At 63.4% G+C, this 51,424-nt stretch carries 46 protein-coding genes (1 of these 46 only partly in view); 31 read left to right on the forward strand and 15 right to left on the reverse strand.

What is annotated here, in order from left to right:
- Positions 1-310, forward strand: the end of a protein-coding gene (gene ssuD, locus NKI39_RS10490) for an FMNH2-dependent alkanesulfonate monooxygenase (RefSeq protein WP_352831693.1). The gene continues 839 nt to the left of window position 1, outside the view; only the last 310 of its 1,149 coding nucleotides appear in the window; the start codon falls outside the window, past its left edge; it ends in the stop codon at positions 308-310.
- 267 nt (positions 311-577) lie between these two features.
- Here ssuD and NKI39_RS10495 read toward each other — a convergent pair whose 3' ends face one another.
- The 3 genes from NKI39_RS10495 to NKI39_RS10505 all read right to left on the reverse strand — a co-directional run bounded on the left by NKI39_RS10495 (position 578) and on the right by NKI39_RS10505 (position 4,077).
- On the reverse strand, positions 578-1,183 hold the full coding sequence (locus NKI39_RS10495) for a hypothetical protein (protein WP_502898557.1): 606 nt from the start codon (positions 1,181-1,183) through the stop codon (positions 578-580).
- Between the two features lie 213 nt (positions 1,184-1,396).
- Positions 1,397-2,677: a GNAT family N-acetyltransferase gene (locus NKI39_RS10500; protein ID WP_352831697.1), complete on the reverse strand. Its 1,281-nt coding sequence runs from the start codon at positions 2,675-2,677 to the stop codon at positions 1,397-1,399.
- On the reverse strand, positions 2,677-4,077 hold the full coding sequence (locus tag NKI39_RS10505; RefSeq protein ID WP_352831738.1) for a lipopolysaccharide biosynthesis protein: 1,401 nt from the start codon (positions 4,075-4,077) through the stop codon (positions 2,677-2,679). The genes NKI39_RS10500 and NKI39_RS10505 overlap by 1 nt, the downstream gene beginning before the upstream one ends.
- 336 nt (positions 4,078-4,413) lie before the next feature.
- Here NKI39_RS10505 and NKI39_RS10510 point away from each other — a divergent pair, with 336 nt between their 5' ends.
- Genes NKI39_RS10510 through NKI39_RS10520 form a run of 3 tightly spaced genes read left to right on the forward strand, consistent with a single transcriptional unit; the run spans position 4,414 to position 8,375 of the window.
- A complete protein-coding gene (locus NKI39_RS10510; protein ID WP_352831699.1) occupies positions 4,414-5,676 on the forward strand; it encodes an ATP-binding protein in 1,263 nt (420 codons plus the stop codon).
- A 23-nt stretch (positions 5,677-5,699) separates the two neighbouring features.
- A complete protein-coding gene (locus NKI39_RS10515; RefSeq protein ID WP_352831701.1) occupies positions 5,700-7,517 on the forward strand; it encodes a hypothetical protein in 1,818 nt (605 codons plus the stop codon).
- Positions 7,518-7,565: 48 nt separating this feature from the next.
- Positions 7,566-8,375: a hypothetical protein gene (locus NKI39_RS10520; RefSeq protein WP_352831703.1), complete on the forward strand. Its 810-nt coding sequence runs from the start codon at positions 7,566-7,568 to the stop codon at positions 8,373-8,375.
- Positions 8,376-8,520: 145 nt separating this feature from the next.
- Here the strand turns inward: NKI39_RS10520 and NKI39_RS10525 are convergent, their stop codons facing one another.
- From NKI39_RS10525 to NKI39_RS10535, 3 genes are all read right to left on the reverse strand, one after another.
- Positions 8,521-9,021, reverse strand: a complete 501-nt coding sequence (locus NKI39_RS10525) for a hypothetical protein (protein ID WP_352831704.1) — start codon at positions 9,019-9,021, stop codon at positions 8,521-8,523.
- 162 nt (positions 9,022-9,183) lie between these two features.
- Positions 9,184-9,405: a hypothetical protein gene (locus tag NKI39_RS10530; RefSeq protein WP_352683007.1), complete on the reverse strand. Its 222-nt coding sequence runs from the start codon at positions 9,403-9,405 to the stop codon at positions 9,184-9,186.
- Positions 9,406-9,472: 67 nt separating this feature from the next.
- Positions 9,473-9,745, reverse strand: coding sequence for a DUF4242 domain-containing protein (locus tag NKI39_RS10535; RefSeq protein ID WP_023677971.1), 273 nt, complete (start codon positions 9,743-9,745; stop codon positions 9,473-9,475).
- Between the two features lie 142 nt (positions 9,746-9,887).
- On the opposite strand from NKI39_RS10535, the gene NKI39_RS10540 reads away from it, so the two are divergent.
- A complete protein-coding gene (locus NKI39_RS10540) occupies positions 9,888-12,542 on the forward strand; it encodes a helix-turn-helix transcriptional regulator (RefSeq protein WP_352831706.1) in 2,655 nt (884 codons plus the stop codon).
- Between the two features lie 162 nt (positions 12,543-12,704).
- Here NKI39_RS10540 and secA read toward each other — a convergent pair whose 3' ends face one another.
- On the reverse strand, positions 12,705-15,437 hold the full coding sequence (gene secA, locus NKI39_RS10545; RefSeq protein WP_352617241.1) for a preprotein translocase subunit SecA: 2,733 nt from the start codon (positions 15,435-15,437) through the stop codon (positions 12,705-12,707).
- A 252-nt stretch (positions 15,438-15,689) separates the two neighbouring features.
- Between secA and NKI39_RS10550 the strand changes: the two genes are divergently transcribed.
- Positions 15,690-16,607, forward strand: a complete 918-nt coding sequence (locus NKI39_RS10550) for a peptidylprolyl isomerase (RefSeq protein ID WP_352456658.1) — start codon at positions 15,690-15,692, stop codon at positions 16,605-16,607.
- Positions 16,608-16,656: 49 nt separating this feature from the next.
- Here the strand turns inward: NKI39_RS10550 and NKI39_RS10555 are convergent, their stop codons facing one another.
- Positions 16,657-17,313 carry a TetR/AcrR family transcriptional regulator gene (locus NKI39_RS10555; protein ID WP_352821662.1) on the reverse strand — a complete coding sequence of 219 codons (657 nt, stop codon included), beginning with the start codon at positions 17,311-17,313 and terminating at the stop codon, positions 16,657-16,659.
- Positions 17,314-17,422: 109 nt separating this feature from the next.
- Here NKI39_RS10555 and NKI39_RS10560 point away from each other — a divergent pair, with 109 nt between their 5' ends.
- Positions 17,423-17,659 carry a putative antibiotic biosynthesis monooxygenase gene (locus NKI39_RS10560; protein WP_352471336.1) on the forward strand — a complete coding sequence of 79 codons (237 nt, stop codon included), beginning with the start codon at positions 17,423-17,425 and terminating at the stop codon, positions 17,657-17,659.
- Between the two features lie 3 nt (positions 17,660-17,662).
- Here the strand turns inward: NKI39_RS10560 and NKI39_RS10565 are convergent, their stop codons facing one another.
- Entirely contained in the window at positions 17,663-18,889 is a 1,227-nt protein-coding gene (locus NKI39_RS10565) for a caspase family protein (protein WP_352831707.1), read from the reverse strand.
- A gap of 179 nt (positions 18,890-19,068) precedes the next feature.
- Between NKI39_RS10565 and argJ the strand changes: the two genes are divergently transcribed.
- The 5 genes from argJ to NKI39_RS10590 all read left to right on the forward strand — a co-directional run bounded on the left by argJ (position 19,069) and on the right by NKI39_RS10590 (position 22,247).
- A complete protein-coding gene (gene argJ, locus NKI39_RS10570; protein ID WP_352831709.1) occupies positions 19,069-20,310 on the forward strand; it encodes a bifunctional glutamate N-acetyltransferase/amino-acid acetyltransferase ArgJ in 1,242 nt (413 codons plus the stop codon).
- Positions 20,310-21,089 carry a GNAT family N-acetyltransferase gene (locus NKI39_RS10575; protein WP_352471332.1) on the forward strand — a complete coding sequence of 260 codons (780 nt, stop codon included), beginning with the start codon at positions 20,310-20,312 and terminating at the stop codon, positions 21,087-21,089. The genes argJ and NKI39_RS10575 overlap by 1 nt, the downstream gene beginning before the upstream one ends.
- Positions 21,086-21,508, forward strand: a complete 423-nt coding sequence (locus tag NKI39_RS10580) for a (deoxy)nucleoside triphosphate pyrophosphohydrolase (RefSeq protein WP_023677979.1) — start codon at positions 21,086-21,088, stop codon at positions 21,506-21,508. Before NKI39_RS10575 ends, NKI39_RS10580 begins: the two co-directional genes overlap by 4 nt.
- Before the next feature lie 127 nt (positions 21,509-21,635).
- A complete protein-coding gene (locus tag NKI39_RS10585; RefSeq protein ID WP_352831711.1) occupies positions 21,636-21,941 on the forward strand; it encodes a hypothetical protein in 306 nt (101 codons plus the stop codon).
- A gap of 126 nt (positions 21,942-22,067) precedes the next feature.
- The gene (locus tag NKI39_RS10590) at positions 22,068-22,247 is read left to right on the forward strand and encodes a Flp family type IVb pilin (RefSeq protein WP_023677981.1); all 180 of its coding nucleotides are present in this window, start codon (positions 22,068-22,070) and stop codon (positions 22,245-22,247) included.
- A 50-nt stretch (positions 22,248-22,297) separates the two neighbouring features.
- On the opposite strand, the gene NKI39_RS10595 is transcribed toward NKI39_RS10590, so the two are convergent.
- Positions 22,298-23,170: a methyltransferase domain-containing protein gene (locus tag NKI39_RS10595; protein WP_352577157.1), complete on the reverse strand. Its 873-nt coding sequence runs from the start codon at positions 23,168-23,170 to the stop codon at positions 22,298-22,300.
- A 54-nt stretch (positions 23,171-23,224) separates the two neighbouring features.
- On the opposite strand from NKI39_RS10595, the gene NKI39_RS10600 reads away from it, so the two are divergent.
- The 5 genes from NKI39_RS10600 to NKI39_RS10620 are packed head-to-tail and all read left to right on the forward strand — an operon-like array spanning position 23,225 to position 26,335.
- Complete coding sequence (locus NKI39_RS10600; protein ID WP_352831713.1) at positions 23,225-24,025, forward strand: ComF family protein; 801 nt, start codon at positions 23,225-23,227, stop codon at positions 24,023-24,025.
- 37 nt (positions 24,026-24,062) lie between these two features.
- Positions 24,063-24,332 (forward strand): glutaredoxin 3, encoded by a 270-nt coding sequence (grxC, locus tag NKI39_RS10605; RefSeq protein WP_352577153.1) that lies wholly within the window; start codon positions 24,063-24,065, stop codon positions 24,330-24,332.
- A gap of 10 nt (positions 24,333-24,342) precedes the next feature.
- Positions 24,343-25,209, forward strand: a complete 867-nt coding sequence (locus tag NKI39_RS10610; protein WP_352831715.1) for a carbon-nitrogen hydrolase family protein — start codon at positions 24,343-24,345, stop codon at positions 25,207-25,209.
- Positions 25,206-25,631 carry a DUF1178 family protein gene (locus NKI39_RS10615; protein WP_352743859.1) on the forward strand — a complete coding sequence of 142 codons (426 nt, stop codon included), beginning with the start codon at positions 25,206-25,208 and terminating at the stop codon, positions 25,629-25,631. Before NKI39_RS10610 ends, NKI39_RS10615 begins: the two co-directional genes overlap by 4 nt.
- Before the next feature lie 8 nt (positions 25,632-25,639).
- Complete coding sequence (locus NKI39_RS10620) at positions 25,640-26,335, forward strand: hypothetical protein (RefSeq protein WP_352816584.1); 696 nt, start codon at positions 25,640-25,642, stop codon at positions 26,333-26,335.
- Positions 26,336-26,408: 73 nt separating this feature from the next.
- On the opposite strand, the gene NKI39_RS10625 is transcribed toward NKI39_RS10620, so the two are convergent.
- Complete coding sequence (locus NKI39_RS10625; protein WP_352831717.1) at positions 26,409-27,209, reverse strand: SDR family NAD(P)-dependent oxidoreductase; 801 nt, start codon at positions 27,207-27,209, stop codon at positions 26,409-26,411.
- A gap of 152 nt (positions 27,210-27,361) precedes the next feature.
- Here NKI39_RS10625 and NKI39_RS10630 point away from each other — a divergent pair, with 152 nt between their 5' ends.
- Complete coding sequence (locus NKI39_RS10630; protein ID WP_352831719.1) at positions 27,362-28,582, forward strand: winged helix-turn-helix domain-containing protein; 1,221 nt, start codon at positions 27,362-27,364, stop codon at positions 28,580-28,582.
- Between the two features lie 9 nt (positions 28,583-28,591).
- The gene (locus NKI39_RS10635) at positions 28,592-29,245 is read left to right on the forward strand and encodes a Vgb family protein (protein ID WP_352471321.1); all 654 of its coding nucleotides are present in this window, start codon (positions 28,592-28,594) and stop codon (positions 29,243-29,245) included.
- A 40-nt stretch (positions 29,246-29,285) separates the two neighbouring features.
- Here the strand turns inward: NKI39_RS10635 and NKI39_RS10640 are convergent, their stop codons facing one another.
- Entirely contained in the window at positions 29,286-29,771 is a 486-nt protein-coding gene (locus NKI39_RS10640) for a MarR family winged helix-turn-helix transcriptional regulator (protein WP_352633862.1), read from the reverse strand.
- Between the two features lie 101 nt (positions 29,772-29,872).
- Between NKI39_RS10640 and NKI39_RS10645 the strand changes: the two genes are divergently transcribed.
- Positions 29,873-30,763: a DMT family transporter gene (locus tag NKI39_RS10645; RefSeq protein WP_352503215.1), complete on the forward strand. Its 891-nt coding sequence runs from the start codon at positions 29,873-29,875 to the stop codon at positions 30,761-30,763.
- Between the two features lie 19 nt (positions 30,764-30,782).
- On the opposite strand, the gene ubiG is transcribed toward NKI39_RS10645, so the two are convergent.
- Positions 30,783-31,532: a bifunctional 2-polyprenyl-6-hydroxyphenol methylase/3-demethylubiquinol 3-O-methyltransferase UbiG gene (gene ubiG, locus NKI39_RS10650; protein ID WP_254816707.1), complete on the reverse strand. Its 750-nt coding sequence runs from the start codon at positions 31,530-31,532 to the stop codon at positions 30,783-30,785.
- 214 nt (positions 31,533-31,746) lie between these two features.
- Between ubiG and NKI39_RS10655 the strand changes: the two genes are divergently transcribed.
- The 10 genes from NKI39_RS10655 to NKI39_RS10700 all read left to right on the forward strand — a co-directional run bounded on the left by NKI39_RS10655 (position 31,747) and on the right by NKI39_RS10700 (position 46,871).
- Complete coding sequence (locus tag NKI39_RS10655) at positions 31,747-32,316, forward strand: putative glycolipid-binding domain-containing protein (protein ID WP_352542483.1); 570 nt, start codon at positions 31,747-31,749, stop codon at positions 32,314-32,316.
- A 122-nt stretch (positions 32,317-32,438) separates the two neighbouring features.
- Positions 32,439-34,670 carry a sensor domain-containing diguanylate cyclase gene (locus NKI39_RS10660; protein ID WP_352471316.1) on the forward strand — a complete coding sequence of 744 codons (2,232 nt, stop codon included), beginning with the start codon at positions 32,439-32,441 and terminating at the stop codon, positions 34,668-34,670.
- Between the two features lie 163 nt (positions 34,671-34,833).
- Entirely contained in the window at positions 34,834-36,087 is a 1,254-nt protein-coding gene (locus NKI39_RS10665; protein WP_352471486.1) for an aspartate kinase, read from the forward strand.
- 182 nt (positions 36,088-36,269) lie between these two features.
- Entirely contained in the window at positions 36,270-38,540 is a 2,271-nt protein-coding gene (gene ptsP / locus NKI39_RS10670) for a phosphoenolpyruvate--protein phosphotransferase (RefSeq protein ID WP_352453081.1), read from the forward strand.
- 8 nt (positions 38,541-38,548) lie between these two features.
- Positions 38,549-39,628: a peptide chain release factor 1 gene (prfA, locus tag NKI39_RS10675; RefSeq protein WP_352491802.1), complete on the forward strand. Its 1,080-nt coding sequence runs from the start codon at positions 38,549-38,551 to the stop codon at positions 39,626-39,628.
- Positions 39,621-40,490, forward strand: a complete 870-nt coding sequence (gene prmC, locus NKI39_RS10680) for a peptide chain release factor N(5)-glutamine methyltransferase (RefSeq protein WP_352491801.1) — start codon at positions 39,621-39,623, stop codon at positions 40,488-40,490. The genes prfA and prmC overlap by 8 nt, the downstream gene beginning before the upstream one ends.
- 340 nt (positions 40,491-40,830) lie before the next feature.
- Positions 40,831-41,805, forward strand: a complete 975-nt coding sequence (locus NKI39_RS10685) for a DUF4167 domain-containing protein (protein WP_352831722.1) — start codon at positions 40,831-40,833, stop codon at positions 41,803-41,805.
- Positions 41,806-42,043: 238 nt separating this feature from the next.
- A complete protein-coding gene (gene clpB, locus NKI39_RS10690; protein WP_352831724.1) occupies positions 42,044-44,650 on the forward strand; it encodes an ATP-dependent chaperone ClpB in 2,607 nt (868 codons plus the stop codon).
- A gap of 147 nt (positions 44,651-44,797) precedes the next feature.
- Entirely contained in the window at positions 44,798-45,163 is a 366-nt protein-coding gene (locus NKI39_RS10695) for an MmcQ/YjbR family DNA-binding protein (protein ID WP_352456638.1), read from the forward strand.
- A 238-nt stretch (positions 45,164-45,401) separates the two neighbouring features.
- Positions 45,402-46,871: a L,D-transpeptidase family protein gene (locus NKI39_RS10700; protein WP_352831726.1), complete on the forward strand. Its 1,470-nt coding sequence runs from the start codon at positions 45,402-45,404 to the stop codon at positions 46,869-46,871.
- A 21-nt stretch (positions 46,872-46,892) separates the two neighbouring features.
- Here the strand turns inward: NKI39_RS10700 and NKI39_RS10705 are convergent, their stop codons facing one another.
- Positions 46,893-47,525, reverse strand: coding sequence for a TMEM175 family protein (locus NKI39_RS10705; RefSeq protein ID WP_352471308.1), 633 nt, complete (start codon positions 47,523-47,525; stop codon positions 46,893-46,895).
- Between the two features lie 168 nt (positions 47,526-47,693).
- Between NKI39_RS10705 and NKI39_RS10710 the strand changes: the two genes are divergently transcribed.
- Positions 47,694-49,259, forward strand: coding sequence for an MFS transporter (locus tag NKI39_RS10710; RefSeq protein WP_352831728.1), 1,566 nt, complete (start codon positions 47,694-47,696; stop codon positions 49,257-49,259).
- 17 nt (positions 49,260-49,276) lie between these two features.
- Here NKI39_RS10710 and NKI39_RS10715 read toward each other — a convergent pair whose 3' ends face one another.
- Entirely contained in the window at positions 49,277-51,235 is a 1,959-nt protein-coding gene (locus NKI39_RS10715; protein ID WP_352831730.1) for a M23 family metallopeptidase, read from the reverse strand.
- Between the last annotated feature and the right edge of the window lie 189 nt (positions 51,236-51,424).

Consider the following 51,424-nt stretch of genomic DNA (forward strand, 5'->3'; position numbering starts at 1 on the left):
GGCGCTGCATCAGGGCCGCCGCGACCGGCTGATCGTCGGCCCGAACCTGTGGGCGGGACCGGGGCTGGTGCGTGGCGGTGCGGGAACGGCCCTGGTCGGCAATCCCGACAATGTTGCCGCGCGCATTCGCGAGTATCAGGAGATCGGCATCGAAACCATCATCGCGTCCGGCTATCCGCATCTGGAAGAGGCGTTCAACGTCGCTGAATTGCTTTTCCCCAAACTCGGCCTGAATGGCGAAGCCGCACCCCAGGAGCGCAGCTGGGACGTCGAGTTCGGACGCCCCAAAGTCACCGCGTCCGCTTCGTGACGACCTGCCGACAGCGTTGGCCAGAGCGATGTCCTTTCGCTTCGCGACGGCGATCGGAGCGAGGCTGCGGCCAGGTCCAATGACATGGCTTTCGGGAATCGACCGAGAGCAACGAGCGTCCTGGCTAACCGCCGGATAAAGTTAGGATAGGCCATATCCGGCCGCTCAAGCGAGCTCGGCTGGCGTTATCCCAGGAGCCCTCCTGGGATAACTGCTATTGAGGCCGCGGCCGGTCCCTCCGACAGCCTCAGGCGGTAACGAGGTCGCTCACATCGGCCCCGGCACCATCTTGGTGGGCTGCTCCGGCATCGGGAACGCATAATTGTCGCATTTCACGTCCGGGTTCGTCGGGCTGAACATTCCGAGCGGGTTGTCCTTGAACAGCCAGGCGTGAAGGTCGTAGTGGTGGAACTCCTTCGGGATGAGCGGATAATGCCCCTCCATCGGCCCCTGGAATGTCTGGCCGAAGAGCTTCGGCGGCTCCTTGGTGTCGGGCGTCAAGGGCACGAGCCATTCCGCGCCGACCAGGCGCAATTCGCCGCCGACCGGCTCATAGATCAGCACATTGGGGCGCGTCGGATCCGCGGTCGGGCCGACAGTCGTGACGTTGACGAAATGGATGCCCATCGCGCCCTTCGGGTAGTCCATCGCCCCCTCTACCTTTTCACCGCTGTAGAAGACGCATCCTACCGTCGATAGATAAAGCTCGCGAATGGCAACCTTGTAGTCTTCATACCTGGACAGCGATTTACGCAGGGCATCGATCTCGGCTTTGTCGGGTTCGGCCGCCCGAGGCGTGGCGGCGTTCAGACACGCGCCAACGAGACCTGCCAAGGTGAGGATACCGACACGCCTGAGGTGAGTTGTTTTCATCATGCATTCCTCCCAGATTTTTTTCTTCTGGCCGTGCAGGACCGAGGCGGCAGTGATGCTGGACGCGCGGCCGTAATTGATCGCCTCATCCCGGTTGGGACTGCGTCGATGCTAATCCTTTCCGCTGATCGGGAGAATTAACCCTGACGACCTAGGCCCGAGAGAGCCGACGGTGCGGAGACGGACGGTCGGGCCCACTTTGGACCCCATGCACTAGCGCCGGCGCAGCAGGCTCCTCATCCGGTTGCGCAGCAGGCGCGCCATGTTGCGGGTTTCGCGGTAGAGGTGAAGCTGCGACGCCGCCTGGCGGGCGGGGCGGTCGGCGTCCGGCGTCAGCCCGATCACCAGCGTGCCCATCGGCTTGCGTTCGCTCCACAGCCGGCTCATCACCGGATGGTCGGGCACCGCGCAGGAATCGGTCATCATGATGTTGGGGTCGTCGAGATGCTGCCTGGTCACCTCGATCATCAGCAGCGTGCCCGGCGAATAGGCAGCGAGCGTCTCGTCATAGGCGGTCTTCCAGGTGTAGGCGACGCCGGCCTCGACGAAGACGACCAGGCAGGCGATGGTGCGGCCGTCGAGCGTCAGCGAATGGATGCGGCAAAGATCCTGTTCGGCCAGCCGGTGCACCGCTTCGCGGGCGAAGGCGGCGCGGTAGCGGTCGATGGCCATGGCGGTGCGCTCGCGGCCTTTCCAGCCGGCGGCCTCCAGTGTCAGGAAATTCTCGATGGCATGGCGGATCTCGTCCGGCCCGCGCGCCACGACATGCTCCAGCCGGCCGAGGTCGGCAAGGCGGCGCTTCAGGCGGCGGAACTCGCGATAATGGTGCGCGCGCAGCGAAGCTTTCAGATATTCCTCGCCATTGAGCTCGCTTTCGAGCACCGGGCGCTCGGCCTTGCCGGTGGTGACCAGCGTCAGGCCGCGCGTTTCGGCGACGCTGGCGAGCAGGCTCGCCACCGGGCCATCCAGCCTTATGTCGGGCAGCACGAAGACTTTCGGCAGTTTGAGATGCGGCCTGGACAGCATCGAGAAGAAATCCTCGATCACGCCGATCGGATCGTCGCGGTCGACCAGCGGCGTGCCGATCGGGCCGAACGGGCTCGACCAGGTGCGCATGACGGGAACTCCGAGCGGCACCGCCGGCCGCTCGACCGAGAACGGCACCAGCAGGCGCAGCCGGTTGCGATACTGGTCGCCGTCGCGGATGACGGCCAGCCGCACCTCACGGTCCTCGAGCCTGGGCATGGCCGGCGCCAGGAAGCGCGGATTGAAGAAGACGTTGGGCTCGATCGTGCGGGTACAGAGATAGTCGAGCTCCTCGACCAGGTCGAAGCCGGCGGAGGCCGGATAGATGGCAAGCTTGCGCTCGGGCCGGTTGTTGGCGAGGATCTCGACATGGGCGGGATCGGCTTCGCGGGCAAGCCCGGCAAGGCCGGACACCATGGCGCCGGCCGGGCCGCCGCTGGTTTCCTCGAGCAAGGGGACGGCAGCCATCAGGCGGCTCCTTTGGCGGGCACGAAAATGACCATGGCGATGCCGAGCTTGCGCCAGACCGTAAAGGACAGCGCGCCGGCCTCGAAGATCATGGCGAAGACGGTGGCCATCGCCGCGCCCCACAGGCCGAAGAGCGGGATCAGCACGACGCTAAGCGCGATGTTGAAGGCCAGCGTCATGGCATAGACGGCGGCACAGATATTCTGGTTGCCGCTCATGGTGAGCAGGCTTTCGCAAGGGCCGACGGCGGCCCGCGCGACGACGCCGAACACCAGCAGGAACAGCAGCGGATAACCGGCGGAAAATTCGGGGCCGAACAGGGTCAGCATCGGCTCGCCCAGGGCCAGCACCAGCAGCGCCATGACCAGCGACGGCCAGAAGGTCCACGACACGGTTTCGCGGGCAAAGGCGGCGAGCTTTTGCGGCTCGCCATGGGTGAACTGGGCATAGCGCTGGGCAACGCCGGCCTTGACGGCGAAATAGACGAAATGCACCAGTGCCAGCGTCTTGACCGTGGCGAAATAGACGGCGACGTCGTTGGGATCGAGATAGGCGCCGACCATCAGCACGTCGGCGTTGGTGAGCAGGAAGAAGAAGCTCTCGACCAGGAAGATCGGCAGCGAGACGATGAACCAGTGGCCGAAATGCAATTTCATCGGTCCGGCCGGGATCCTTTTGTCGATGCGCGACGTCACGCCGATAAGCTGGCCGAGCGTGGTGGCATAGGTGGCGGTGATCGCGGCGAAGATCGCCGTTCTGGCGTCGGGCGCATAGCCCGCCAGGAGCATCAGCGCCATGAACGCCAGGATCAGCAGCGGCCGCACCAGGAATGTCGGCGACAGCGCAAACAGCGCCCAGGAATTGGCCCGCGCCAGCCCTTGCAGCAGGTCGGACATGGCGATCATCGGCAGGCAGATGATGCCGAGGATGAACGGCACGACATAGTAGTTTTCGATATAGGCCGACAGCAGCCAGACGCCGAGCGCGCCGAGGCCGGCGATCACGGTGGAGGCAATCAGCACGAACAGCCGGCTGGCCCGCACGATGCCGCGCAGTTCGGCCATCATGCCGCGCTCGCGATATTCGGGAATGAAGCGGATGATCGAGGTGTGGAAGCCGAGGCAGGCGAGATTGCCGACGATGACCATCGTCACCCACACGAGGACGAAAATGCCGTATTCGAACGAGCCCATCCAGCGCGCCATCAGGACCTGGCTGACGAAGGCGATGACGGCGCTGACGATGCGGACCGAAAAGGCGATCAGCGACATGCGGCCGGCCTCGCCGCGCGCGCCGGCGCTGAACAGGACGGCATCGATCAGGCCAAGCAGCGGCCTGATGCGCAGCGCAAGGCGCTGCGGCAGGAACCGCCCGGCTGTCGTCGCCGCGGAAAAGCGCACCCCGATCACACTCCGTTTTCCGCCAATTTACAGGGGTTGGGTGTAGCGGAGACACATTAAGAAACGGTTGGGTGGGGAGTTCCCTTCGCCCCGTCTCTATACGGGGAGAAGGTGCCGGCAGGCGGATGAGGGGCGGCGCTGGCTTTCGAAAATTTGCCTTGCCCTACCGTTGTTGCAGACGTTCTCAAAATAAAGCTTACTAACGAAGGTAGGGAGTCGCAAAGGTATAGACAAATTTTGCTTTAGGGGACAAAGTTCATTGCCCAATTTTGGATTGTGCGACGTTTTTCTGAAAAAATCAGTTGAGCTCATCCGCTTAGTTCACCCGACTGCCAGATGTCTAGATCGAACAACATTCGCGAAAAAATATTTGGCGGGGAAATGATTGAATTTACGCCGCAACTGCTCCACCTCCATACCCTAGAGTCTCTGTTGACAGATCTGGTTAGTGATCGGGCGGTTGCTATTGACGGTGACGTATTATTTGCGTTGGCCGATAACCGGGCACGCAGCGCTCTACAATGGTACCGGACGCGAGGCGCGGCAAATTGGATAGCCAACGTAAGTGCTGCGCACGCTGAACAATTGGTGGATGCAATTCTCGCTGAGCCGCCAGAAGTGGCGGCAATTCAGGCGCGCGCGGCTAATACCAACAATAGGCGTCTGACGTTGGTAAAGCTCGAAGCTCATAGGTTTGCGGGGCTTCACAAATTTGGAACTCCTGGCGCGCCTCCGCAAAACTATGTTCATGAATTTACAGCGCCGGTGACCCTGTTCGAGGGCCGCAACGGCTCCGGAAAGACCTCGCTAGCAAATGCCATTATTTGGGCTCTAACAGGTGAGATCCTTCGCCCACAGCGCGAGCCAGAAAGGGCGGATGTAGACTTCGATTGCTGGATAGCAAATGCAGATGGAGAGGACGGTGAAACGGCGCACCGGCTCTCCCCAGTTACCCCCATGCCAGATGTTTCTCAATTTCGGCCTGATCAGGGGTGGGTTCCAGCTGACACATGGGTTGAGTTGACCTTTGCTGACGAAGAAGGGGAAATATTGCCCCCTGTCCGCCGCATTCAGAGGCGAACCGCGCGAGGTGTCCTTGAGGAGATTCCGCCGGAGCTAGCTGGCCTCGCCATTGATCCGATAGCCGTGCGGATCGGGACAGTTATGCCAGGCCTTCTCCCACTCATCAAAGTTGGAAGTGAATCCGAACTAGGCCGGGCCGTCGCCGAGTTAACGGGCCTATCGGCGCTGGTAGACCTCGCCGGGCACGCTCTGCGCGCCAAGAACAAGATAAAGGAGTTTATTAAGGCCAAAACTAAGGAACTGGAGGGAATTGATCGGATTTACAGAACTGCGCGGGACGACTTTACTGCGGAGCTAAAGCCCTATCCGGCGCTCGTGCCGCCAAAGGCGATGCCGGAACCTTCTAGTGATGCGACTGCTGAAGAACCCTTGACGAAATCACCGGGTATTTTGAAGCCACAAAGGCGACAGCCTATGAGTCCGTTCGCGATATCCTTGGTGAAGGGTTCGATCCCGTTGACCCCAAACGGAGCGCCGATCTTGAGACTTCGATTGCGCCCGCACTCAACGAAGTAGGTCAGCCCCAACGACTTCCCTCGATGGCAAGGTTGCGGGGTTTTCGCGAACTCTCGTCGGAGCAGCTAAGCACCGCCGAGACCAAAATTGCCGAGATAGTACGTGAGGCAAAGTTACTCGACGCTTTGGCGCGAGATCCATCGTCTGCGGCTCGTTCGCGCCTTTACGCTCATGTGGCTACTTGGATCGAAGAACATCCCGACGCTGTTCGCACTGAAGATCAGTGCGTTGTGTGTGGCGGCTCTCTGGTCGAAGCCCAGGACCCCGTCAGTGGCCGGCTTGTAAAGACGCATATTCACGAGGCTAGCCTGGACGCCTCGCTGATTGCCCAAACCCTAAATCGCTGGTCACAGATCGCTCTAGGTGAACTTAACAGCGTTCTACCCGAAGCATTGCAAGCTGAACTCAAACGCGATCTGCCGACTCATCCCATCGACCTCATACGCAAGGCTCTGGTCGATGAACTTTTCGCTCTTGACGCGTTCGGAGGCGAATTGGTCGCTCTCAAAAGTGAGACGGCCAAAGCCTTTGACGAAGTCGTCAAACAGAGCCCCGACCTCCCTGCCGCTACCCCGATCTCGCTTCCTGCGACTTGTGCGGCCCTCACGGAGGGATTGAAGCGTCTCGACTTGGCATTGCGTTTTGCCCGATGGCGACAAGAAAACGAGGTCTTCGCACGTCAAGTCTTTGAAAACGTCGTTGGTCGTAGGCGCAAAACGGGTGAGCTTCCAGAAAAGGTCACACTCATGGGCAAGCTCTTAGAGCTTGATGTCACTGTGAAAGGCGCGGAGCCAATTACCAAGGCCCTAGCAAAGTGCACTCGTTTGAAAGATGAAATCAAACTTCGGCGTGCTGCCGAAAAACGGATCGCCGAGTACGAAACCGCGGGCACCGCGCTCGTAAATCTTTCAAAGTTAGGCGAGTTGGCGGATCGGCAAGTCGATCAACTGCGTAAGACCCTCCGCACCGAAGCAGCGCTATGGCGGTCGCGAATTTATGTCAGCACGTTCCCCAGCACCGCACACGAGTTGGTCGACGCTTCTATGGGACGGAAGGGCAAACTCGATCTTGTTGTTCGTGCAGGTGGTGTGTCTGCGCCTGCACAGCACGTGACAAATGCGTCGGCGCTGCGGGCTAGTTTGGTTGGTTTCTTCTTTGCCTTTTGGGAGCATGTGCTGAAAACCCGTGGGGGTCTTAAGACCCTTTTGCTCGATGATCCGCAGGAATTGCTCGATGATGAAAATCGGCAACAGCTAGCCAACTCCTTTGGAACCCTTATCGAGCTAGGCGCACAGCTAATTGTTACGTCTTACGATAGGCGCTTTGCCGGCGTGGTTGCCCGGCTGCCGGTTCGTCCCGCTGTGGAACACCTTGCCGTTCATCCGGCTACGCTGAACCAACCTGTAGTTAGAACAACACCCCATCAGGCAGAGATCGAGGCTCGCAAGGAATTGTATGATAGAGACCGAAATGCTGAAGAGCCTGCTCGATCTTATGCGGACGGTTGCAGAGTTTTCTTTGAAGCAGCGTTGGGTGATGTGTTCGATGATCCCGCTCATTTGGTTTGGGCAAAAGCAAATCCCGATCCAACATTGAGAACCTTTGCAGATCGCCTGCGATCTTGCATAAAAGCCGGTCCGCAAGGGATGTTTGCGATGCAGGTGTTTTCAGACTTCATCTCGCACCCAGCGTTGGCCGAAGGCTCGCTCGTGCTGCAATTGATGAACAAAGCGCATCATGGGAATCGTCAGGAAATTCGTCCGGGGGAGGTTGCGCAATGTGCCGATGATCTTGGGCAACTCGTTGTGCTTACCGGGCGAATGTACGAGGAATGCGATTGATGGAAGCGCCGCGCGGCCATTTCACCAACCCCCACTGGGGCAGTTGACGTGCCGCCGGCCTTAGATCCGATGACGCCGCCGTCACTTAACCTGATAGTCTACCCTGATCTTGCGGCATTTACCCAACACTCTCCCGCCATGGGTTCGCAAGAGGCCACAGAACCGTTCGATCCTAAGCTATTGGTTGGAAAGGCTGTATTCTATCTACGTCGCCATAATTTTGGCTTTGCGGCTCCCCAAGGATCTCTAGCAATTGTCGAAGCGCAGCCCGGTCCGGTCCTCGACCGCCGTCTCGTCATCGCGCGTCACGGTCAGTCGATCTTCGCGCGCCGGTTCCTTCGCTCGAAGGGCTCGGACTTTATTGGGTTAACAGCGGAAGTTCCGGATCCTAGCGCAAGAAGTCCTTACACAGTATTTTTTCCTGAAGCAGAAGTTTCCGTCCATCAGGTTGCGGGTGTTTTGTTCGATCACGACATCAAAGTAGATCAAGGGCAGGATGAGGCCGTTCTCGTTGATGCATCTAAAGTTCTGGCTCGCGTTGAGGTCGGGTTTCGCGTTGTAGATGAGAGCGCTGTGCCGCTTGCTCTTCCAAAGCAGATAGTGCTCGGAGGGCCTTCAATCAGTCTTGCCGAAATTGGGCACCATGAGGGAACGTTGGTTGCGCTGGCTCTCGATAGCGGAGCCGGTATATTCAAGCGGATAGGGTCCGCTCTCCCCGGAAATCTCGCTCATCTGCGTCAATTCGAGAGCATAGGCGGTCTTGGTTCATCGGAAGTCCTATCTGTAGGAAAGGCGCAACCTGGCGTCCCACAAGTGCAACACGTGCGCCGAATAATCGGTGTGATCTATAACGGTTGAAGCTGGTGCGTGAGATCCGCTTGGCCAAAAAACCCTCCGGCCAGCCGCCCCCCTCAGGTGGGGAGATTGGCCAACGCCGGTGCTGCCCGTCATCCGCCCGTCGGGCACCTTCTCCCCGTAGAACGGGGAGAAGGAAGAGCCCCGCCTACGTCCCCTTCATCGCATCACATGAAACATTCGGGTTCATGTCGGCGAAGGCGCCGGTCGGGTTGCCCTTCCAGGCCCAGACATGCAGCTCGTAGAACGGACCGAGGCCATAGCGATTGGGCGCGCTGTTGAAGTTGAACAGATGTCCATCGAGCGAGGCCGGGCCTTTCGAGGTGATGTATTCGACCGCGATCAGTTTTAGCGTGCCGTCGGCCATCGGCTCGTACATCACCGCTTCCGGCTTGGCGACATCGACAGCGTCGTCCTTGAGGTAGCCGGGATTGACGTAATGGATGCCCATGGCGCCGCCGGTGATGCCGCTGGCGCAGGGGATTGGCGCGTAGCCCTCAGCGGTCGCCGCCGCCACATTCTCGAAGCGGCTGTTGGCGGCGCGTACCTTGTCGGCCAGCGGATTGCCGTCCTTTGCCTGGGCAGCGGTGGCGGCGATCGACAGGATGGCCAGGGCGGCAAGGCGCCCGGTGCAAAGATTGATGTTCATGTTCTCTCCGGTTGTTTGAGGACGCGCACCGATCGGGTCTGCTCAACGCTGCGGCGTCCGTTGGAACTTTGCGAAACAGGTCGCTCGTCCTGTTTTCATGTCGGCCGCAATGATGCGGCCGGTTGCACGGCTTGTCTCAGCCCGTCCAAACGGCGCGGCGTACTAATAGTCCCACCAATAATATTCCCAGTATTCGCGCCGCTGCTCGCGTTCGGGCAGTCCGATGTCCTGCCTCAGATAATCGTCTTGCGGGGGCAGCCGGCGCCGCCTGCCCAGCAGACGCGAAGGCAGCGCCGCCGCGATCCGCCATAGACGGCCAAGCAGGGAACCGCCGGGGTTTCCCACGACAGGCGCCGGTTCGCCGACCGGCATGCCATCAGGCATGTCGCAATTGCCGCGAATGGCAGTTTGATACTCATCCTTTTGTCCGCCACTTGGGGTTTGCCTGCCATCAACGGTAAAAGTAGGGGTCAAGAACCCGCACCTCCGTGATCTTGTCGACAGGCAGCGAATTCTTCTGGGCGGTGCTGCGGATCGCCTCGGGCGAGGGCGCGTCGTAGATGCAGAAGCTGCGCTTCTTGTCCGGCGACACGTAGGACTGCAGCCAGGTAACGCCCTTTTCGGCATTGCGCATGACGACACCGCCCAGCGCGTCGGCGCCGGCTTCGTTCATCGGCACGTTGAGGCCGTCCGGGAATGTGCGTTCAATCAGATAGCGAGGCATGGAAGCCTTCCTTTCTCCAGTGGGTCACGCCCGGTTTGAGCGCGGCTCGACATTGATCACGCCCGGCAAGAGCGCACATCGGAGCCTTTCCCCATTTTTGGCGGGACGATTCCCTATGTTGGCAGCGTTATGAGCGGGGGATATGTTGGCGGGTCCATCGCGGGTCCGCCTTTTCGGCGAACTCGATCTGCGTGAGCGAATGATGCTTCTGGAACGGCAGAAACAGCTGGAGCGACTCGACGGGCTGCTGGCCGATGCCGGGCGCGGCCGTGGCTGCGTCGCGGTGCTTGCTGGCGAGGCCGGGGCCGGCAAGACCGCGCTTGTCGAGGCCTTCATCGACCGGACTGCGCAAGCCACGCGCATATTCCGCAGCGCCTGCGAGGATCTGTCGATACCCGATCCGCTCGGGCCGCTTTACGATCTGGCGCGGGACGCGCAATGGGCGCTGCCGCAGGCGATCGATCATCGGCAGGGACAGAGGCTGCCGCTGTTTTCGGATGCGCTCGACATCTTCGAGACAAAGGCGCAGCCGACCCTGCTGGTGATCGAGGACTTGCACTGGGCCGATGATGCGACGCTCGATTTCGTCCGCTTTCTCGGCCGGCGCATTGCCAACAGGCATCTCTTGCTGCTGCTGACGGCGCGCACCGATCGCAGCGAGGGACAGATGCGGGTGCGCCGCGCGCTCGGCGAGATACCGGCAGGCAGCGTCGCGCGCATCGACGTGCCGCTGCTCAGCGAGTCGGCGGTGCTGTCGCTGGCCGAGGCGGCGGGGCGTGATGGCGACGCCATCTACCGGGCGACGGCGGGCAACGCCTTTTTCGTCACCGAACTGTTGTGCAGCGGATGCGAGGAAAAAACGGCGCTGCCGGCAAGCGTGCGCGACGCGGTTCTGGCGCGCGCCGAGCGCCTGTCGGCCGGCGCCCGCGCGATGCTCGACGCGGTGTCGGTGTTCCCGCGGCGGGCCGATGCCTGGGCGTTGCGGGGCCTATGCGGCGTCGCCAGCGCCGGCCAGCTTGCCGAATGCGTCGCCAACGGCTTGCTGGAGGATCTGGGCGATGGCTATGCGTTCCGGCACGAGATCGCCCGCCGCGCCATCGAGGCGATGCTGACGACGAGCCACCGGCGGCAGTTCAACCAGCGCGCCCTGGCCGCCCTGCTCGAAAACAGTGAGGTTTCCACCGGCCGCCTGGTGCATCACGCGGTGGAGGCGCACAATCTGCAGGCAGTGCGCGAGCTGGCCCCGGTTGCGGCGCGCGAGGCCTCCCGCGTCGGCGCCCATCGCGATGCGGCCGGCTTCTATGAAGCCGTGTTGCGGCAGGCCGACGGCCTGCCGGTGGAGGAGCGCACGGCGCTCCATGAGAAATATGCCTTCGAGTGCCACCTCATCGGCAAGATCGACGAGGCCATCGCCGCGCAGGACCAGGCGCGCCGGCTGCATCAGGCCCAGGGGAACACGGCGAAGGAAGGGGATTGCCTCAGGTGGCTGTCGCGCCTTGCTTACCTGCTTGGCGACCGCATGGCTGCCGATGCCCTTGGCGAGCAGGCGGTTCAGCTGCTGGAGACCGCGCCGGCCGGGCCGGAGCTCGCCATGGCCTATTCCAACCTCTCGCAACTGGCGATGCTGGCCGAAAGGCTCGACGACACGCTGCGGCTCGGCAACAAGGCGATTGCGCTCGCCGAACAACTGAACCGGCCCGACATCGTCTGCCACGCGCTCAACAATGTCGGCAGCGCCGAGCAGTGGCTGGATCTGGCAAACGGACGGCTGCACCTTGCTCGCAGCCTGGAGATCGCGCTGGAGCAGAATTTTCAGGAACATGCGGCGCGCGCCTTCACCAACAGCGCCTGCAGCGAGATGAACCAGCTCGGCTTCGCTGAGGCGCGGTCGTTCCTCGATCGCGGCATCAACTATTGCGTCGAAAACGATCTCGTCACCTGGCGCGACTATATGCGCGGCGTGCTGGCCCAGTTGCTGCTGCGCCAGGGGCAATGGGAAGAGGCTGCCGGCGAGGCACTCGAGGTGATCGCCAACGACCAGGCGACGATGCTGGTCCGCTATCCCGCCGTGGTCGCCCTGGCAAAGCTGCGGATACGGCGCGGCGACCCGTCCGCCGAGCCGCTTTTTGCCGAAATGACGCAGTTCCTGGACAAGGGATTGGAATTGCAGCGGCTGGCGCCCTATGCGGCGCTGATGGCCGAACGGGCGTGGCTCGGCCAGGCTGACAAGGATGAGGCGCTCGGCCTGATCGCACTGGCTGAGAGCTTGTCGACGACGCGGGCGGGTTTCGGCGAGCTGGCGACGTGGCGGCAGAAGCTGGCGCCGGACATGGATCCAGGCGACACCATCGGCATGGCTGCGCCCTACCGGCTGCTGCTCGCCGGCGACTGGCGGGCGGCGGCAGAACTATGGGCCGAGATAAACGCGCCCTACGAACGCGGGCTTGCGCTGGCGCAGGGTAACGAGACCGCGCAGCGTCTGGCGCTGGAGATTTTCGAAAGCCTCGGCGCCCGGCCCGTCGCCCTTCACCTGCGCGATATCATGCGCCGCAACGGCGTCAACGGCATCGCAAGGGGGCCGCGCCGAACTACGCGCGCCAATCGCGCCGGCCTGACCCAGCGCCAGATGGAGGTGCTGCAACTGATCGAGCGCGGCTTCTCCAACAAGCGGATCGCCGAGCAGCTGACCATCTCGCCGAAGACGGTCGATCACCACGTCTCGGCGGTTCTGGGCAAGCTGGACGCGGTTTCGCGCGGCGAAGCCACCGCCGCGGCGCGCGATTCGGGGTTGATTTGAGAAGCGAATAAATCAAAGGCCGGCGGGACAGCGCCCCCCCTCTGGCCTGCCGGCCATCTCCCCCTCAGGTGGGGAGATCGGCTAGTCGCAAGCGCCGGCGCTGCCCCTCATCCGCCCTTCGGGCACCTTCTCCCCGTGAACGGGGCGAAGGAAAGCAGTGCCTTACGCAAACGCCCCATGACAATGCTTGTATTTTTTCCCTGACCCGCACGGGCAAGCCTCGTTGCGGCCGACCTTGCCCCAGGTCGCCGGGTTCTTCGGGTCACGGTCTTCGGGGGCGACGATGGCGTTGGTCTCCTGGCGGACCAGCACGGCCGTCTCGCCGCCTTCGAAATCGTCCTCGCCGGTGAAGCCGTCGATGTGGCTGCCGAACATGTCGGGGGCCTCGGGCGGCGGCGCTTCCGCCGCCTGGCGGACCAGTTCGACGCGCATCAATTGCGCGGTGACGGCCTGGCGCAGATTGCCCAGCATCGCCTGGAACAGCTCGAACGCTTCGCCCTTGTACTCCTGCAGCGGATCGCGCTGCGCATAGCCGCGGAAGCCGACGACCGAGCGCAGATGGTCGAGATTGACGATGTGCTCGCGCCACAGATGGTCGAGCGTCTGCAGCACCACCGAGCGCTCGACATAGGTCATCACGTCGGGGCCGAAACGCTCGGCGCGCTCCTTGGCGGCGGCCTCGGCTGCCTGGCTGACGCGCTCGCGGATGTCGTCCTCGGCGATGCCCTCTTCCTTGACCCAGTCCTCGACCGGCAAATCGAGGTTGAGGAATTCGGCGATCTCGGCCTTGAGGCCGGCGACGTTCCACTGCTCGGCATAGGCATTTTCGGGAATGTTCTTGGCGACGATCTCCTCGATGACGCCTTCGCGCATCTCGGTGATGGTCTCGGACAGGCCCTCGCCGTCCATCAGCTCGATGCGCTGCTCGAACACCACCTTGCGCTGGTCGTTCGAGACGTCATCGTATTTCAAGAGGTTCTTGCGGATGTCGAAGTTGCGCGCCTCGACCTTCTTCTGCGCCTTTTCCAGCGCCTTGTTGATCCACGGATGGATGATCGCCTCGTCTTCCTTGAGGCCGAGCTTCTGCAGCATGCCGTCCATGCGCTCGGAACCGAAGATGCGCATCAGGTCGTCCTGCAGCGACAGGAAGAATTTCGACCGGCCGGGATCGCCCTGGCGGCCCGAGCGGCCGCGCAACTGGTTGTCGATGCGGCGCGATTCATGGCGTTCGGTGGCCAGCACGTAGAGGCCGCCGGCGGCGAGGGCCTTTTCCTTCAGCCGGGCGATGTCGTCGCGGATTTCCTTTTCCCTGGCCTCGCGCTCGGGGCCGGCTGGCATGTCGCCAAGCTCCTCGGCGATGCGCATGTCGGCATTGCCGCCGAGCTGGATGTCGGTGCCGCGGCCGGCCATGTTGGTGGCAATGGTGATGGCGCCGGGCTTGCCGGCCTGGGCGACGATCGCCGCCTCGCGCTCGTGGTGGCGGGCGTTCAGCACCTCGAAATCCTTAAAACCTTCCTTGCGCAGGCGTTCGGCCAGCTGCTCGGACTTCTCGATGGAAGTCGTGCCGACCAGCGTCGGCTGGCCCTTGGCGCGGGCTTCCTTGATTTCCTTGACGATCGCCTTGTATTTCTCCTCGACCGTCCGGTAGACCTCGTCGTCTTCGTCAATGCGGATGACCGGCAGGTTGGTCGGGATCTCGGTGACGTCGAGATTGTAGATGTTGGCGAATTCCTCGGCCTCGGTCAGCGCCGTGCCGGTCATGCCGGCGAGCTTCTTGTAGAGGCGGAAATAGTTCTGGAAGGTGACCGAGGCGAGCGTCTGGTTCTCCGGCTGGATCGCCACATGCTCCTTGGCTTCGAGCGCCTGGTGGAGGCCTTCCGAATAGCGGCGGCCGGGCATCATGCGGCCGGTGAACTCGTCGATGATGACGATCTCGCCGTTGCGTACGATGTAGTCCTTGTCCCGCTGGAACAGCCGGTGCGCCTTCAGCGCGTTGTTGACGTGGTGGACGATGGCGACGTTCTCGACGTCGTAGAGCGACTCGCCCTTGAGCAGACCCGCATCGCGCAGCATGTTCTCCAGCTTCTCGGTGCCTTCCTCGGTGAAGATCGAGGTCTTCTGCTTCTCGTCGATCTCGTAGTCCTGCGGCTGCAGCTGGATGATGAAGGTGTCGATGGTGTTGTACATTTCCGAACGGTCCTCGAGCGGACCGGAAATGATCAGCGGCGTGCGCGCTTCGTCGACCAGGATGGAATCGACCTCGTCGACGATGGCGTAGCTGTGACCGCGCTGCACCATCTGGGCGCGCTCGTATTTCATGTTGTCGCGCAGATAGTCGAAGCCGAGCTCGTTGTTGGTGGCGTAGGTGACATCGGCGGCGTAGGCGACGCGGCGCTCCTCGTCGGACAGGCCGTGGACGATGACGCCGACCTTAAGGCCGAGGAATTTGTAGACGCGGCCCATCCATTCGGAGTCGCGCGTGGCCAGATAGTCGTTGACGGTGACGACATGGACGCCATTGCCGGCGAGCGCGTTGAGGTAGACCGGCAGCGTCGCCACCAGCGTCTTGCCTTCGCCGGTGCGCATCTCGGCGATGCCGCCATTGTGCAGCACCATGCCGCCGATCAGCTGCACGTCGAACGGCCGCATGCCGAGCACGCGGCGGGCGGCCTCACGCACGGTGGCGAAGGCCGGCACCAGGAGGTCGTCGAGACTGGCGCCGTTGGCGATGTCCTGGCGGAATTTGTCCGTGCGGGCCTGAAGCTCGGCGTCGGAAAGCGCCCGCATCTCGTTTTCCATGGCATTGATCGCCTCGACGCGCGGCCGGGTCGATTTGACCCGACGATCGTTGGAGGAGCCGAAAACCTTACGGGCGAGACCGCCGAGACTGACCATCCAATGGCCCTTTCGATAGCATTCCAAGTCGTTGCGACAGGCGCCGGCTGGCCCCATCAACTCCACGTGAACGCGGACAAACGCAAAAAGCGCCCGGAAAACGGTTCTGGACGCAAAGTCGTTGGACAGATAAGAGGGGGCTCATTCGATGTCAACGCCGCGCTCGCCCTGTCGACCGCGCCAAATTCCGCCACAATCTTGCTGGTCTGGAAGCCATTCCGCTCTAGCTACCCCGCTTTGGAGATAATCGTAATGTCAGTATTGTTCCGCCGCGCGTCGCTCGCCAGCCTTGGTCTGGCATTCGGGCTATCGGCCCTCTCGCTGTCGCCGCTGATGGCACAGGAGGCCGCCCCTGCCCAGCCGGCAGCACCCGCTCCGGCGGCCAAGCCGGTCGATCCGAACGCCGTGGTCGCCACCATCAACGGCCAGACGCTGACCGAGGCAGACCTTGGGCTTGCCGAGGGCGAGCTGTCGCAGCAATTCGCGCAGCTTCCGCCCGAGCAGCGCCGCGCCGCGGCGCTGTCGGCGGCGATCGAAATCCGCGTGATGGCGGCCCAGGCGGTGACCACCGGCCTCGACAAGGATCCCGACTTCCAGCGCCGCATGGCCTTCCTGCAGCAGCGCGCGCTGCATGGCGAAATGGTCGAGAAGGGCGTCGTCGACAAGGTTACCGATGCCGAGGTCCGCGCCCGCTACGACCAGGAAATCGCCAACACGCCGCCCACCAATGAGGTGCACGCCCGTCACATCCTCGTGAAGACGAAGGAAGAGGCAGACGCCATCATCAAGCAGCTCGACGGCGGCGCCGACTTCCAGAAGCTTGCCAACGAGCACACCAGCGATCCGAGCGGCAAGACCAGCGGCGGCGATCTCGGCTGGTTCGGACCTGGCCAGATGGTGCCGGAATTCGACAAGGCCGTGTTTGCGCTGGCGGTCGGCAAATATACCGACCAGCCGGTGCAGTCGCAGTTCGGCTGGCATGTCATCAAGGTCGAGGACAAGCGCACCAAGCAGCCGCCGGCGTTCGACCAGGTCAAGGACCAGGCGCGCCAGGCGGTCATCCGCGACAAGTATTTCGCGCTGGTCAAGTCGCTGCGCGCCAACGCCAAGGTCGACATCCCCGATGCGAACCTGAAGAAGACGGTCGACGCACTGGAAAGCGCCAAATAGGGCTAGACTAGATTGAGCTACGACAGGGCGCGCTGCCGCCCTGTCGCTTCTATTTGGTAGGGCGAGCGATGATGCGTCGACGCCGCCGCCGGACCGCCGTGGCGTCGCCGGCATCGTCAGCGACTATGCCTTTCAAGACATAGCCGACCGCCCTGCGCAGCGTTGCTTCGTCCTCGTCCAGGCGGTTCGTCAGAAGATGCGTCCAGGCGAACGAGGCAATCAGGTCGGCGACGACAGTGGCATCGACGTCGGCTGCCACCTCTCCCCTTGCCTTGGCGCGTTCGACCATCTGGCCGGTGTGGACACGACGCCCTCTTGCGTATTCGGCGAGGGCGGCGGCGGCTTTTTCGTCCGACTGCGCCTCGGCAATCAGCGATCTGAACACGCTACCCGACGACGTGTCGCGCCAATGCGCGAACAAGCTCTTCAGGAAGCCGACGAGATCCTCCGCAAGGTTCCCGGTGTCGGGATTGTCGACGCGCTTTTGCCGTTGATAAACGTCGAGCAGCAGGGCGGCCTTGCTTGGCCACCAGCGATAGATCGTCGGTTTTCCGGCGCGTGCGCGGCGCGCCACCGCCTCGATCGAGAAGCCGGAATAGCCAGCTTCGACCAGTACCGCCTCGGCGGCATCGAGAATGGCATCGGCGCTTTCCGGGCTGCGCCGTGCGCCAGCCGACTTGCGCCCGGGATCGGTGATTTCGCCCATCTTTTCTTCCTTACCCGCGATTTCAGCAGCCATCATATACAACTCTTGACGAAACGGAACGATCCGTTTTATATGTAACGGAACGTTCCGTAACGATAAGGAGAGTTTGATGAACTCGACCGCCGTGACCCGCTTTTCGCGCCTGCGCTTCGCCCTGCTTGTGCTGCTCGGCGTGTATCCGCTGATCACTGCCATTCTGTATGTGGTTTTTCCGCTGACGCAGGAATGGCAAATCTGGCAGCGTACGCTGGTCATCGCGCCGCTGATGGTCTCGATCATGATCTGGGGACTGATTCCGGGCGTGCAGCGGGCGTTTCGCGGGTTCATCAACCCAGCGGTCCGCTGATGTTCATTCCAGCGCTTGCGACGTTTCCGACGCAACGCGCCACGCGCCATCGGCCAGCACGAGTTCCAGCGTCACCCGCGCCTTGCCGGTCAGGCGCTGCGCCGATTTGTCCTTCGGCACATAGTCGTAGCGCATGGCGAAAACCGCATCGGCACGGTCCTTGCCGTGCGGCGTCACCTCAAGGCTGCCGGGCTCGAGACCGAACGACCATGACGCCCATTGCGCGAACCAGTCGGTCTTGACCTTGACGATCGCCTCGCTGTCGTAGCGCGTGCCGTAGATGATGGCCGACGCACCGTAGAGCCGCTTGACGGTTTCGCGCATTCTCTTGGCATCAGGCGCCAGATAGTCCTCGCGCAGAAACTGCTCGATGGCGCTCTTGTCGCCGACGGAGCGTTCGAGCGCAGCCACCTGCGACGCGGGAGCCGGGCTGACAGCCGGTTTCGGTTGCTGGGCAGTGTCTGCGCCCGGAACGAATTCGAAACGCTCGAGCAGCGACCCCTGCTCCCAGGGACGCTGCGCCTCGCGCGTTGCGGAAACGACGTCGCGGCGCACCGCGATCATCATGTCGTTGATGCTCTGTCCGGGCTCGGCCATATGCCGCAAAAGTGCCGCCGCAAAGGGCGAGTTGCGCCCCGTCCCGTCCATTGCGACGGCGCCGGGCGCCGTCGAGAAGGCGATGAACGAGCCGCGTGTCGACTCGAACTGGGCAAGACCGGCGAGAGCCGTCGCCGAGCGCGTCGTGGTGCTGCGGCTGAGACTTCGGGCAAACGGGTTGTTGCGGCAGGCATCGAGGAAGACCAGGCTGACCTTGGTCTGCTGCTCCATGATGTCGAGAACCTCGTCGATCGGCACCGCCTCGAGCTGCAGCTTGACCGGCATGTCCAGCCGGGCGTCGACCGGCACGATGAAGTTGCGCCCGTCGACCTGCAGGCCGTGGCCGGCATAGTAGAACAGCCCGGCACCGGCGCCTTGCAGCGCATCGGAGAATTCGCCGATCTTGCGTTCGAGCTCGCGCTTGCCGAGATCGTTGCCTTCGATCACCTCGAAACCGATGGCGCGCAGCTTGTCGGCGATGTCGAGCGCATCGTTGACGGGATTGGCCAGCGTGCCGGCTTCGGCGTAGCTGCCGTTGCCGACCACAAGCGCCACGCGCCGCGCCGTCTGCGCATCGGCGCGCAGCAGCAGAAAGCCCAGAAACGCCAGTGCCAAGACCACAAGCCTGCCCATGGGGTAGGATCATAGCGCTATCGGTCGCAGCGACGCCAACAAATTTGCAACAGCCTGCTTGCTGCATGAGGCGGTGTCAGGCTTCCGGCACCCGTAATGGCTGTGAAACGCCTTGCGCCGGCGCGTGCTATCGGGCAAACCGGCGTTCATTTCGCGATTTTTCCCGCCCGGGGTCTTCCATGTCCACACAGGTTTCGCCGCTCGCGCCGAAGAAATATGCCAAGATGCCGGTGATCGAGGGCGTGCGCATCGCCACCGCCGAGGCCGGCATAAAATACAAGAACCGCACCGACTTGCTGGCCATGGTGTTCGACGCCGGCACCACCGTCGCCGGCGTGTTCACCAGGTCGAAATGCCCGTCGGCGCCAGTTGATTTCTGCCGGCAGAACCTCGTGGCTGGCAAAGCACGCGTGCTGGTCGTCAATTCCGGCAATGCCAATGCCTTTACCGGCCAGAAAGGCCGCGCCTCGACGGCACTCACGGGCGAGGTGGCGGCGAAAGCGGCCGACTGCACAGCGGGCGAGGTGTTCCTGGCCTCGACTGGCGTGATCGGCGAACCGCTCGACGCCGGCAAGTTCAGCCATCTGCTGGCCGGTCTCGTCAAGGACGGCAAGCCGGAATTGTGGACCGAAGCCGCCAAGGCGATCATGACTACCGACACCTATCCCAAACTGGCGACCGCGACGGTCAAGCTCGGCGATGCCGACGTCACCATCAACGGTATCGCCAAGGGCGCCGGGATGATCGCGCCCGACATGGCGACGATGCTTTCCTTCATCGCCACCGATGCGCCGATCGCAGCACCGGTGCTGCAGGACCTCCTGTCGCGCGGCACGGCCAAGACCTTCAACGCGGTTACCGTCGACAGCGACACCTCGACCAGCGACACGCTGCTGATGTTCGCCACGGGTGCTGCCGCCAGGCGCGGCGCGCCGGCAATTTCCGACCCCAAGGATGCGCGCCTCGGCGCGTTCCGCCGTGCCCTCGGCAAGGTGCTGAAATCGCTGGCACTACAGGTGGTGCGCGACGGCGAGGGCGCCCGCAAGCAGGTCGAGGTCACCGTCACCGGAGCCAAATCGGCCCGCTCGGCCAAGCGCATCGCGCTGTCGATCGCCAATTCGCCGCTGGTCAAGACGGCAGTCGCCGGCGAGGACGCCAATTGGGGCCGCGTCGTCATGGCTGTCGGCAAGGCCGGCGAACCGGCCGACCGCGACCTTCTGTCGATCTGGTTCGGCGACAACCGCCTGGCCTATCAGGGCGAGCGCGACGCCGCCTATTCCGAGGAGGCGACTTCGGCGTATATGAAGCGCGACGAGATCCGCATCCGCGCCGATATCGGCATCGGCCGCGGCAAGGCGACGGTGTGGACCTGCGATCTCACCAAGGAATATGTCGCAATAAACGGCGATTATCGGAGCTGATGGCGTTGGCTTCCAGACATCCGGCAAGCGTGTTGGCGATCGTGCGCCGCTATGAGGCGGCCGGCTTTCGCGCCTGGCCGGCGGCCGCCGTCCATTATGACGGCACCTGGGTGGTGCGGCTGACGGCCGGCCACCCGGCCAAGCGGCTGAACTCGGTCAATCCGCTCGATCCGGGCGACATCCAGCACATTGCCGAGCGCATCGGTCGCGCCAGCCGCCGCTTCGACGCCTATGGCAGGCCGCTGACCTTTCGCATCTCACCGCTGTCGGGGCCTGATCTTTCGAAGTACCTCGACAGCGAAGGCTGGAGTACGTTCGCGGAGTCGCTGGTCATGCGGCTGCCGCTGGCGGACGCCGCGCTCGACGACGCCATGGACCAGATTCCGTTGAAGGACATCAGCCGTTTCATCGGCGCGGCGCTCAAGGTGAGCGGCTCGGATGTGTCGCTGCGGCCGGGCCTGTCGGAGATCATCGGCGCCATCCAGCCGGAGGCCGGGCTGTTTGCGCTGGAGGCCGGCAGCGAACCGCTGGCAACGTTGATCTGCGTGCATGACGGCGACCTTGCCGGCCTGTTCGAGATCGCCACCGACAGGTCGGTGCGCAACCAGGGCCATGGCCGCCATCTCATCCGGTCGGCGCTGAAATGGGCGCGGCTGCGTGGGGCGCGGGAAGCCTGGCTGCAGGTCGAGGCGGACAACGCGCCGGCGCTGGCGCTCTACCGTTCGCTCGGATTCGACGAAGTCTATCGCTATCGCTATCGCCGGCCACCCGGCGCATGAGCGGCTTGGATACGATCGGCAAACGCCTGCTCCTGGTCGCGGCGTGCGCGCTGGTCGACGCCGACGGGCGCGTGCTTTTGGCGCAGCGGCCCGAAGGCAAGCAACTCGCCGGCCTGTGGGAGTTTCCGGGCGGCAAGGTCGAGCCCGGTGAGACGCCGGAACAATGCCTGATCCGCGAATTGTACGAGGAGATCGGCATCGAAACCGACATCCCTTGCCTGGCGCCACTCACCTTCGCCAGCCATTCCTACGATGATTTTCACCTGCTGATGCCGCTGTTCGTCTGCCGTCGGTTCCGCGGCATTGCCCAGCCGAAGGAAGGCCAGGTGCTGAAATGGGTGCGGCCGCGCCAGATGCGCGATTTTCCAATGCCGCCGGCCGATGCCCCGCTGATCCAGTTCCTCATCGATCTGCTGTAGCCGCCGACCTGCCGTAAATCGGGCAGCGCCGCAACGCGCCGGCAGCAGCGTTAATGAAAGATTTATCTGACCGTGAAAAATTGACGCTAGGCGGTTTCGCCGATTCCACCGCTGGGGAGCGATTTGCATGAGCCTTGAAAAGGACTGGGACTCGCCTTGGCCCGACCGCCTTCCTGGCGCCGCCAATGCCGGCATGGGAATATTGCGCATCGCTCTCTTGTTCGGCTCGGCCGCGGTGGCTCTGGCCTTGATCGCGACGCCCTACCTCGACAGCCGGACCCGCTCGCAGTTTGCCCGCGACGGGCTGGATATGATGAGCACCGGCTCGATCGGCCAGCGCGACAGCTATACGCTACGCAAGAGCGTGCTGCAGCCGCTGCCCAGTTCGGTCTGCGTTATACGGGCCGATGGCAGAAGCAGCGGCGACTGCTGACTCCTCAACAGATCTCTAGGATTCGGCTGTTTCCTAGAATGCAGCTGGTTCACCGCGCGTTAAGCCTGTCGCATTAACCTTTCTTAACGGGTCGGCGCTAGGTTCGGGCAAGAGGGATAGGCGCCCATGAAAATGTTGCTGCAACGATTTTTAGAAGACGAGAGGGGTGCGACGGCTATCGAATATGGTTTGATCGTCGCCGTGCTGTCGCTTGCCATTGTCGCTGGTATTGGCCAGGCTGCCGGCGCCATCCAGTGGTTGTTCAGCGACAACAGCAGCAAGCTTGCCAACGCTTTTGCACAGTGACCTGCTTAGCTTTTGCGTGGGATACGCTTAGCTTTTGCGCAAGGATGCGCTCAGGGGCCGCCGGGGTTTTCCAGGATTGTCTTCAGCGATATTTTTGCGGAGCCCGGCTTCAGCGGCTTTTGCTGAGAGGCATCGGGCGCCCAGCCTGACATCCAGACCACCGAGAAACTCGCCCTGACGCGGCCATCGGCATCCGAAAACCGCTCCGCATAGATTTCGGCGGCGCGCGCGAACAGCGCTCGCGTGCCCGGCCGCCTGCTGCGGTCGACAAGCGCGCTGGTCTCGCCCATGGCGCGCAGATCGGCGACCAGGCCAAATAGCGAATCGTAGCGCACCGTGATCGTCTCGACGTCGGCAACTGGCAGTGCCAGGCCGGCGCGCTGCAGCAGCGCGCCGGCGTCGCGGACGTCGGTGAACGGGATCACACGCGGGCTGGCGCCGCCATAGAGCTCGGTCTCGGCGGCAAGCAGGCTTTCGCGCAGTTCGGAGAGTGTGCCTGTGCCGGCGAAGGCGCCGAGGAAAAGCCCGTCCGGCTTCAGCGCCCGGCGGACCTGCACCAGCATGCCGGGAATGTCGTTCATCGCCTGCAGCGACAGCAGCGAGACTGCGAGGTCGAGGCTTTCCGGCTCGAATGGCACGGTTTCCAACGGCGCCAACAGTCCTGGCTGGCCACCCAGGAAAGCGGCGTCGGCCTCGACGCGCACGTTTTCCGTCACCTTGCCGCTTTCGGCGAGCACCTCTGCTGCTGCCGGCGTCTGGCAAAACAATGAGGCCGCCTTGCCGAACCTGCGTTCGACGGCGCCGAGCCGGTCGGCAAGATCCTCGGCCGCCCGCCGCATGAGGAAATCCGCGCCGGCGATGGGACGGGCCAGTGCCCGGCGCTTGCGCGCCAGCCAGAGCGAGGTGTCGATTACAGGCTGCAATGGGCAGGTCCTTGTGCTTCGCTCTCTGATATAGTGATGCGGAGGACCAACCACGTGGCCGATCCCATGCCAGAGATCAAGCGTATTGCGATCAAGAGCATTGCCCGCAAGGCATTGGGCTGGCCAGCGCGCCTCTTGTTCCCGCCGGTCTGTGCCGGCTGCCGCCGCCATGTCTCGCAGCCCGGCGTGTTGTGCGGTGCCTGCTGGCCGAAACTCAGGTTGCTGGAACGGCCATGGTGCCCGGTGATGGGCACGCCGTTCACCCACAATATGGGTGAAGGGTTCCTTTCGGCGGAGGCGATAGCCGACCCGCCGCCGTTCGAGCGCGCGCGGGCGGCGGTTGCCTATTCCGGCGTTGCCCGCCAGATGGTGCAAGGGCTGAAATACCAGGACCGCACCGATCTGGCGCCGTGGATGGCGCGCTGGATGCTTCGCGCCGGTGCCGAACTCATCGCCGAGGCCGACGTGGTCGTGCCGGTGCCGCTGCACTGGCGGCGTTTCTTCCGACGGCAGTTCAACCAGTCGGCGGAACTGGCGCGGGCGGTGGCGCAGCTCGGGGAGCGGCCTTTCGCGCCATCAGCCATCAAGCGCATCAAACTCACGCGCCAGCAAGTCGGGCTGGAGCGGCGGGAACGCGAGGAAAATGTTCGCGCCGCATTCAAAGTGCCTGATGAGGCGGAGATCGAAATCGCCGGCCGCCGGGTGCTGTTGATCGACGATGTCTACACCACCGGCGCCACCGTCCGCGCGGTCGCCAGGGCATTGAAGAAGGGCGGTGCCGGCGCGGTCGACGTACTGACCTTCGCGCGTGTGCTGCCGGGGGACTTTCGGGCCGACGAATCGGCGCCTATATAGCCTAGATGACAGCGGAACGAGGCAGGGTTGCTGACCGATGGTCGATGTGACGATCTACACGCGGATGATGTGCGGCTATTGCACCGCGGCCAAGCGGCTGCTCGACAGGAAGGGTGTCGCCTATACCGAGCACGACGCCTCCTTCTCGCCGGAACTGCGCCGGGAAATGATTTCCCGGGCCCACGGCCGTTCCACCTTTCCGCAGATATTCATCGGCGACACGCATGTCGGCGGCTCCGACGATCTCCACGAATTGGAGGCGGAAGGACGGCTGGACAGATTGCTCGCCAACGGCTCGACCAGATAAGGACATGACGATGGGTGCTTTCAAGGCGGCGGCGATCCAGATGCGTTCGGGAACCAGCCCGGAGCGCAATGCGGTCGATCTGGAACGGCTGGTGCGCGAGGCGGCAGGCCTTGGCGCGAGCTACATCCAGACCCCGGAAATGACCGGCGCGTTGATCCGCGACAGCCAGGCGCGGGCCGCTTCCTTCACCTCCGAAGACAAGGACGTCATCGTCTCGATTTCGCGGAAGCTGGCCAAGGAGCTCGGCATCTTCCTGCATATCGGCTCGACCGCCATTCTGCGCGCCGACGGCAAGCTTGCCAACCGCGCCCTTCTGTTCGGGCCGGACGGTGCCACCATTGCCACCTACGACAAGATCCACATGTTCGACGTCGATCTCGACAATGGCGAGAGCTGGCGCGAATCCGCCGCCTATGAGCCTGGCACCGAGGCTGTCGTCACCGAAATCGAGGGCGCGAAGCTGGGCTTTGCCGTCTGCTACGATCTGCGCTTTCCGCAACTGTTCCGTGCCGAGGCGCTGGCCGGCGCCGATCTGCTTTCGGTGCCCGCCGCCTTCACCCGCCAGACCGGCGAAGCGCACTGGCATGTGCTGCTGAGGGCGCGCGCCATCGAGAACGGCGCCTATGTGGTCGCCGCCGCGCAAGGCGGAGTGCACGAGGACGGCCGCGAAACCTATGGCCATTCGCTGATCGTCGATCCCTGGGGCCGCATTATCGCCGAGGCGGCGCATGAGGAGCCGGCAGTGATCGTCGCCGAGATCGACCCGGCGGAGTCAGTCGCCGCGCGCAAGAAGATACCGAATCTCAAGAACGCACGCGATTTTGCGGTAAACGCCGGTTCGGCGGAGGCAATGCCGCTCAGGGGTGCCGCCTCTTGATCCGCTTTTCCCTGATCTGCGAACACGAGCACGAATTCGAGGCCTGGTTCCGCAGCAACGACGATTTCGACACCCAGAAGAAGCGCGGCTTCGTCGACTGCCCGGCCTGCGGCTCGCACAAGGTCGACAAGGCGCTGATGGCGCCTGCCGTCTCCACCGGGCGCAAGCGCGAAAGCATCGCGCTGGCCATGGGCGAGGCGCAGAAGCAGGCGCTGGTGCAGCTCAAGGCCATGGCCGACAAGGTGCGCGAGAATGCCGACTATGTCGGCGACAAATTCGCCGAGGAAGCGCGCAAGATCCATTTCGGCGAAAGCGATCCGCGCGGTATCTATGGCGAGGCGACGCTGGACGAGGCCAAGAGCCTCGCCGAAGACGGTGTCGAGTTCATGCCTATTCCAAGCTTCCCCGACGACCGCAACTGAGGAAAGTCTTGCCCCATCCGGAGAAGACTGAAAAGCGGCGTGGTTCAGAGGTAGTGATCCGTGTTTTCAGCTGGTTGGCTATAAAGTCGATCGACAAGAGGACGATCGATGGGTTGCCAGTTTTCTATAATGGCGAGAGCGGCGGGAAAGATGCAGATAAGGTTGCCGCCGCGCTGCGGTTGATTCAGAAATTTGACCCTGTTCGATACAGCCGTCTGGTCCGCGATCTCAAACGGATCTGGATTACAATCAATCCAGGTGCCGCTGCGCAATTTGTGAAATCGACTTCGACTTGCGAGCTCGATCGGCGATTTGTTCTAGGCGAGCACACGCTGAGCGACCAGATCGCCAGCGCGATAGTGCATGAGGCGACGCATGCGCGTCTCCATCAGCGAGGCATTGGCTATGAGGAGGAATTGCGCTACCGGGTGGAGTGGGTTTGCATGAGACGTGAACTGGCTTTTGCGGCGAAACTGCCGGACGGGGCGAGTATTCGTCAATGGGTCGAAGCTCGACAAACGGAACCCTCGGATTTTTCCAATGTAGCGATGAATGGTCGGCAAATTGATAGCGCGCGTGATGCCTTGCTCCATCTCAATGCTCCAGGTTGGCTGGCAGACTTGATCGTCTTTTTCGCCCGGCGGCGATATCAGAGGCGTATCAGGCGACAAGAAGCTGAAGCGCATTTCGACAAGCGAAAATGATGCTCCGTTTCGCTTGTGGGATTCGCTTCCGCCCAGAGCGGCGATGCCGCCCCCTGCACAAGCGTCCGCAATTTCAGGCCGAGCAGCAAGGATGGGGCTCGCGGGCAACCGTTTCGCTGCTTCTTTCATGCCCACTGCCTGACGGGCTTGCTTCACTTGACGGAGTTGCTTCCGCATAGGCTGCAAACTGGCGTTCAAGCGCCTTGACTGCACTGCTGCGCCAGCCCTCCGCCAGGGATTCCGACATGGGATCGGGGAAGATTTCCTCTTCGCCGTTCTCCACGCCGTCCAGGATCGCTCGTGCGACAGACTCCGGAGAGGCTTTCGCGATGTCCAGGCCCCGTGTCATGTCCGTGTCCACCGGGCCGGGAAGGACCCTGTGGACGCTGACACCCCGTCCGGCCAAAAGGGTGCGCAACGACTGCGACAGCGAAAACGAGGCCGCCTTCGAGATGGAGTAAGCCGGACTGAACGGCACGGCGGCAATCGAGGCCAGCGACAGAATGTTGACGATGGCTCCCCGCGACCGGGCGAGCAACGGCAGCAGAGCCTGGGTAACGTCGTACGAGCCGAAGAGGTTTACGGCGAGCTGTTGTTCGAGCACACGACGGTCGCTGAGGTCATCGATGGGCGATACGCCGGCGTTGTTGATGAGGATATCGAGAGCATCGATCTTCTCGACGGCCTCCCGGATCTGCGCAGCGTTGGTCACATCCATGGTCAGGGGCGTCACACGCCGGTCCGGATGAGCCATCGGTTTGCGGGTTGCGGCATAGACGCGCTTTACGCCTCTGCTCAGGGCTTCCTCGACCAGTGCCCGACCGATGCCCCGATTGGCTCCAGTCACCAGGATGGTTGTACCTTCGATCTTCATTGCGTCTCTCCTAATGCTTATCGTTGTGTTCGAGCGTTGGCGCGCCGCAACTCAGGTTGGCTACAGTCGCCGTTGTCGATACGACTGGTTGGTGAGATGGACTTAGCGCCGGATGTCGAAGCCATGGGAGTGACAAGTGTGACGGGATTCCGATGGACTCGCTGATCACCGCCGCGGCGCATGCGCTTGCGGCGGGCGATCCGCTCGGCGCCTTGAAGCGGGTTGCGCTGCGCGACGATGCGCCGGCACTGGCGTTGCGCGGTATCGCGATGGCGCAGCTTGGCGACCTGGTTCGGGCGAAGGTTCTTCTCAAGAGGGCGGCGCGCGCATTCAGCCCGAGGGAGGCCGTGGCCCGCGCGCGGTGTATCGTCGCCGAGGCCGAGATCGCGCTCGTCTCGCGCGACCTTACCTGGCCGGCCAAGGCACTCGACGCCGCACGGGCGACGCTTGAAAAGCATGGCGACCGTGTCAACGCCGCGCATGCGCGCAACCTCGACGTTCGGCGCCTGCTGCTGATCGGCCATCTCGACGAAGCCGAGCGCAGGCTGGACGGCTTCGATCCCTCGCCGCTGCCGCCGGCATCGCGGGCCGCCCACGAGCTGGCTGTCGCCGGCATCGCCATCCGCCGCTTGCGGACCGGTCCTGCGCGCGCCGCGCTCGGGCTGGCGGCGCGGGCGGCGCGCGCGGCGGGCATCCCCGCGCTGATCGCGGAGGTGGAGAGCGCATCGCTGGTGCTGGACACGCCGGCCGCGCGCCGTGTCGCGCGTGGCGGGGAACGGCCCCTCCTGCTCGATGAAGTCGAAGCGCTCCTGGCGTCGGGGGCGCTCGTGGTGGATGCATGCCGCAATGTCGTGCGTGTCGCAGACACCGTCGTCTCGCTGGCGACCCGCCCGGTGCTGTTCGCGCTGGCCCGCGCGCTGGCCGAAGCCTGGCCGGGGGACGTGGCAAGAGCGACGCTCATTGCGCGCGCTTTCCGCGGAAAGGACGCGGACGAATCACATCGCGCACGATTGCGCGTCGAAGTCGGGCGGCTTCGCGCGGAGCTTCGGAGCTTGGCGGATGTGAGCGCGACGAAGCGGGGCTTTGCGCTGGCCCCGCGCCGCGCAGGTGAGGTCGTCGTGCTGGCGCCACCCGTCGAAGAAGAGCATGCCGCCGTGCTCGCCTTCCTCGCGGACGGCGAGTCTTGGTCGAGTTCGGCCCTGGCGATTGCGCTTGGAGCCAGTTCGCGTACCGTGCAGCGAGCGCTCGAGCAGCTCGCCCAGGCCGGCAAGGTGCAGTCGTTCGGCCGCGGACGGGCGCGTCGCTGGATGACCCCGCCGCTGACGGGTTTCCCGACAATCTTGTTACTCCCCGGCCCACTGCCGGGCTACTAGGATGGAATTATGGAACGATCCGCAGCCGAAATCCTTCGAGAATATGGACCCTTTCCGGGTGTCGACCACGTGGACGGCGTTACCTTCGACGGTGAGCATGTCTGGTTTGCCTCAGGCGACAGATTGAACGCCTTCGATCCGGCGAGCGGCAAAGTGGTGCGCTCGATCGACGTCGCGGCACACGCCGGAACGGCCTTCGACGGCCAGCACCTCTATCAGATCGCCGAGGATCGCATCCAGAAGATCGATCCGAAGAATGGCCAGGTCCTGGCGACGATCCCGGCGCCCGGCAATGGCGGTGATTCCGGGCTCGCCTGGGCCGAAGGAACACTCTGGGTCGGCCAGCATCGGGGCCGAAAGATTCATCAGGTCGATCCCGAGACAGGGGCAATCCTTCGCACCATCGTTTCCAACCGCGTCGTCACCGGCGTCAGCTGGGTCGACGGCGAGCTGTGGCATGGCACCTGGGAGGGTGAGGAGAGCGATGTCAGACGGATCGATCCTGAAACGGGAAAGGTCCTTGAGAAGCTCGATATGCCGCCGGGAACAGGCGTGTCGGGGCTCGAATCCGATGGCGGCGACCAGTTTTTCTGTGGCGGCGGAAACAGCGGCAAGATCAGAGCTGTTCGCCGGCCCAAACGAGGCTCGGCGACCAGGATTTAAGCTTTCCACCCTCTCGGCCGGCCCTCTTGGCCGCCCTGGGTTAGCCTAGGCTCGCTATCAGTTTTTCGAGCAGGCGAGCCAGCATGATCTGCTCCGGGCGTATCAGGCCGGAAAGTATCTGGTGCTCGTTGGCGACGTGAGCGGTAACCGCCTCGTCAATCAACGCCAGACCCTTTTTAGTCAGCTGCACGACAATGCCGCGGCGATCGTCGGGGTGCGGCCCGCGCTTGATCAGGCCGGATTTCTCGAGCCGATCGAGGCGGTTGGTCATCGCGCCCGACGTTACCATCGTCGCCTCGTAGAGAGCCGTCGGCGTCAGCGCGTATGGCGGCCCGGAACGACGCAGCGTCGCCAGCACATCGAATTCTCCGGATTGCAGCCCGTAACTTGCAAACAGCGGCGCCAGCCGCTCTCGTGCGATCAGCGAGGCGGCCTCGTTCAACCGTCCGAGCACGGCCATCGGCGAGACATCGAGATCCGGCCGTTCCTTTTTCCATTGCCCGATCGCTTTTGCTGCGCGATCCATGTCTCTCACCGTTATGTATCTTGACGTGAAGAATCTTTACCTTATCTTACCTCAGCTTGCGATATTGGCCAAGTGCCGCGAACGGGCGACGGGACGGTGCGATGAAATTTCTCTGGGACTCGGCGCTTGGCCTTCTGGTTGTCACCGGTGGACTGCTCGGCCTGACGCTGCCGTTCGGCAAGATCGCGACGGCGGCCGGCGTGGCCGCCATGGTCTGGGCCTTCGTCATCTCGCTTGGTGCCGGCGGCGTGCTTTTGTGCGCATTGCTGCTCAACGGGAAGCGCATGCGGCTTACGCCGCACAGGCTGCGCTATTTCTTCGTCACCGCGGCCGTCTCATATGCAATCCCCAATCTGCTGATGTTTTCAGCCATTCCGCATCTGGGCGCCGGCTACAGCGGCATCATGTTCACGCTGTCGCCGGTCGTCACGCTGGTGTTCTCGATGCTGCTCGGCGTCAGGCGCCCGACCATGCTGGGCATCGTCGGCATAGTCGTCGGTTTCGTCGGCGCAGTCATGGTGGCGGTGACGCGCGGCGAAGCGGGCCAGCCGGCCGAATTTTTCTGGGTTGCGATGGGCCTGCTCATCCCGGTCAGCCTCGCCGCCGGCAACATTTACCGTACCGTCGACTGGCCCGAAGGCACCGGCCCGATCGAGCTCGCCGTCGGCAGCCACCTGGCAGCAGCCTTGATGCTGTTTGCCGGCATTCTGGTCCTGCTTGGCGGCAATGCATTCGGCTCGCTCGGCGGCGTGCCGCTGGTCGCAGCGGCACAGGTGGCATCAGCCTCGGCGATGTTCGCCTTCTTCTTCCGCCTGCAAGCGGTCGGCGGCCCGGTCTATCTCAGCCAGATCGGCTATGTCGCGGCGGCGGTCGGGCTGTTTGCCGGGACCCTCTTCCTCGGCGAGCGCTATCAACTGCTGACCTGGGCCGGTGCCGTCATCATCACCGCCGGCGTGTTCATCACCACCAAGGCGCAAAGCCAGAGGCCATAGAGGCCAGAAGGCGTAAGCTTCAGACGGATGCCTTCTCCGCCAGCACCATGTAGTTGACGTCCATGTCCTTCGAGCGCTGCCAGCGGTCGGCGAGCGGGTTGTAGGTGACGCCGGTGCGGTCGATGACGGTCAGGCCGGCGCCGGCAAGCGCCTTTTCCAGTTCCTCGGGGCGCACCAGCTTGCCGAACTGGTGGGTGCCGCGTGGCAGCCAACGCAGCACATATTCGGCGCCGATGATGGCCAGCCCCAGGGCCTTCAGCGTGCGGTTGATGGTGGCGACGAACATGATGCCGCCGGGCTTTACCATCTCGCCGCATTTGGCCAGGAACAGATCGACATCGGCGACATGCTCGACCACTTCCATGTTGAGGATGACGTCGAATTTTTCGCCGGCATCGGCAAGGTCTTCCGCGGTCGTGGCGCGATAATCCACGCTCACGCCGACTTCCGCCGCATGCAGCTTGGCCACTTCGATGTTGGTGGCGGAGGCATCGGCGCCGACCACTTCGGCGCCAAGCCGCGCCATCGGCTCGCACAAGAGCCCGCCGCCGCAGCCGATGTCAAGGAAGCGCAGGCCTTCGAACGGCCGTGCCGCACGCGGATCGCGGCCGAAGCGGGCCGCCACCTGGTCGCGGATATAGGCAAGCCGGATCGGGTTGAACTTGTGCAACGGGCGGAACTTGCCGTTCGGGTTCCACCATTCGGCGGCAAGGGCGGAAAAGCGTTCCACCTCTCCGGCATCGATCGTCGATCGTCGGGGCTCAGGCATGGCGTGGTCTCCTCGGACGCTAGGAAGTCGGGCGCGAGGCTGCGAATGTCAAGGCGCGAAATTCACCGCCGGCGGTGCGATGCGCGCGATGCCTTCCGGCGCCGCCTTTTGCCGGCTGCATTTGTGTCAGCACGTGTCAGTTGATGGTGTGCCGGAAGGAAACGCCTAGGCTTTGGCGGACGAAGCAGAGACATCGGGTTCGGAGGAGTGCGCAATGATGCGAGCGGTTGCTTCCATTCTTTGGCGCCGGCTTGACCAGGAAGGCCACGACGCTTGCCTTCTGTCGGAAGCGAGTTCCGGGTGGAACCTCAGGGGACACGCGCTTTTCGTCCAGGACGGCGAGCCGTGCAGCATCGCCTACGAGGCGGACTGCGACGCCGATTGGCATACACGATCGGCGCGCGCCGACGGCTTTTTCGGCACGCAACAGCTGCATTACAGGATCGACCGGCTGACCGAGCGCCAATGGACGCTGAACGGCGAGCATCAAGCGGAAGTCGACGGTCTCATCGATGTCGATCTCGGCTTCACGCCCGCCACAAACCTTTTGGCGCTTCGCCGCTTTGCCCTCGATGTCGGTATGGCGACGCCCGCGCCGGCAGCCTATCTGACATTTCCCGAACTCAGGCTCGTTCGCCTCGAGCAAACCTATCAGCGCGTCGATGCTGCACATTACGCCTATGCCGCCCCGATGTTCGGCTACCACGAGACACTGGAGGTCTCGCCGCTCGGTTTCGTCCTCGACTATCCGCGCCTGTGGCAGGCCATCGTGCGGACGGGCTGAACCGCCCGCGTTGGGAGTGCAGCTGGCCGGTGTGGCTTAACGGCAAATTTACGATATTGGCGGTTTCTTAACGTTGGGTCAGTGTTTGGCATTTAGATTGCTGTCCGAGTAGGGGCAGCCCGGTGCGCATAAGAACCCAGATAGTCGCGACATTGTTCAGCGCCGTGGCCTTGATCGGCCTGGTCGGCGGCGTTGCGATCGTCTCGCAGATATCGCTGACCAAATCCGTGGCGCTGGCCGAGGCGACAAGCGTCGCACGGCAGCTGGCCGAAACTATTGCCTTCAGGGCGTCGGACGCGCCGCGTTCATTATTCGAGAGACCCGATGGGCTCCGCGAATTCGTGACTTTGCAGCACGGCCGCTCGAAACGCGATCTCGTCATCGTAGACAAAAACAAGGTTATTTTCGCCGACGTTCCGGGAGAAGAGCAAAATATCGGCACGACGTTCGACTACGATCCCGGCAATGAAATCGCCCGGACGATTGACGACGGCGTGCCGCGCAACTTCGTCGAGGCCAGTGCCGACGTGGCCGATCCGATTGACCTGGTTGCGGTGCCGATCGAGGATGCACCCGGCAAGATCGTCGGCGCCGTCCTGTTCGAGTATACGCCGCTGCTGCGTGCCGCGCAGCAGCGCACGAACGATATGCTGTGGCTTGTGGGCCTGTGTACCGCGGCAGCCGTGCTGATCGCGGCGGCCTCCGCCTTCCTGTTGTTGCGAGGCTTCAGTAAAGGCCTTGCTGGTCTCAACCGCGGCATCGAATCGCTGGCGCGCGGCGACGCCGGGGCCCGTATCGGCCGCACCTCCGATGACGAGTTCGGACAGTTGGCGCAAGGGTTCGACACTATGGCCTCCGAAATCGAAGCCTCGCGCGCTCAACTTGTCGATCAGAAGGCCTACATCGAAGACATCGTCCAGACCGTTGCCGAAGGCATCGCCGTCATCGACGGCAAGGGTCAGGTCGTGTCCGTCAATCCGGCGGCAGCCGAGATCATCGGGCGGCGCAGCGACAAGGTCGTGGGGCAGGACTGGCAGTCGGCCCTGGATATCAGGGGGCCGTCGGGAGACAAGCCCGCGTCGGGAACATCTCCGGTCGAACTGGCCATGACCACCGGCCGCCGCCACCAGAATGAGGTGAGGCTGGCAAAGCCGGATGGGACCTCCTTGCCCGTGGTCGTCAGCTGCAATCCGCTCAACCGCGCCGATGGCGGCATCGTGCTGACGCTCAGCGACATCAGCGACCTGCGCAGTGCCGAGCGGGCGGTGCACGACCGTGCCGAAGAACTGGCGAGGCTCAATCGTGAACTGAAAGAGACATCGGAGGCCACGACCCGCCTGGTCAAGCTCGGCGAACTGCTTCAGGCCTGCGTCACTTTTCACGAGGCATTTTCCGTCGTCGGCTCCGCCATGCCTGATTTCTTCGGCGGATTGAGCGGAACCGTTCATCTGACCAGTGCGTCGCGCAACCTGGTGGAGGAGATGGCGCATTGGGGCACCATCCGGTCGAGCGTCGGCCAGTTCGGACCGGAAGATTGTTGGGCGCTGCGGCGCGGCCAGGAGCACGTCGCCGGTCCAGGCATGCTGACGCCGCGCTGCAACCACATCACCGAAAATGGCGGCCGCGGTTATGTCTGTATGCCTCTAGCAGCGCAGGGAGAGACACTTGGCATCCTGCATCTGTGCGAGCCGAATGCCGTTGACAAGCCGGAGTGGCTTGCCGAACGGCAGCAGATACTGCGTGGCGTCGTCGATACGCTGGCGTTGGCGCTTGCCAATCTGCGCCTGCGCGAGACGTTGCGGCAGCAGTCGATCCGGGATCCCAACACCGGGCTCTACAATCGCCGCTACCTTGAGGAGACCAGCAGCCGCGAGCTCAGGCGCCTGGAACGTGCCGAGCAGCCGCTGACGTTGATCATGCTCGACGTCGATCATTTCAAGCAGTTCAACGATACGTTCGGCCATGAAGCTGGGGATCTCGTCCTCAAGCAGGTGGCCGCCACGCTGGTCGACCATGTCAGGGAAAGCGACGTGGTTTCGCGCTACGGCGGCGAGGAATTTGCCTTGATGATGCCGGGAACGTCACTGGCCGATGGCGCCGATCGCGCCGAAGCTCTGCGAAAGGCGATCAAGCAGCTGCATGTCACGCATCGCGGCCGCACGCTCGGCACCATCACCGCGTCGTTCGGGGTCGCCGCCTTCCCGGAGCTCGGCGCCTCATGGGCGGAGATCGTCAATGCCGCGGATCGCGCTTTGTATCAGGCAAAGGCTGAGGGCCGTGACCGCGTCATCGCCGGAGCGGGTCTCGCCCGTGTCGAGCAGCAAAAGCCAAAACTCACCAAGAGCGTGGCTTGAAATCTGGTTGATGGACGGGGCAAGGCGACGGAATCCTCACCGCCTTGCGAAACCGCTATCATTTGGCTAAGGAGGCCGCGCATTGAGCGCCCGGCCACAGCTTGGCGCATTTTTCCGCTTTTCGGCCTCCGGTCCGGCATCCAGTCAAAGGCATTTCGCTTCTATGGCGCGCATCGTGATGAAATTCGGCGGAACCTCCGTCGCCGACATCGCCCGCATCCGCAATGTGGCGCGTCATGTCAAACGCGAGGTCGACGCCGGCCATGAGGTCGCCGTCGTGGTCTCGGCGATGTCCGGCAAGACCAACGAGCTCGTGCAATGGACGCGCGAGGCCTCGCCGATGCACGATGCGCGCGAATATGACGCCGTGGTCGCGTCCGGCGAGCAGGTCACCGCCGGCTTGCTGGCGATCGCCCTGCAGAATATCGGCGTGCATGCCCGCTCCTGGCAAGGCTGGCAGATCCCGATCAAGACCGACAACGCGCATGGCGCGGCGCGCATTCTCGATATCGACGGCGGATTCCTGATCAAGCGCTTCGGCGAAGGCCAGGTGGCGGTGGTCGCCGGTTTCCAAGGCATCGGGCCGGACAACCGGATCGCAACGCTCGGCCGCGGCGGTTCCGATACCAGCGCTGTCGCCATCGCGGCAGCGGTCAAGGCCGACCGCTGCGACATCTACACCGACGTCGACGGGGTCTATACGACCGATCCGCGCATCGAGCCGAAAGCGCGGCGGCTGGCCAAGATTTCGTTCGAGGAAATGCTCGAAATGGCCTCGCTGGGGGCCAAGGTCCTGCAGGTACGCTCGGTCGAGCTTGCCATGGTGCACAGGGTGCGTACTTTCGTGCGGTCGTCCTTCGACGATCCCGATGCACCCGGAATGGGGGATTTGCTCAATCCGCCGGGAACGCTTATTTGCGACGAGGAAGAGATCGTGGAACAGCAGGTCGTCACCGGAATTGCCTATGCCAAGGACGAGGCGCAGATTTCGCTGCGCCGCGTCGGCGACCGGCCGGGCGTCGCCGCCGGCATTTTCGGGCCGCTGGCCGAGGCCAATATCAACGTCGACATGATCGTCCAGAACATTTCCGAGGACGGCAAGTTCACCGACATGACCTTCACCGTGCCATCCGGCGACGTCGACAAGGCGCTCGCCGTGCTCGAGCGGCTGAAGGCGACGATCGGCTACGACGTGGTGCAGTCGGAAGCCGGCATGTCGAAGGTCTCGGTAATCGGCATCGGCATGCGCAGCCATGCCGGCGTCGCCGCTACCGCCTTCAAGGCGCTGGCCGACCGCGCGATCAACATCCGCGCCATCACGACGTCCGAAATCAAGATTTCGATCCTGATCGACGGTCCCTATACGGAACTAGCAGTTCGCACTTTGCATTCCGTGTACGGTCTGGATAAGCAGTAGCAGACTGCATCGGCCCGAAAATCGGAATCGATTTTCGGAAGGCAGGATGCAGCGGATCGAAAATCTTGGAGCGGTCTTTATGCGTCCAATTGGACGACAGCGCTCTAATTGAGTTGTTGCGTTTGTGCCGCTGTGCAGGGCAACCTGCACCGGTTGAAATGCTATTGGAGGAAGAAGCCGCGATGCGTGATTCGGCCAGTGGCCCGCGCGTTTTGCTGAAACGGCTCCGCGAGCTCATGCAAGAGCCGCTGGAGCCGCAGGAGCGGCTTGACCGAATCGTGCGCGATATCGCCTCCAACATGGTTGCCGAGGTCTGCTCGCTCTATGTGCTGCGCGCCGATTCGGTGCTCGAACTCTACGCCACCGAAGGCCTGAACCCGAACGCCGTCCACCTGGCGCAGCTCAGGCTGGGCCAAGGCCTGGTCGGCACGATCGCGGCCTCGGCGCGGCCGCTCAACCTCTCCAACGCGCAGGAGCATCCTGCCTTCGCCTACCTGCCGGAGACAGGGGAAGAAATCTATAATTCCTTCCTCGGCGTGCCGGTGCTGCGGGCAGGGCGGACACTCGGCGTCCTGGTCGTGCAGAACAAGACCATGCGCCATTATCGCGACGACGAGGTCGAGGCGCTGGAAACAACGGCGATGGTGATCGCCGAGATGATCGCCACCGGCGATCTGGAGCGGCTGACAAGGCCCGGCCTCGAGCTCGATCTGCGCCGCCCGGTAAGCTTTACCGGCCTGTCCTTCAACGAAGGCGTCGGTCTCGGCCATGTGGTGCTGCACGAGCCGCGCATCGTCGTCACCAATCTTTTCAACGAGGACAGCGAGGAAGAGGTCAGGCGGCTCGACGCGTCGCTCGGCTCGCTCAGGCTCTCCATCGACGACATGCTGGAGCGCCGCGACGTCGCCTTCGAGGGCGAGCATCGCCAGGTGCTCGAAGCCTATCGCATGTTCGCCAACGACCGCGGCTGGGTGCGCCGGCTCGAGGAGGCGATCCGCAACGGCCTGACGGCCGAAGCGGCGGTCGAAAAGGTGCAGAGCGACATGCGTGCCCGCATGCTGCACATGACCGATCCGTATCTGCGCGAACGGATGAGCGATTTCGACGATCTCGCCAATCGGCTGCTGCGGCAGCTGATGGGGCGCGGACCGGAGGACGTCGCGGCCTCGCTGCCCAAGGACGCCATCATCGTCGCCCGCTCGATGGGTGCTGCGGAGCTGCTCGATTATCCCAGGGACAAGCTGCGCGGGCTGGTGCTGGAGGACGGCGCCGCGACCAGCCATGTCGTCATCGTGGCGCGGGCCATGGGCATACCGGTCGCCGGCCAGATGAAGGGCGCCGTTTCCATGGCGGAAAACGGCGATGCCATCATCGTCGACGGCGAGGAAGGCGCGATCCATCTGCGCCCGCAGCCCGACCTCGAGGCGGCCTATGCCGAGAAAGTGCGTTTCCGGGCGCGCCGGCAGGAGGTCTACCGCGAGCTGCGCAAGAAGCCGTCGGTGACCAAGGACGGTGTCCAGGTCGACCTTCTGATGAATGCCGGGCTGGCGGTCGACCTGCCGCAACTGGCCGAAGCGGGCGCGGCCGGCATCGGCCTGTTCCGCACCGAGCTGCAATTCATGGTCGCCTCGACCTTTCCGCGCGCGGAAGCCCAGGAGCGCTTGTACCGTGACGTGCTCGAGGCGGCGCGCGACAAGCCGGTGACGTTCCGCACCATCGATATTGGCGGCGACAAGGTGCTGCCCTATTTCAAGGGCTCGATCCAGGAGGAAAATCCGGCTCTCGGCTGGCGGGCCATCCGCCTGACGCTCGACCGGCCAGGATTGCTGCGCACCCAGATCCGCGCGCTGCTCAAGGCGTGCGGCGGACGCGAACTGAAACTGATGCTGCCAATGGTGACGGAACTCGGCGAGATCGCGCAGGCGCGCGAGATCATCGACCGCGAGGTCCGGCATCTGTCGCGCTTTGCCCATCATTTGCCGACCAGCCTCAAGGTGGGGGCGATGCTGGAGGTGCCGTCGCTGCTGTTCCAGCTCGACGAACTGATGAAGGCGGTCGATTTCGTCTCGGTCGGCTCGAACGACCTGTTCCAGTTCGTCATGGCGGTGGACCGCGGCAACACCCAATTGTCCGACCGCTTCGACCCGCTGTCGACGCCGTTCCTGCGTGTTTTGAAGCAAATTGCCGATGCCGGGGCTCGCAACCAGACGCCGGTGACCTTGTGCGGCGAACTTGCCGGCAAGCCGATCTCGGCGATGGCGCTGATCGGCCTTGGCTACCGCTCGATCTCGATGTCGCCGGCATCGATCGGCCCGGTCAAGGCGATGCTGACGGAACTGCCGCTCAGCGAGTTGGAAGCGTTCTTCGACGACAATCTGATGGCGCCGGCGCATGGCCTGCCGATGCGGGCGCTGCTGCAAGCCTTTGCCGACGACCGCTCTATACCGCTATAGACTTCGCCATGATCAACCTGCCCCGCGACCGTATGGATCAAGTCGTCAAGCGTTTCGACATGCTCGAAGCGCAGATGTCGGCCGGGCCAGCGCCGGACGCCTATGTCAGGATGGCCTCCGAATATGCCGACATCCAGGAGATGGTGGCAAAGATCAGGGCGCTGCGCGCCGCCGAGCACGAACAGGGCGATCTGGAGGCGATGCTCGCCGACAAGGGCACCGACGCCGAGATGCGGGCCTTGGCTGAGGCCGACCTGCCAGGGGTCAAGCATCACATCGAGGCGCTGCAGAAGGACATCCAAATCCTGCTGTTGCCCAAGGATGCCGCCGACGACAAGAACGCCATCCTCGAGATCCGCGCCGGCACCGGCGGCGACGAGGCGGCGCTTTTCGCCGGCGACCTGTTTCGCATGTACGAGCGCTATGCCGCGGCGCATGGCTGGCGTTTCGAGACGGTGTCGGCCAGCGAGGGTGAGGTCGGCGGCTACAAGGAAATCATCGCCACCGTTTCGGGCAAGGGCGTCTTTGCCCATCTGAAGTTCGAATCCGGCGTGCACCGGGTGCAGCGCGTGCCGACGACCGAGGCGGGCGGACGCATTCATACCTCGGCGGCGACGGTCGCGGTGCTGCCGGAAGCCGAAGAGGTCGACATCGACATCAGGGCCGAAGACATCCGTATCGACACGATGCGCGCCTCGGGTTCCGGCGGCCAGCACGTCAACACCACCGATTCGGCCGTGCGCATCACCCATCTGCCGACCGGCATCATGGTGGTGCAGGCGGAAAAGTCGCAGCACCAGAACCGGGCGAAGGCCATGCAGATCCTACGCGCCAGGCTCTACGACCTCGAGCGCAGCAAGGCGGACGAGGAACGTTCCGAATCGCGCAAGTCGCAGGTCGGCTCGGGCGACCGCTCGGAACGCATCCGCACCTATAATTTTCCGCAGGGTCGCGTCACCGATCATCGTATCAACCTGACGCTCTATAAGCTCGACCGGGTGATGATGGGCGAACTCGACGAGATCATCGACGCGCTGATCGCCGATCACCAGTCGAAGCTGCTCGCCGATATCGGCATCGATGGCTGACAGCCTGCCCGCCACGCTGGCGCCGCTGCTGCGGGAGGCGCGAAACCGGCTCACCGCAGCCGGGATCGCGGATCCGGCGCTCGATGCCAGGCTGATCGTCGAGCATTTTTCCGGCACCAGTCGCACGCAGGCCATCGCCGATCCCGGGCGCGCTGTCGATACGGACGTGACGGCGGTAATCGAAGCCGCCTTGCGGCGGCGCATCGCCGGCGAGCCGGTACACCGAATCCTTGGCTACCGCGAATTCTACGGCTTGCGCCTTTCGCTTTCGCCGCAAACGCTGGAGCCGCGGCCGGATACCGAAACGCTGGTCGAGGCTATACTGCCCTTCGTCAAGGCAATGGCGGCACGCGAGGGCTGCTGCCGCATCCTCGATCTAGGGACCGGTACCGGTGCCATCGCGCTGGCGCTGCTCAGCGCCGTTCCGGCCGCGACCGCCACCGGCGTTGACATTTCGCAGGAGGCGCTGGCCACAGCCATGCGTAATGCCGGGGAATTGGGGCTCGCCGGCCGGTTCACGCCGCTCAAATCCGACTGGTTTGAAAAAGTTTCTGGCCGGTACCATGTAATTGTCGCAAACCCTCCCTATATACCCTCAGACGACATTGGAAATCTGCAGGACGAGGTCCGCGGTTTCGATCCACGCCAGGCCCTCGATGGCGGTGTGGACGGTCTGAGCCCCTACAGGAAGATCGCCGCGGGAGCGGCAGCGTATTTGGAAGTCCAAGGCAGGATTGCGGTCGAGATCGGCCATACGCAGCACCAACAGGTTACGGAGATATTCTCCGCGGCCGGGTACCGTTCGGTCGGGGTGTTTCGTGATCTCGGCGGAAACGACAGAGTTCTTGTGTTCGAACGGTGAAAGCCGTGATGCAGTGCGAAAAAAGCGCTTGGCAATACCGGGGAATGCGGCTAGGGTCGCCTTAACCGGATGAGACGAAGCAGGCAGTGCTCTTAGCGATTCGGTTTTCCTTGGAAATAGCTGCCTTCTTGCGCAAACGACGCCCAAGCTTCGTGCGGGAATCGTCCGGCAAGTGAAGTAACCGGAACAGGATGGCACGTGGCGCCAACGCAATTGATGCGGGCGAACGCCGGTGAAGGAACGAAACGGCTGGCCGCATGAGCGCCTCCGTTCGTGAAGAGTTTTTCGAAAATTTCAAAGTGAAGAGAGTCTAATGAGGCCACAACAGCAAAACAGGCGCATGCGCGGTCGCAACAACAATGGCGGCGGCGGCAACAACAATAACAACAACAACCGTAAGGGGCCTAATCCCCTGACGCGCAACTACGAGAGCAACGGCCCGGACGTGAAGATCCGCGGATCGGCTCAGCAGATTGCCGAGAAGTACGCAACCCTTGCCCGTGACGCGCAAAGCTCCGGCGACCGGGTGATGGCGGAAAACTATCTCCAGCATGCAGAGCACTATAACCGCATCATCGCAGCCGCTCAGGCGCAGATGCCGATCCAGAACGCGCAGCAGAATCGCGATGATTTCGACGATGACGGCGACGAGGATCGCGACGAGTTCGACAATGCCGGCAACAACAATGCCAACGAGACGTCGGGTTCGGCGGCCAATCACGGTGCCGGCCCGCAGCCGGTCATCGATGGCACGCCGGCCGAGCTGGCTCTGAACCAGGAAAACAGCCGCGACAATCGGGGCGGCCGCGACAACCGTGACGGCCGCGACAACAATGGCGGACGCCACCGCGACCGTCGCCCCAATGGCGGTTACGGCCAGAACGGCCAGCGCGGCGAGTATGGCGCGCGCGGCGAGCAGGGTGGCCAGCGCGCCGAACAGCCACGGCGCGACGAGACGCCGGCGCAGGCGGAGCCCGTGCCGGCCGCTGGGCCGGTCTTTGTGAGCGAGCCCGCACCGCAATTCGACAACCTTTCGCCGGCGGGTCTCGCCGCCCAGGCCGAGCTCAACGAAGCCGCGGCCGAAAACAGCCCGGCCCGCCGCCCCAGGCGTCCGCGTCGCCCGCGCCTCGATGTCGAACAGGCAAATGGCGGCAACGACAACGCCGGCCCTGACAGTGCCGAGACTGGCAGTGCCGAGACAAGCAGTGCCGAGACAAGCAATGCCGAGACTGGCAATACCGACGCTGGCAATGTCGATGCAGCGCCGGCTGAAGGCCCCGGCGGTCAAGCTGTGATCGCAGACGTCGAGAATTGATCGGAAAAACGTTCAGTCGATCTTAGCGCATCCTTTACCCCAGGCGGCGGAGAGAAATCTCCGCCGTTTTTGCTTTGCGCGCTCGGAATATTATGCATTCGCCAGTGTCGAGGCGTCTTGAGGGTCCGTGGTTTGCGTCCCATATCTTGCGTGAACAGGATCCGGCTCGAACGGGCGGGTCCGTCACCGCAATCTGATCCGGTGCCGCGAAGCGGGCCGGTGACGGAAGGAGACAGGCATGAATCTTGAAAAATATTCCGAGCGCGTGCGCGGCTTTATCCAGTCCGCACAAACCATGGCGCTTTCCCGCAATCACCAGCAATTCACCCCCGAGCATATCCTCAAGGTCCTTGTCGATGACGACGAGGGCCTGGCTGCGTCGCTGATCGAGCGCGCCGGCGGCAATGTCCGTGACGTCAAGCTCGGCGTCGAAACGGCACTGGAGGCAATGCCCAAGGTCGAGGGCGGCAATGGCCAGCTCTATCTGGCGCAGCCGCTGGCAAAGGTGTTTTCGACCGCCGAGGAACTGGCCAAGAAGGCCAGTGACAGCTTCGTTACCGTCGAACGGCTATTGCAGGCGCTGGCCATGGAAAAATCGGCCAAGACCGCCGACATCCTGTCCAAGGCGGGTGTCACGCCGCAGGCGCTGAACCAGGTCATCAACGACGTACGCAAAGGTCGCACTGCCGATTCGGCGAGCGCCGAGCAGGGCTACGACGCGCTGAAGAAATACGCGCGCGACCTGACGGCGGACGCCCGCGCGGGCAAGCTCGATCCGGTCATCGGCCGCGACGACGAAATCCGCCGCACCATCCAGGTGCTGTCGCGCCGCACCAAGAACAACCCAGTGCTGATCGGCGAACCCGGCGTCGGCAAGACGGCGATCGCCGAAGGGCTGGCGCTGCGCATCGTCAATGGCGATGTGCCGGAATCGCTCAAGGACAAGCAGCTGATGGCCCTCGACATGGGGTCGCTGATCGCCGGCGCCAAATACCGCGGCGAGTTCGAGGAGCGGCTGAAGGCGGTGCTTTCCGAAGTCACGTCTGCCGCCGGCGGCATCATTCTGTTCATCGACGAGATGCACACGCTTGTCGGTGCCGGCAAGGCGGATGGCGCCATGGACGCGTCGAATCTGCTGAAGCCGGCGCTCGCCCGCGGCGAACTGCATTGTGTCGGCGCAACCACGCTCGACGAATACCGCAAGCATGTCGAGAAGGATGCGGCCCTTGCCCGCCGCTTCCAGCCGGTCTTCGTCAATGAGCCGACGGTCGAAGACACTGTCTCGATCCTGCGCGGCCTGAAAGAGAAATACGAGCAGCACCACAAGGTGCGCATCTCGGATTCGGCACTGGTCGCGGCCGCAACCCTGTCCAACCGCTACATCGCTGACCGCTTCCTGCCGGACAAGGCGATCGACCTGGTCGACGAGGCCGCGTCGCGGCTCCGCATGCAGGTCGATTCGAAGCCCGAGGCGCTGGACGAGATCGACCGCCGCATCATGCAGCTCAAGATCGAGCGCGAGGCGCTGAAGGTCGAGAAGGACGATGCCTCGAAGGACCGGCTCGCGCGGCTCGAGAAGGAACTCTCGAACCTCGAGGAGGAATCGACCGAGCTGACCTCGAAATGGCAGGCCGAGAAGCAGAAGCTCGGGCTTGCCGCCGACCTCAAGAAACAGCTCGACGAGGCGCGCAACGAACTTGCCATCGCCCAGCGCCAGGGTGAATTCCAGCGCGCCGGCGAACTTGCTTACGGCAAGATCCCGGAACTCGAAAAGCAGCTGAAGCAGGCCGAAGCCAGGGATGGCAAGGCCGGCATGGTCGAAGAAGTGGTTGGCCCCGATCACGTCGCCCATATCGTCTCGCGCTGGACGGGCATCCCGGTCGACAAGATGCTGGAAGGCGAGCGCGACAAGCTGTTGCGCATGGAAGACGAGATCGGCAGGCGCGTCGTCGGCCAGGGCGAGGCGGTGCAGGCAGTGTCGAAAGCCGTGCGCCGTGCGCGCGCCGGCCTGCAGGACCCGAACCGGCCGCTCGGCTCGTTCATGTTCCTCGGACCGACGGGCGTCGGCAAGACCGAATTGACCAAGGCGCTGGCCAGCTTCCTGTTCGACGACGAGAGCGCCATGGTGCGTATCGACATGTCGGAGTTCATGGAGAAGCACTCGGTCGCCCGGCTGATCGGCGCGCCTCCCGGCTATGTCGGCTATGAGGAAGGCGGCGCGCTGACCGAAGCGGTGCGGCGCCGGCCCTATCAGGTCGTGCTGTTCGACGAGATCGAGAAGGCGCATCCTGATGTCTTCAACGTGCTGCTGCAGGTGCTCGACGACGGCCGGCTGACCGATGGGCAGGGCCGCACGGTCGACTTCCGCAACACGCTGATCATCATGACGTCCAATCTCGGCGGCGAATATCTGGTCAATCTCGGCGAGGACCAGGATGTCGACGTCGTGCGCGACGAGGTGATGAATGTCGTCAGGGCTTCGTTCCGGCCGGAATTCCTCAACCGCATCGACGAGGTGATCCTGTTCCACCGGCTGCGCCGCCAGGATATGGGCCAGATCGTCCAAATCCAGCTCAAGCGGCTGGAAAACCTGCTTGTTGACCGCAAGATATCGCTTTCGCTCGATCAGGAGGCGATCGACTGGCTGGCGGCCAAGGGTTACGACCCGGCCTATGGCGCGCGGCCGCTGAAGCGGGTGATGCAGAAGGAATTGCAGGACCCCCTGGCGGAAAAGATCCTGCTCGGCGAGATCCTCGACGGCTCAACCGTCAAGGTCACCGCTGGCTCCGACCGCTTGAACTTCCGCTCGAAGCCCGCGGTCGTGGCAACCGAGGCGGCCGCCTGAGCTCAAGCCAAGGACCTGTTCCATCCCGATCGAATCGGGATGGAATTCCTATCTTCAATCTCGACCATGATCCTTTCCGAAAAACCGGCATACCCTTTTGTTACGCCGGCCTTCGGTTCATGGTCCAACATCACTGGCGGGGCGCAGATGACGCTGGACGACTATAACAGCTTCTGCGCCTCGCTGCCTTCGGCGACCCATGTCGTGCAGTGGGGCGGCGCCCATGTCTGGAAGGTCGGCGGCAAGGTCTTCGCGATCGGCGGCTGGAGTGAGGGCAAGGAGCCGTTCGTTACCTTCAAATGCTCCGACATCGCCTATGACGTGCTGAGGGAGCAGCCGGGCCTTCGGCCCGCGCCCTATCTTGCCTCACGCGGCATGAAATGGATCCAGCGCCAGACCGGCGAAAGCATGGATGATGGCGCGCTGAAGGATTACCTGCGCGAAAGCCACCGTCTTGTCGTGCTGAAGCTGACGAAGCAGGCGCGCAAGGAATTGGGACTCGCTGCCGGTTAATCGGTCAGAAATCCGCCATCTTCATGCCCGGTTCATATTGGAACCTTATCGTTGGCAACTGATTTGCTGGCGAAGGGGTTCGCCTACCACATCGGCCCGAAATCGAGTTTTGATTTTCGCAAAGCACGATGCGGAGATTTAAAGCGTTAGAGCGTCCTTTGCGCGTCGAAAAAGACGCGCGGCGCTTTGAAGAGACAATGCCGGCGGCGGCAATTACGGACCGGAGAATTTGGCCATCATGTTGCGCACCATCTTCACCCTTTCAGCGCTTGCTGCCGGGCTGCTGGCGTCGAATGCGATGGCCTCGCCAATAGTGGATACCGCGCCACGGGTGGTTCGTGCCGCCAATGGCGGCGGCATTCTTGTCGCCCAGAACGGCAATCTCGACATCTATTACGACGCCAGGGGAAACCGCGTCATCGTCGATGCGGAGACCGGCAAGGTTATCGCCATCCAGCCGCCGCAGACCAGGCTCGACCGCCGTGCCTTGCGCCGCGAGCGCTTGCGCAATCTCGGACCGGTCGAGGACGACCGCTATTATCTCGACGACCCGCAGGACATGGCGCGCTACCGCCGCAGGCAGTTGGAAGACGAGGGCAGGATCATCGTGCCGCCGGCCGACGACTACGATCTTAATGGCGACAATTCGATGGAAGCCTTCCCCGAAGCGCCACGGGATGACGGCTACGGCAATGGTTATCCGGAGGCAAAGCCGCGCACCATCGAGCGCCAGCCGCTCAACGAGGCCTCGATCGAGCCGGTCGAGCCGACGGGGCCGAACGAGCAGGCGGCCTTACCGCCAGATACAGCCCCGCCGCCAAGCACTGGCGGCAAGACGGCGGTCGACCCGTCGCTTGCGCTCGGCGCCCGCGAGGACGTGGCGGCACTGCAGGTGCTGCTCGACCGTGCCGGTGCATCGCCCGGCGTCATCGACGGACGCTTCGGCTCGAATGTCGACAAGGCGCTCGCCGCCTATAATGAGATCACCGGCAGCAATCTGAAATCGACCGACGCAATCGGCATCCAGGCGGCCCTGGCGCAATCCGGCGGCGATGCCTTCGCCTCATATACGATCACGCCCGAGGATGCGGCCGGTCCCTATGTCGCCTCGATACCGGAGGACTACAGCCAAAAGGCCCAGCTCGATCGGATGGGCTACACGTCGGTACCCGAAGCGCTGGCCGAGCGCTTCCATATGGATGAAACCTATCTGAACAAGCTCAATCCGGACGCCAATTTCAATCGTCCGGGCACCATCATCAAGGTCGCCAATTTCGGCAGGCTGGTGGCGACGCCGGTGGCGCGCATCATCGCCGACAAGTCCAATAAGCAGGTCCGCGCCTATGATGCGGCGGGCAAGCTGGTCGCAGCCTATCCGGCGACTATCGGCTCGTCCGACACGCCGTCGCCGTCCGGCACGCATGCGGTGTCGCGTGTCGCATTGGACCCGAACTACACCTACAACCCGAACATCAATTTCAAGCAGGGCGAAAACGACAGGATCCTGACCATCCCGCCGGGGCCGAACGGCCCGGTCGGCTCGGTCTGGATTGCGCTGGACAAGCCGACCTACGGCATCCACGGCACGCCGGATCCGTCCAAGATCGGCAAGACCGAAAGCCATGGCTGCGTGCGGCTGACCAATTGGGACGCGCGCGAGCTTGCCAAGATCGTGACGCCCGGCGTTATCGTGGAGTTCGTCGATTAAAGCGCAACGCCCGCGCCCGGATCACCCGATGACCTTGCGCAGCAGTGGCGCGCGCGGCGCTGCGGCATAGATCAGCTGCACCACCAGGATGAAGCCGACGCTGAGCAACGGGCTGATCAGGCAAAGTGCAGCGCCGACGGCCCACAGGATCTGTGCCTTGACGATGCGCAGATAGACCGTTCGGGTGGTCTCCGCGTCGACACCTTCGGCCAGAAATCCGTTTTTGTCCGCGTAGCGCCAACTGGCGAGCAGCGTCAGTCCGAGCATCAAAAGATTGAACCAGTAGGCGAGCACCGCAGTCCTGAATTCGAGGAAGTCGGCGAGAAGGTCGGTCGAGAACGGCAGCAAGGCGATGAAGCCGAGGAAGCAGAGGTTCAGCGTGGCAAGCCGCCGGTCGGATTTTGCAATCAGCCCGTGTTGCGCCTGCTGGCCGAACCAGAAGATGGTCAGCGTCAGGAAGCTGAGCGCATAGGTCAGGAAGCGCGGCGCCAGTGCTGTGATCGCTGTGATCAACTCGCGTTCGGAATGCACCGTTTCATGCGCCGGCACCCTGATCTCGAGAACGATCAGGGTGAGCGCGATGGCGAACACGCCGTCGGTGATGCCGACGACGCGCCCGCGTCCTTCCGCCGAGGGTTCGAGCGGTCGTTTCATGCGGTATTTCCCCCTTGTCTGTAGCGCTGCGAGAAGCTTAGCACGGCACTTGCCGTTTGCACCCTGAGCGGCGTGATCCTGCCTGTGTGGCCAGTTTGGGCCTGGTTTCAACGAGAACAGCTTACTGGCCGGTTGTCGCCGGCGCGCCGGCGATCTAGGTAAGGCGGCATGCACACGCCAACCAAAGTCGGTACCGGCGCCGTTCCCCTGACCGGCTCACTTCCCGCCGATACGTTCTGTCCGCAGGCGCAGCGGCGGTTCGTGCTGATCGCCGCGATCCTGGCTTCTGCGCTCGGCTTCATCGACGGGTCGGTCCTGGCCATTGCGACGCCGGCGATCCGCGTCGACCTCGGCGCCAGCCTCGCCGAGGCACAATGGATTTCCAATGCCTACGCATTGACACTCTCAGCCCTCATTCTCGTCGGCGGCGCCGCCGGCGATCGCTTCGGCCTGCGCCACTCCTTCGTCGCCGGCATCGTCCTGTTCATTGCCGCCTCGCTTGCCTGCGCGCTGGCGCCTAACCCGGCGGTGCTTATTGCGTTTCGGGCTATCCAGGGTGTCGGAGCGGCCATCATGGTGCCGGGCAGCCTGGCCATTATCGCCAAAGCCTATCCGAAAAAGGAACGCGGCCGGGCGATCGGCATCTGGGCCGCAGCATCAGCACTGACGACGGCGCTCGGCCCGGTGCTGGGCGGCTTCGTGCTGTCGGCGTTCGGCGACGGCATCTGGCGGGCGATCTTCGCCATCAATCTGCCGCTCGGCCTTATCTCGGTCTATCTTCTGCTGGCCAAGGTCCCTGCCGACGCGCCGGCGGAAAAGCGCAGCCTCGATCTCGGCGGCGCTGCACTCGCCATAATGGCGTTCGGAGCTCTCGCTTACGGTCTGACCTCGATGAGCGGCGACGGGGAGGGGCTGATGTCCGGCCCGAGTATTGCCGCCGGTGCGGTTTTGCTCGTCGTGTTCATCGTCTTCGAGCGCCGGCGGCGCGAGCCGATGATCGATCTGTCGTTGTTTCGGATCGGCGCGTTCGCGGGCGCCAATGTGGCGACCTTCTTCCTTTATTTCGCGCTGTCGGCCAATCTGTTCTATCTGCCGATGCTCATGATCGCCGGATGGGGGCTGAGCGCGGCCGAGGTCGGTTTCATCTTCCTGCCGCTGTCGGCATTGATCGCAGTGTTGTCCGGACCAGTCGGCCAGTGGTCCGACCGCATCGGGCCTCGCTTTCCGATCGCCAGCGGCAGTCTGGTTGTGGCTCTTGCCTTTGCCGGACTTGCCTTGCTGGCCTATCGGGGCATCCACAATTTCTGGCTGGGGGTATTCCCGCTCTTGGCTCGTTGGGGGCGCGGAATGGCCCTGGTGGTCCCGCCGCTGGCGCCCGCCGTCAGCAGGGGGGTCGAGGACAAGGATACGGGTGCGGCCTCGGGCATCAACAACGCCGTCTCGCGCATCGGCGGCCTGATTGCCGTGGCGGCGATGGGATCGCTGGCGGCCTGGGTCTATGCTGGCGTGCTCGGCACCGCTGCCGGCTCCGGCATTCCGGGTTTCGGCGAACCGCCGCCAGCCGGCCTGGCGCCCGGCCTCGATGCGGCACGACTTGCCGCCAGCGACGCGGCATTCGCCGCCGTTGCCGCGGTGACCGCGCTGCTTTGCCTGTTTTCGGCAATCACCGCGTGGACGACGGTTTCCGGCGAGCGGCTGCCATGGGCGCGCGACACGGCGAATCAGCACGGCTGACGACGAAAAACGTCGGCTCAGCCTTCGATCTTGGCGCTCGCGACCTTCAACTGATTGCCGTCTTCCTGCTTGAGCAGGTCGTCGATGCGTTCGCGCTCGCGCTTGAAGGCGACGAGGTCGTCGCCCTTCAGCGTCTTGCCGACCGGTAGGCGGACGCGCATCGAATCGACCTTTGTGCCGTTGACGATCAGTTCGTAATGAAGATGCGGACCGGTGGAGAGGCCGGTTGAGCCGAGATAGCCGATAACCTGACCCTGGCGAACGCGAACTCCCGGCTCGATGTCTTTTGCAAAGGCGCTCTGGTGATTGTAGGACGTCTCGTAGCCATTGGCGTGACGCAAGATGATTTGCTTGCCATAGCCGCCGGCCCAGCCGGCTTTTTCGACGACGCCATTGCCTGCGGCAATGATCGGCGATCCCACGGGAGCTGCCCAGTCGGTGCCGGTGTGCATTTTCACATACCCCAAAATGGGGTGGCGCCTGGCACCGAACCCTGACGTAAATCGGCCATTGGGCAACGGATTGCGCAGCAGAAACTGCTCGGCGCTGCTACCATTTTCGTCGAAGTAGTCGGTGCTGCCGTCCTGCGTCTGGAAACGGTAGAAATTTCGCGTCGTGCCGCCGAAAGTCGCGGAGACGTAAAGCAGCTCGGATTCGTCAGACGCCTGGTCGTCGCCATCGGGCTGCGAGAACAGCACCTCGATGCGGTCCGTGGGATTGAGGCGCGACTGAAAGTCGACACCGGACGCCAGCAACTTGATCAGCCGTTGCGTCATCGCCTTGGACATGCCGTAGGAATAGGCGGTGCGGTAGATGCCGTCATAGATGTTCGGCAGATTGCCGCGCACTATGGGCGCAGGCGAATCGTCGAACGCCGTCAGCAATTCGGGATTTGGCTCCGGCTCCTGCGCCGGCACGTACTGGTCGTGGTCGTCGAGCGCGATGGTGACGATGTGCTGGGTCCTGTCGTACACGCTGGTGCGAACGATCTTGGCGGCGTCGCCATGGACCTCGAGCCCAACGCGCAGCACGGTTCCTGCCTTGAGGGCCGTCGCATTCAGCAATTTGGCGATCGCCTCGGCCATTCCGGTGGCATCCTCGCCGGTATAGCCCGAATCAGCGAAGGCCTCGGCAATGTCGAGATCCTTGGTGAAGGGGATGATTTCCTCGGCGAAAGCCGGCGCATGGTCGTCGATGGCGGCACGCGGCGACACCGAGACGTTTTCCGGGACGATCTTGACGTCATAGGAGCCAGCCATGCTTTCGGCGAAGCCGTCACCGAATCGCTGTGGGTCGACATAATGCAGCGAAGCGACCTGGACAGCGCCGTCGCTCAGATCGGTGCCGGCCTCGCGCACGACCTTTTCCACCTCGTCGGCAGAAAGGTCGCTCTTTTCGTCGAAGGCCGCCGTCTCGATCGGGAAATCGACGGTCTTCAAGCTCATCTCGCTTTCGACCTTGGCGCCATAGATCTGGCTGGCGGCGGCGCCTGCCGGCTGGGCAGCATTATCGTCGCCATTGCCAAACACCTGCATCGGGTCGAAAGGCGGATAGGCCCGGCTGGTCGTGTGACCGGCGGCAAGCGCCATCTTGATCTGCACGAAAGGCATGGTGTGGATGACATCGCGGTCGCCGACCTTGGTCACCATCGACACTTCCATGCGCCGGCGATCCTTGGCCTTGGCGATCTGGCGCAGCGCCACCAGCCTGGTCGTCTTGGCGATCTCACCGGAATCGTCGCCACTGGCAAGGCTGATCAGTTCGGCGATCTCGGGTGGCGTCGCCAACTGCTGGCGGCCGTCAAGCGCTGCAAACAGCGCCACGCCCATCAGCACGCTCGAGGTCACGCCGGTAAGGAAGGTGCCCGACAGCCAGCGCGCCGAAACCTCGCGCCGGTCGGGAGGGCCGCTGCGGCCGTCCGCGATCAGCGGCGGCTCGTTGCCGAGGTCGGCTATGACATCTTCCGTGTCTGGCATCCAGAAAGGCTGCTTCTTCCCCGGGGCGGAACGGCTTGTCGTTCTTGTTGTGGCCATGACATTTGCCTGTCACGGCGGGTGAAGTCAACGAAGCGCCTGGCCCCGGCCGAAATCCCCAATCACACGTCTGTCTCTATGGGTTCTCTTTAGTCTCTTATAGGAAGCGCCTGGGAGGCGCCGTTGGTCTCT

The organism is Mesorhizobium sp. M0664 (assembly GCF_040320565.1).
Classification (GTDB): domain Bacteria; phylum Pseudomonadota; class Alphaproteobacteria; order Rhizobiales; family Rhizobiaceae; genus Mesorhizobium.

What these genes read in the sequence shown, in the direction of transcription:
- NKI39_RS10495 (WP_502898557.1), bottom strand. Translation starts at nt 1,183, where the DNA reads ATGAAAACAACTCACCTCAGGCGTGTCGGTATCCTCACCTTGGCAGGT.
- NKI39_RS10500 (WP_352831697.1), bottom strand. Translation starts at nt 2,677, where the DNA reads ATGGCTGCCGTCCCCTTGCTCGAGGAAACCAGCGGCGGCCCGGCCGGC.
- NKI39_RS10510 (WP_352831699.1), top strand. Translation starts at nt 4,414, where the DNA reads ATGTCTAGATCGAACAACATTCGCGAAAAAATATTTGGCGGGGAAATG.
- NKI39_RS10515 (WP_352831701.1), top strand. Translation starts at nt 5,700, where the DNA reads ATGGCAAGGTTGCGGGGTTTTCGCGAACTCTCGTCGGAGCAGCTAAGC.
- NKI39_RS10525 (WP_352831704.1), bottom strand. Translation starts at nt 9,021, where the DNA reads ATGAACATCAATCTTTGCACCGGGCGCCTTGCCGCCCTGGCCATCCTG.
- NKI39_RS10530 (WP_352683007.1), bottom strand. Translation starts at nt 9,405, where the DNA reads ATGCCTGATGGCATGCCGGTCGGCGAACCGGCGCCTGTCGTGGGAAAC.
- NKI39_RS10535 (WP_023677971.1), bottom strand. Translation starts at nt 9,745, where the DNA reads ATGCCTCGCTATCTGATTGAACGCACATTCCCGGACGGCCTCAACGTG.
- NKI39_RS10540 (WP_352831706.1), top strand. Translation starts at nt 9,888, where the DNA reads ATGTTGGCGGGTCCATCGCGGGTCCGCCTTTTCGGCGAACTCGATCTG.
- secA (WP_352617241.1), bottom strand. Translation starts at nt 15,437, where the DNA reads ATGGTCAGTCTCGGCGGTCTCGCCCGTAAGGTTTTCGGCTCCTCCAAC.
- NKI39_RS10550 (WP_352456658.1), top strand. Translation starts at nt 15,690, where the DNA reads ATGTCAGTATTGTTCCGCCGCGCGTCGCTCGCCAGCCTTGGTCTGGCA.
- NKI39_RS10555 (WP_352821662.1), bottom strand. Translation starts at nt 17,313, where the DNA reads ATGGGCGAAATCACCGATCCCGGGCGCAAGTCGGCTGGCGCACGGCGC.
- NKI39_RS10560 (WP_352471336.1), top strand. Translation starts at nt 17,423, where the DNA reads ATGAACTCGACCGCCGTGACCCGCTTTTCGCGCCTGCGCTTCGCCCTG.
- NKI39_RS10565 (WP_352831707.1), bottom strand. Translation starts at nt 18,889, where the DNA reads ATGGGCAGGCTTGTGGTCTTGGCACTGGCGTTTCTGGGCTTTCTGCTG.
- argJ (WP_352831709.1), top strand. Translation starts at nt 19,069, where the DNA reads ATGTCCACACAGGTTTCGCCGCTCGCGCCGAAGAAATATGCCAAGATG.
- NKI39_RS10575 (WP_352471332.1), top strand. Translation starts at nt 20,310, where the DNA reads ATGGCGTTGGCTTCCAGACATCCGGCAAGCGTGTTGGCGATCGTGCGC.
- NKI39_RS10580 (WP_023677979.1), top strand. Translation starts at nt 21,086, where the DNA reads ATGAGCGGCTTGGATACGATCGGCAAACGCCTGCTCCTGGTCGCGGCG.
- NKI39_RS10585 (WP_352831711.1), top strand. Translation starts at nt 21,636, where the DNA reads ATGAGCCTTGAAAAGGACTGGGACTCGCCTTGGCCCGACCGCCTTCCT.
- NKI39_RS10590 (WP_023677981.1), top strand. Translation starts at nt 22,068, where the DNA reads ATGAAAATGTTGCTGCAACGATTTTTAGAAGACGAGAGGGGTGCGACG.
- grxC (WP_352577153.1), top strand. Translation starts at nt 24,063, where the DNA reads ATGGTCGATGTGACGATCTACACGCGGATGATGTGCGGCTATTGCACC.
- NKI39_RS10610 (WP_352831715.1), top strand. Translation starts at nt 24,343, where the DNA reads ATGGGTGCTTTCAAGGCGGCGGCGATCCAGATGCGTTCGGGAACCAGC.
- NKI39_RS10625 (WP_352831717.1), bottom strand. Translation starts at nt 27,209, where the DNA reads ATGAAGATCGAAGGTACAACCATCCTGGTGACTGGAGCCAATCGGGGC.
- NKI39_RS10630 (WP_352831719.1), top strand. Translation starts at nt 27,362, where the DNA reads ATGGACTCGCTGATCACCGCCGCGGCGCATGCGCTTGCGGCGGGCGAT.
- NKI39_RS10635 (WP_352471321.1), top strand. Translation starts at nt 28,592, where the DNA reads ATGGAACGATCCGCAGCCGAAATCCTTCGAGAATATGGACCCTTTCCG.
- NKI39_RS10640 (WP_352633862.1), bottom strand. Translation starts at nt 29,771, where the DNA reads ATGGATCGCGCAGCAAAAGCGATCGGGCAATGGAAAAAGGAACGGCCG.
- NKI39_RS10645 (WP_352503215.1), top strand. Translation starts at nt 29,873, where the DNA reads ATGAAATTTCTCTGGGACTCGGCGCTTGGCCTTCTGGTTGTCACCGGT.
- ubiG (WP_254816707.1), bottom strand. Translation starts at nt 31,532, where the DNA reads ATGCCTGAGCCCCGACGATCGACGATCGATGCCGGAGAGGTGGAACGC.
- NKI39_RS10655 (WP_352542483.1), top strand. Translation starts at nt 31,747, where the DNA reads ATGATGCGAGCGGTTGCTTCCATTCTTTGGCGCCGGCTTGACCAGGAA.
- NKI39_RS10665 (WP_352471486.1), top strand. Translation starts at nt 34,834, where the DNA reads ATGGCGCGCATCGTGATGAAATTCGGCGGAACCTCCGTCGCCGACATC.
- ptsP (WP_352453081.1), top strand. Translation starts at nt 36,270, where the DNA reads ATGCGTGATTCGGCCAGTGGCCCGCGCGTTTTGCTGAAACGGCTCCGC.
- prfA (WP_352491802.1), top strand. Translation starts at nt 38,549, where the DNA reads ATGATCAACCTGCCCCGCGACCGTATGGATCAAGTCGTCAAGCGTTTC.
- prmC (WP_352491801.1), top strand. Translation starts at nt 39,621, where the DNA reads ATGGCTGACAGCCTGCCCGCCACGCTGGCGCCGCTGCTGCGGGAGGCG.
- NKI39_RS10685 (WP_352831722.1), top strand. Translation starts at nt 40,831, where the DNA reads ATGCGCGGTCGCAACAACAATGGCGGCGGCGGCAACAACAATAACAAC.
- clpB (WP_352831724.1), top strand. Translation starts at nt 42,044, where the DNA reads ATGAATCTTGAAAAATATTCCGAGCGCGTGCGCGGCTTTATCCAGTCC.
- NKI39_RS10695 (WP_352456638.1), top strand. Translation starts at nt 44,798, where the DNA reads ATGACGCTGGACGACTATAACAGCTTCTGCGCCTCGCTGCCTTCGGCG.
- NKI39_RS10700 (WP_352831726.1), top strand. Translation starts at nt 45,402, where the DNA reads ATGTTGCGCACCATCTTCACCCTTTCAGCGCTTGCTGCCGGGCTGCTG.
- NKI39_RS10705 (WP_352471308.1), bottom strand. Translation starts at nt 47,525, where the DNA reads ATGAAACGACCGCTCGAACCCTCGGCGGAAGGACGCGGGCGCGTCGTC.
- NKI39_RS10710 (WP_352831728.1), top strand. Translation starts at nt 47,694, where the DNA reads ATGCACACGCCAACCAAAGTCGGTACCGGCGCCGTTCCCCTGACCGGC.
- NKI39_RS10715 (WP_352831730.1), bottom strand. Translation starts at nt 51,235, where the DNA reads ATGCCAGACACGGAAGATGTCATAGCCGACCTCGGCAACGAGCCGCCG.